Origin of the sequence: Thermophagus xiamenensis (assembly GCF_900112795.1) — a bacterium.
GTDB classification, from domain to species: domain Bacteria; phylum Bacteroidota; class Bacteroidia; order Bacteroidales; family Marinilabiliaceae; genus Thermophagus; species Thermophagus xiamenensis.
In genome coordinates this window covers 1-57,671 of the sequence record NZ_FONA01000004.1, presented here as the reverse complement: position 1 = coordinate 57,671, position 57,671 = coordinate 1, and the positions used below count along the sequence as shown (strand labels likewise).

Genomic DNA, 57,671 nt, shown 5'->3' with positions numbered 1-57,671 from the left:
AGGCATAATAATCTTCCTCAGTTTTTACACTTGAAGGTTTTTTGGTTAACTGTAAGATGTTTAATTCTACCTTATCCAAAGAGGAATGATGAATATATTTAACCAATACATTGTCAAAATCAGGGATTTCGTAACAAGGGGGATTCTCAGTCAGATTCACCTTGCCGAATTTGCCGAACCTGCTTTTTATAAGTTTTTTAGTTACTTTGGGATCTACATCACCTACCACAGCAACAGCCATTACAGAGGGAGAATACCATTTTTCATAATAATCCCGCAATCGCTGATGTGGAAAATTCTTAATGATGGATGTATCACCAATGGTTAACCTTTGTGAATATCTGGAGCCATTGAGAAGTTCGAGTAACAAAGCCTCCCGAGCTTTTCTTTCAGGACCGGTTTGCTGTAACCATTCCGAAACGATTACGCCTCGCTCATTTTCTATTTCAACACTATCCAACAATAACCCACCAGCAATATCTGCAAGCACCATGAGAGTTGAATCAAGCAATTCTTGGGATGAGACAGGCATTTTTAGTTTGTACACAGTTTCATTCAAGGAAGTGTGGGCATTGAAATCCACCCCAAATTTGGCCCCTTTTGATTCCAGAAACTCAATCATTGTTTTCCCCGGAAAATTACGAGTACCATTAAAGGCCATATGTTCAATAAAATGAGCTAATCCCAATTGATCGTCCTCTTCGTAAACAGAACCGGATTTTATAAATAACCGGAATATAGCCTCTCCTTTAGGATAATCATTAGGAAGAATATAATAGGTCAGTCCGTTTTTTAACCGACCTTTCAATAGATCGGAAGATTGCATCAACTCTTGACCAATAGCACATATTTCCAAGAAGAACAAGAAAAAAAGAATTTTATATTTTATCATCGAACTACTATTTAACAACTTTCCGCTTTAATTGGGCAACAACTATTTCCCTCGATGGACAATATAGCTTAATAGGAACTCCGCCCCATCACCATTAAACACTTGATTTCCCATGTTTCCCATATTGATGAGTTATTCTATTTTAGTAATTACCAGTTCAGTTTGATTATGATCCGGTCCAGGCAATCCTATTGTAAATCCAAGATTGTTTCCCGTAATGCGTATTATAAGACTATTGTCCTTAGAAGGGTCCAATGTATTGGGTAGCCATTTGATTCTTACCGGCATTTCATAAATTCCCGGTAAAAAAGTAAGGCTATTTCCCTGTGTAATCATTTCAAAATCTACTCCTTCCTGCAGCCCGTCACCTACCACCACCTCATAATCAACAATCAGGTTCTGTGATAGGGGTTTGGAACTCAGATAAATGTTATACTCCTTTAATACTGTTGCCTTTGAAGAAACCGTTATTGACGATGCTCCTTCATACATTATATGAATAAAAGGATGATCAAAAACCTCTATTTCATTTTTATTGCAACCAGAAAAAAGAATTAACAACAGTATGGGAAATAAACGTTTTGTCTTCATTAGTATATTATTTATTTAACTTATTGGTCTAATGAAAGCTGCATGGCTTATCCTGTTATGGTAAAAGTCGCCATGCTCGTTTCATTCGCATAAATTCATCCTAAATTATTGATTAAATGCAATTTAAATTATAGTAATTAATCGTCCTAGTTTAACACACAAATGGTTATTGACTTTATATTAATCGCTAAAAACTTTTTCTTCCCGTGTACTTCTGCCTCTGTACTTTAGAAACATATTCTTTTGTTGTCTGTCTAATTAAATACTTTATCAACAACGATATGGATTGCATTTGTAAAATTTCACCGATAACTAATCATTTACAGTGGGATTTGGAGTAATATTATTATTAGCATTTAGCTCCTTCTCAGGTATCGGGAGAACAAATAAATCGCTGGGATATGCAATGTATTGAACAGTAGAAGTGGTAGATGCTTCTCGTACCAAATCTTTTTTCCTTCTGGTAATATCAAAAAACCTGATTCCTTCAAAACACAACTCTTTAGCGCGTTCTCGATCAATAATCTTCTCCAGTTCAACGGGGTCATAACTAATCAAAATATCTTCCGGATCTTTACCGGTAGCCCGCGCCTGGATAACTTTAACATCATTTGCTGCTTCCTCATACATTTGTTTATTCAGGTAGGCCTCTGCCCTATTAAGAAAAACCTCTGATAAACGTAAAACAATCGGATCATAATGTTTCTCCTGCTCACTGACCTCTGCAGTAATCCAGAATTTTTTACAAACGGGCTCATTGCTTTCATCAGTTAAGAGCTCAAGCCGAATATCATTGGGATCGTCGAATAATGAAATCAAGGTATCTGCCGGAATGGCTACAGGAGAAATTGGAGAATAAAACGAAGAAAGAGAAGAGCTTTTATACAGCCCATTTAATCTAAAAATCATTTCATCTCCGGCTTCAAGATTATTAAACATATCTGTATAGTCTTCCCGTTTAGTTAATTCCCTTTGCCCTATAAGAATATCAGAATAGGCAATAACATCATCCCAATTCTCCATATACAAAGCAACTCTGGCTTTAAGAGCATAAGCAGCCTCCTGGGAAGCATAGTAAGGAGTTGATGCTACTTTCCCTTCGAACAGCTCGATAGCCAGATCAAGGTCTTTTAGAATTTGGTCATATACTTCGGCAACACTGCTTCGTGGCAAATTATCGTCTGGTCCGGGTGTTTTTAAAACAATCGGAACACCAGGATGAGAAGCATCTTCAGTATAATTGTAGGGTTGTGCATAACAACGACACACATCAAAATGCACCAAAGCCCTAAGGAATAAAGCTTCTGCCAAAATCTCATTCAACTGATCTTCATATTGAGGATATTTTTCGACCAAGCTGGGTTGATACTCTATAATGTTATTAATATTTGCAAGAGCTTCATAAGTATAGCGCCAAATGTGTCCAACAGTACCTGCCGCATCATCCGGGGTGGAAGAAAAATTATATTGTTCCACCATTTCAGCACTCCCGCCAACAACATTTAAAGAGAGCATATCTCCCGCAACATCCGGATATAGATAAAAATTATTATCATAATACTCATATACAGCACTATAAGCACCGGGCAAAGCTGATTGAATGCCATCCATATCTGAAAACAGAACCGGGATAGTGGTTTTTCCTATAGGATCGACCTCCAAAAAATCACAGCCCCAAAATCCTGATATAAAAACCAACAAAAGAGTCATTAATCCTACTTTTAGCACCCTTTGAAAACCATCTTTTATTAATCTTTTTAAAAAAACTATCATAATTAATTTCTGTTTTTAATCAGTATAAAAACTATTTAAATTATTGGTCTAATGTAACTTAAAGTTAGTTTTTAGTGGTTAGTTCATTAGTCATATTAGTGATTAGTTATTTGCCCATAGTCCCTATTTTAACCTAAACTAGTTACTATTGACTAACCACTAGAAACTTCTTTTGCCTAAAAAGATAAATCCAGACTCAAGGTATACAAAGATTCCATGGGATAGCCACTCATCGATTGTTTGTATGAATTTCTGTTACTTTTATCATATGGTGTCCATAAGCCAAGATTATCGGCGATAAAGGAAATACGACACCGATTTAGGTTAATTTTTTCCAAAAAGAATTTGGGTAAATTATAGGACAAGGAAATATTTTGAAGTTTGATGTGTGTTTTCTCATACAGGAAACGCGTTGAATTCATAGTTGAATTAGTGGAAACACCCCAAATTGGCTTTGGGGATAAGGCCAGATCACCTGGTTTTTGCCAGCGATCAAGCTGATTGACTGATTGATTTTCTGACATAATATTTAATCCATCGGAAGAAGTCCCTCGTCCAAAAGAACTAAAACCATAACCGCCTATTACATAACTAAAAATTACCTGAAATTCAAAATTTTTGTATTCAACTGTATTGATAAATGCCCCGTCTAAGTCGGGCGAAGAAGACTTGTATGGGACACGGTAATCATAACTGTATGTTTTGCTGATATTACCTTCAGCATCGTACCACATAGGGCTACCGTCTCTGGGGTCAACTCCTGCCCAACGAACAAGATAGTAGGTATCTAGACCGTATCCTTCGCGCCATATTTTTGTCCCCATAACTTTTTCGATACCATTGTACAACTCCAACAGTTTATTATCATTGTGAGAAAAATTCAAACGTGAAGTCCATCGAAACACTGGTGTAACCACATTATTGGAATACATAGTTATTTCATACCCTCTGTTTCTAATAGAACCCACATTGCGATATATCTTGGTACTTCCAGTGGTCCAGGAAACATCAACATTACTGATTAAGTCAACTGTTTTATTATTGTACCATTCTGCATCAATCTCAAATCTTCTAAAAAATTTAATGCGCAATCCCAGGTTTGTCATATACGTCGTTTCCCAGCTAAGAGAGGGATTGGGGCTCAAAGTCATTGCCACCCCCGAATTATTGTTATAATTATAACTCTCACTATAAGAATACACCCCCTCGGATTGCCTGTTGCCCAGACGGGAATTTCCGTTGGTTCCATAACTTCCCTTAATCTTAAGAATATCAATGTAAGGAACATCAAAAAAATCTTCTTTGTGAATATTCCAGGAACCAGCAAGTGACCAAAAATTGGCCCATCTGACATCTTCACCAAAAAGTGAGTTTCCATCTCGGCGGTAGATTAAGTTGAGATAATATCTCGTATCGTAAGAATACCCTCCTCTAGCAAAAAATGACATTGACCTGTCAAGGTCGGAACTGCTACTCCCATCCTGGTCTTCCGAGTAGGCAATCTCTTTAATGTGGTCGTTAACAAATCCTTCTCCACTAGCACTTACAGAGTTTCTTTTTTGAGATTTCATTTCAAACCCAAACATACCATCCAGATGATGCTTTCCAATGGATTTTTCATAATTTATCCGCTCAATATTTGTCCAGTATAAAAAATTGGAATGTCCACGTGAAGAGTAACCTATTGGCTCACCATCAGTAAGCGACATGCCTGACCAATTGGTTCTGGCGCGATACCTGTCCTCATAGTAGCTCTGATAATCTACTCCAATTTGAGATGTAATGGACAAAGAGCTATTGAAATTATATTGAAGTGAAATATTACTATTTGAAGCAAAAGTTCGTTGTGTATGGTCGTTTTCCTCACGTTCGGCTACACTGTTGTAAAACTTGGAAGTTTTCCAATAAGGATTTCCATTAACATCCATTCCGTCAATATATTTATTATACAACCTAAAAGAACCATCATCGTTGTAAACTGAATATATCGGCAGAAATTCATAATAATCACTTCCCGGATTAAAAATTTCGTTAATGTTATAGGATGCGCTAATTCTAAAACTGGCTGTTAGCTTTTTCCCTAATTCCAAATCATCATTGATGCGAAGTGAAAAACGGTCTTGGCTGTTCCCCAATACTGTTTGTTCCTCCCGGAAATAACCACCGGAAATAAAATAGGTAGAATTATCATTTCCTCCGCTAAGCGTAAGATTACCTTGATAAGTATGGCCTAAACCGTAAAAAACGTCATACCAGTCGGTAGAAGTAGTGCTGTATTGATTCAAATCATTATCCTGAAAAGGGAAATAAGCCAAATCTTTTCCCGCATTAACATAGGCTTCTTTGGCAAGCATCAGATACTCCTCTGCATTTAACACTTTAAACCTTGTCGATTCGTTGACCCTTGCAATCCCATATCTACCGGAAAAATTAATTCGGGTATCTCCTTTTTTGCCTTGACGGGTGGTTATAAGAATTACTCCATTAGCCCCGTTGGCACCATAGATTGAAGTTTCCGAAGCATCCTTCAAAACCGTAATAGATTCAATATCTTCTGGATTGATATAGGATAAAGGACTTACCGATACTTCCATCCCGGTAATCATATTGGTTCTGTCACCGGTAAAAATGGGTGTTCCGTCAACAATCCACAGAGGTTCGTTAGAAGCTGAGAGTGATGCCTCGCCCCTCACTCTCGTATTATAACGTGTTCTGGTACTCGAAGGTGCATCTGTATTGGGGTCAATTCTAACACCGGGAACAATGCCATCCAATAAAAGGTCCACTCTTCCCGATGGTAAGGTCTCTATATCTTTAGCATTTAACTGAAAAGCACTTCCGGTCATATCAATTTGATTTTGTTTTTTCCCGTAAGCACCAACGACCACTACATCATCGATAAAAATCTCATCGGGTTGCATCACCACATTGATTTCATTTTGGTCATTTACAGCCACTTCTTGATCCCTCATCCCAATAAAAGAAAAACGAAGTACTTCCACCATTCCATTACGAACACGTATACTGTAATTCCCTTCTGAATCTGTAACAACACCATAATTGGTGCCTTTTAAAATTATATTTACACCGGGAAGAGGTATATTTTTTTCATCCAATACCTTTCCGGTTATTATTCTTTCCGATTGCGGATTTTTGTTATTCTGTTGATTTTTTTGATCTTGAGCTTTACGAAATATAACTATTTGACGACCGTTTATTTTAAATCCATTTTGTGTATCTTCAAATACCTTTTTAAGGACAGATTCAAGCTCCTCACCAAAAGCAATAACATCTACTTTTCTTTCTAAATCAACATTTTTTTCACTATAAATAAAGATATACTCGGTCATGGATTCTATCTCTTTAATTACATCCGCTACCGAAACATTTTTTAATTCCATGTTTAATTTAGTCCGGTCACCCTTATCATGTGGGTAAGCCATCATGAATCCGGAAATAAAAAAAACAAATGCTAGCATAGCTAACGGCCTTAAAGGTTCTAAAACCCTTTCAATACTTTTTCCTGTTCTTCTTTTTCTCATGAATTCTCGTATCTCTAGTTTATTATCTGTATATTTTAAACATAAAATACCCCTTTGGATTTATAAAATAATCCAAATCAATTGAAAAATTTAAATTAATCTGTAAAAGAAAGTTAGGACAGATATATCTAATTAAACTGCCCCTTTGAGCCGCAATCTTTATTCAGTAGAATTTCTACTGTACACAAAAATACTGTCATTCAACATCTTATATTCAATGCCTGCAACAACAGTCAGATTTGTCAGAACGGAATCAATCGAATTATACATACTTAATTTTCCACTAATTGGAAATGTATGACTAACATCTTCTGCATTATAAATAAATTTAACATTATAAATTCGCTCAAGTTTTGCTAAAACATTAATTATATTTTCATTGGAAAACTGATACCAACCATCCTTCCAGGATATAAATTGTTCTATATTGTCTTCTCTCTTCACTTGCATCTTTTTTCCGGATTTCACATAAATGGCTCTATCCCCCGGCTTAATGGTAACTTCTCGATTAAATATACTTTTCAGGGGAATGACCTTTACACTTCCTTCCAGAAGAGCAGTTTCCACTTTATCGTCAGTTGTATAAGCCGAAATATTGAATTTTGTTCCTAATACCCTAATGATAACCGATTCGGTTTTTACAAAAAATGGTTTATTCTTATTCTTTGCCACTTCAAAATAACCTTCTCCTTCAAGAAAAACGGTTCTATTATTTCTTCTAAATTCCTGAGCAAATGCCAACCTACTACCGGCATTTAACCATACTTTTGACCCGTCCGATAATACCAACTTTGTCTGCCTGCCAAAGGGCACTGTAACTTCATTCATCAATACATATTCACTATTTTCATCCTTTGGCACCACATTTTTCACAATGCTGTCGCCTCCTATCCGTACGGCATTTTCTTTTTCCAATACCTCTATTTCTTTCTTTTCACCATCCAGTTTAATCTTCTCGCCTTTTGACAGAAACAAAACCGGTTCATCGGAATAAATCCATGCTTCACCAGTTGAAAATTGGTATGTCGCTTCTTTATCCTTTAAATGCCAATACCCATATACTCCTATTGAAAGAATCACCAACATCATTGCCGCAACTTTGATATACTGCCTGATACCATATCTGACAGCTCCAAATACCAGTTCTTTTCGACTGTCAGAAACAATTCGGTTCCATAGTTGTCGTTTAATTGAGCTTGGCATCAATGGTACCGATTCTTTCGCACAAAACAGACGTACTAAGTTTCGTGCCTCTTCTAACACAACCTGGTCTTCCTTTGAGCAGTTGGCAACTTCTTTTTCCCATTCAGTGTCATCCAGCTCCGAAATAATAGATAGAAATGAAGAATCCTCAATCAGTTCATCTATCGAAAGCCCCGTAAATTTTGTCAGTTTCATCCTGTTTAAAATTATAAAGGTGGAAAACGATGATTTGTGACAGTTTTTTATATTTTTTTTGCAAAAAAATTCTATTTCCCTCTTATTTAGATTAATACAAATAAAAAATTAAGCTACCCAATAAAAAAGCGACCTAAGAAATGATTGAGCAAATGATTTTTGGATTTTTTCTGTTTTATCCAGTTAACTTTAAAGCTTCTTCCTTAATATTTGTATAGCCCTGGACACCAGTTGACGAGCTGTATCATATGGAACATCCATAATTTCACATATTTCTTCATATTTCAAGCCACAGGTAAATTTATAATACAATATTTCCTGTTGACGAGATTTAAGCGATCGAACAGCCTTGTACAAAGACTCATTTCTGGCCTCAATGGTTTCTCTTTCCAGAATCTCCTCTTCGATGGAAAAAGAAATTTCATCTGAAGAACTATTGGCGGTATCTATTGAAGAATATCTGCCTGCTCCTTTCAGCATTTTCAATATTTGACGGCGAAAAGCTTTAAGAAGATATAACCGAATATTATCCGTATTACCCAAGTTTTCTCTTGATTTAATTAATGTCAGAAATAAATCATGAATCGCATCCAACACAATTGCTTCATCGGATGTAAATTTAAGTCCAAAGTGATACAAAAAATCGGCATGTTGATTATATATGGTCGATAGAGCAGAATTATTCCCCTGCTTAAACTTCATCCATAGTTTCTTATCATCAGCCATACAAATTTTATATTTGCATTCTCATAAAATCCATCTAAGTTATTTACTTAAGAATTCAAGTAAATCTTTAGGCAATAATCAATAGTGTAACCATCACAAAAGATTATTGATTAACCACAAGAAACCTCTTTTGCTTTCGGTCTACGCACTCTTTATACATGTTCTTTTGTGACCTTAAGCTGCAATGCTCATTTCATTCAGGCATTTTATGTATCCTAATCTCAAATGCTGGTTAATATCATAGGATAATCCAAACACTGAAAATGCCTTTACAAAAAAATGCGAAAATAACATATTTCTTTGGCCCAATACCAACTTATTCATTACAAATGGTTACTATAGTGTTTCCCAAATAATAAAAACTAATTTTTTCATATAGCAAGTTAAAAACAATTCAATTGGAAGGAACTTTGAAGTTCCGTTTTTCAAATCAAAACAAATTGGATATTTTTATGTTTCAAATTTGTCTTGTTCGATAAAATATATCTTATTTAAAAATTAAACAGTATGAACCTAAAACAATTTTTTCTATCTCTAACATGGCTTCTTACCCTTCCGGCTGTGCTCTTAGCCGAAGAAGCCCGATTAATGCGATTTCCCGGTGTTAGCAATGACAAAATTGTTTTTACCTATGCCGGCGACCTTTATACTGTCCCAATTGAAGGTGGTGTAGCGCGAAAATTAACATCGCACAAAGGCATGGAAATGTTTGCCCGGTTTTCTCCTGACGGCACACAAATTGCTTTCACAGGCCAATATGATGGTAATACCGAAGTGTATGTAATGCCTGCCGAAGGGGGAATACCTAAAAGGCTTACTTATACTGCTACTCTGGGGCGTGACGATGTGTCGGACCGTATGGGACCCAATAACATTGTTATGACCTGGACGCCCGACGGGAAAAGCATCGTATTCCGCACCCGCAAAAAGTCATTCAACTCTTTTAAAGGGCATTTATATAAAGTGCCGGTGGATGGAGGAATGCCAGAACAATTACCATTCCCCGAGGGCGGCTTTTCCTCTTTCAATTCTGATGGCACCAAACTAGCCTATAACAGAGTTTTTAGAGAATTCCGTACCTGGAAGTATTATCGCGGCGGGATGGCTGATGAAGTTTGGATTCATGACTTTAATACCCATGAGACAAAAGCCATTACCGACAATGATGCCCAGGACATCTTTCCCATGTGGATTGGTGATGAAATCTTTTTCCTTTCGGACCGCGACCGTACTATGAATTTGTTTGTTTACAATATCAAAACCGGAGAGACTGAAAAGGTAACCAACTTTACCGATTACGATATTAAATTTCCTTCCTGCAACGGGAATACCATTGTCTTTGAAAAAGGTGGTTACATCTATACTTTTAATGCCAAAACCAGAGAACTTAAACAGGTTCCCGTAACAATTAATAATGATATGGTTTTGGCCAGAAATGAAATAAAAGATGCTTCCGGTGATATTAATGCCGCAAGCCTGTCACCCAATGGCGAACGGATATTGTTTTCCGCAAGAGGAGAACTCTTCTCAGTACCTGCCGAAGAAGGGCTTACCTATAATCATACTCTTTCACCGGGTGTTCATGACCGCGACGGCGAATATTCCCCCGATGGCAAATGGATGGCATGGCTCTCTGATCAAAGTGGTGAATATGAAATATGGATTAAAGCTGCCAATGGCGAAGGTGAAGCTATTCAGCTAACCTCCGGTGGTGATACCTACAAGTTTAATCTTGGATGGAGTCCTGATAGCCGTTATATTGCATGGAGCGACCAACATTATCGCCTTATGGTTACAGAAGTTCCTTCAGGAAAAACCAGGATGATAGCCAAAAGTAATTTTTCACATTTGGATGATTTTGCCTGGAGTCCCGACAGCCGATGGTTAGCTTTTACCGATGGAATGCCAAATCGGTTGGATGTTATCAAGGTGGCCAACCTCGAAACAGGCGAGGTGAAAATGATTACCGAAAAATGGTATGACTCAGGTTATCCTTCCTTCTCCAACGACGGGAAATATCTCTTCTTCAGTTCGCAACGAGACTTTAGCCCCGTTTACAGTGAAACGGAATGGAACCATGCCTATATCAATTCTTATCGCATCTATTTTGCCATTCTGGATAAAGCCACGCCATCACCCTTCGCACCTGAAAATATCGATGTAAACCCGGTTGAAGAGAAAAACGATAAAACTTCAGACAAAAAAGCCAAAAAAGAAAAAGACAATGGTGATAACAAGGAATCAAAGGTTAACGTCGAAATTGATTTTGATGGCATTGCCCAACGCATTGTGGCATTGCCTATTGAACCGGGACTCTATTATAATATTAGCTGCGTAGACGGAAAAGTTTATTATAACCGACGTTTCCAGGTGCGTAAGGATAATGAGGGATTGTTTGTATTCGACCTTGATAAAGAAAAGGAACAGTCATTAGGCGATTATTTCTATACCCTTTCGCCCGACAATAAAAAAATGCTCGTTGGAAAAAACAAAAGATGGAAAGTTATTGGCCTTCCTTCTTCTTCCATCTCGATCGACGAGCCTGTGGACCTCTCAGGCATGAAAGTGAAAGTAGACTATAGAGCCGAATGGAAACAAATTTTTGATGAAGCGTGGCGGCAAATGCGTGATTTCTTCTATGTAGAAAACATGCATGGTCGTGACTGGAAAGCCATTCATGACAAATATGCTGTTTTGTTACCCTATGTAAACCATCGTAACGACCTCAACTACGTAATCGGTGAAATGATTGGAGAGCTGAACGTAGGGCACGCCTATGTTAATACCGGGGAAAAACCCTCGGCCGAACGGATTAAAACCGGACTATTAGGTGCCACATTCCAACAGCATGAATCCGGATACTTTAAAATTACCGAAATATTAGACGGAGCGCCCTGGAGTGAAAAGATGTATTCACCATTACAAGCCCCGGGTGTAGATGTCAACGTAGGTGATTATATTCTGGCTATTGACCGGCAGTCGGTAAAACAAGCAGATAATATCTATGAATTACTTGTAGGAAAAGCCGGGCAAACTGTTGAGTTGTTGGTTAACAGTAGGCCTGAATCCGACGGTGCCAGACGTGTACTGGTTACTCCCATCGACGATGAAAGTGAACTCTACTATTTCAAATGGGTTAACGATAACATCCGAAAAGTGAATGAGGCCACCAACGGACGTGTTGGTTATATTCACATTCCCGACATGGGCCCCAACGGGTTGAATAAGTTTGTGCGTTTCTTTTATCCCCAGTTGGACAAAGAAGGACTTATCATCGATGACCGTGGTAATGGTGGCGGAAACGTATCTCCAATGATTCTGGAACGTCTGGCCCGTGAAGCCTACCGTGTTAACATGAGAAGAAATTCTCCCGAAGTAACACCCGTACCCAACGAGACCCTTGTAGGACCTAAAGTAGCGCTTATCGATAAATATTCCGCATCAGATGGCGATTTATTTGCCTTTGGATTTAAAGCGCTGGGCATCGGCCAAACCATAGGAACCCGCACATGGGGCGGTATTGTTGGTATCACCGGTTCACTCCCATTCATTGACGGAACTCAGTTACGAATTCCTCAATTTACATCGCTCTCAATGGATGGTAAATGGATTATTGAAGGGAAAGGTGTCCAGCCCGACATCGAAGTGGAAAACGACCCGTGGAAAGAATTTAACGGCGAGGATGAACAGTTGAACAAAGCCATTGAAGTGGTTATGCAACAACTGAAAGACCGCAAACCGCTGCCCACAATTCCTGAAGCACCGGTTAAATGATAACATTGGACTTTTACGCTGAATAAAGCAGAAGCCAAAAATTAAACCCCTGATGGTAAAATTCTTTACTGTCAGGGGTTTTTAGTATCATTTACTTCTCAATAACTTTATATATTCATGAAGTCAATAAATTTCACTTATTTCACTGATATATTGTTTATTAAAAGTAGTCTTCAGTGGTTAGTCTTTAGTCATTAGTTATTTAACACTAACCACTAATGACTGTTGACTATTGACTAATGACTATTGACTTCTTCTGCCTTCTGCCTGTGCACTTCTGCCTTTATTTGTGGCAAAAGTCGCCATGCTCGTTTCATTTTTGACAAAAAGCCTAATCCTCTATTTATGTTACACCTAAAAAAATAAAATTAGCTTACTATTGTATTCTTTTTTAATGTTTCACCCAATTTGGTCAAATTTAGTGTGGGTAAAACCACTGGTTCAAAGCCGGAGAGATTTGTAATTGTAGAAATATAAGCTCTAATATACGGGAATAATAAGGCAGGAGCATTAATATAAAACAATTTATCCAATGTATCTTTTTCTATCTCGTTATCAAAAGAATAGTTTGCAACAGCCTCTATTTCAATATTCAAAACATTATCCTCATCCTTTATTTTTACACCCAAGTGAAGCTGAAAAATTGATTTATCCTTAAAAATGATACCTCGTGGGTTAAAATCTAAAGTCAGTTTTTGGGCAGGTTTTTTATCTTTTCGCTCAATTAATGACCGAACAATACTAAAACCTTTAAATTGAAACTTAGAATTTTCCATAAATATTTTAAGCAGCAATGGCTAAATAATCAACACTGATAGGATCAACTTCTTCTGAAACCCCTAAAAATTCAAACTCTATACATGATGTTTCAGACTCGAAAATAAAATCCGAATAACCAAGTTCAAACTCAGGACTCTTAATTTCTGTAAGAGAATTTTCTGAAATAAAAATAATGTTTTCAGTAGGAAACAATTCCTCGAATTCATCCTCGATTCGGGTTTCTTCCAGCAAATAATCCTCATTATTTTCATAAAGATTAAGAGGAATAATTTCAATGATATGGCTATGCGTATTTTCTCTGTACTCATAACGAATTTTTGCTTCACTAAACTTGGAAGCAAGAAATTGCAATCTCTTCTTTATAAATTCTTTGGGGTTCATAACTTCAAATTGGTTATTAGATAACTTCTAATTTCTTCAGCTTTTTCCAAAGCTTTTTGCCCATTATCATAATTTATTTCAATGTTTTCGTAGTCAGCTTCTATTCTAAAATTTTGTAAATCCTTTATATTGCGCCTAAGATTTTGCACTTCACGACTTTGTTCAATTTTCTTTAATTCTCTGATTATATAATCAATAACATACTTATGTGTAGATTGTTTTGGATTGCCCGCAATACTTGCTGTTTGTTCTTTATAAGTTGTTCCAAAAAAAGATTTAATGGCATACTTCATTAACTGAAAACAACTATAATAAGAGCAATGAACACTTGGTGCATATAACCCTTTTGAAATAAGCACCTTTGCTGCATCTATATTAAAATCAGACTTTTGCCTAAGGTAACTCATATCAAATAAGAAATGCAAAGTTATCTTTTTTCAGAAACTCAAATTTATAAATTTCCTCAAAAATTTAAATGCAAATAGTTTAATTTGTTTCCTAACATAAATATAGATTATCTATATAACAACGGAACATTTTTTGGATTTAGCCCTCTAAGTTGTTGAAATCAATTTATTGTTTCTGAATATCAGAATCGAATAACACTTCTTCATAAGAAAGTCTTAGCTTTCCTTCACCAGACCATGTCGAAATTATAGAATTTGATTCATCGCCTTTACTTAGTTATTGCCTAACACCCGAACGGGTGTCTGATAAGCACCCGAGCGGGTGTCTGGTAAGCACCCGAGCGGGTGTCTGGTAAGCACCCGAGCGGGTGTCTGGTAAGCACCCGAGCGGGTGTCTGGTAAGCACCCGAACGGGTGTCTGATAAGCACCCGAGCGGGTGTCTGGTAAGCACCCGAGTGGGTGTCTGGTAAGCACCCGAGTGGGTGTCTGGTAAGCACCCGAGTGGGTGTCTGGTAAACACCCGGACGGGTGTTAGATAACAACCTATAGGACAGTTAATTGCAAACATCAGAGAGCAACTGATATCGATTAAAGGGAGCAAAATACACTGAACATAAAAAAGTTAGCTTAATCCTGCTTGCAGAAAATGGCATAATCAAAAGCATATGGCAGGTTTAAGCTAACCTTTTTATAAGTATAAACTAATTAAGCACTTATCAATGCTATTATTTCAGCATATTTCCAAGTTTAATTCCGAAATAGAGCGTTCTTGGCAGGGCAGGTCCATAGATATAAGCCGGGTCACGGTCGATACCGGTATCAAAATCATCCTGAAATGAGTTGAATATATTTTTCATACCAGCATAAAATTGTAGTTTAGCTCCATTTATAGGAATGGTATATCGAACTTTCATCCCAAAGTCAAAGAATGGGTCTGATTCACGCAACACACTTTCGTTGTAAGGCACCAGCATTGAACCGGTATAATTTCCTGTGGATGAAACACATAACTTTTTAGTAGGGTCCCAGTCTATGGTAAAATAACCATAATAATCGGGGGTACGGAAAAAGCGGGTCTCATTCAGTTCGTGCACCTCTTCATATTCGCTGCGCTGAATGGTGAAACCGCCTTTAAACTCCCATTTGTCAGATGGCACTAAATTAGCTTCAATGTTGATCCCTTTAACAGTTGCTCCCCCTTCGGCATTAACGCGTGTATAAATTACGACACCATCCTCGTCGGGCTCACCAAACTCATTGGCAAAAGCATCATCCAGTTGGGTATAAAATCCTTCTACCAATACCCCCATATAAGAATTTCCCAATTGCCGATTAAAATCGAGCGAAACCATATAACTGTGACTGGTTTCTTGTTTCAAATCATCGGCATTCTCATGAATTATTTTTTTTGCACCCGATGTTTCGATATGCAAATCTTCATCAAAAATTTGAGGCGCTCTGTACCCTTGCGAATAGCTGACTCTGGCCTGTAACGACTCGACAATATCGTATTTCAGCGTAATTCTTGGACTTAACACATCTCCTGAGGTAGAAGAATTTTCCGCATCATCTTCAATAGAATAATGGTCGAACCGAGCCCCGACCGAAACATTGAGCTTATTAATGTCAAATTCATATTGAGCAAACATACCAAGAGTATTAGTTTCCTGGTCTGCCACAATGCGGTTTTCAATATAAGGACCATCTTCCACGGTAAAATTAGGATCTTCCAGATCAGGATAGCCCAACTTTTTATCTTTCAGCCAGGCACCCACATCTTCAATGCCTAATAAAAGGTCAGAATTCAGAAAGTGCCAATTATACTGGGCCCCGACGGTATATGAGAAATCTTTGGTATTACCATAGTCGGCCAGCGATTGCTCAGCACCATAATAAGAGTCGCGAACCACATGCTGTCCGGAAGCATAAACCGATAGCTTGTCTGCATCACGGAAGAAACGGTCATATGCCAAAGCGCCGGTTGTAATATTATGGTCAACCGATTCGGCAATATCGGCCATGTGTTCAGGCATATCAAATTTATTTCCCCCTCGCCTACTCTCTTTAATATTAAAAAAGTCGGCGGTTAACTTATCCCGTGTACCAAATCGGTGAAAAACTCTTCCTCCGATGGTGGTATTTTTCAATTCGGTAAGTTCGGAAAATGAATCATCGTTAGCATCAAAGGGTTCACGGTCGCGGTAAAAACCATATATCGCCAATCCGGTCTTATTATCATTCGAAACCACTGATGCATTGAAATTGACAGTATAATCTTGCGCCGGGTCGCCGGCACCATCAACACCAATTCCGGATATACTATTTCCTGTTCCAAACTCGTATGAGTTGTTAATTGGGTCTTTAAGAATTAAATTTATGGTACCCGCAATGGCATTGCTGCCGTAGAGGGCCGACCCTCCCCCACGGATAACCTCAATGCGTTCAATCATGTTCGAAGGAATCAGCTCCAAACCATAAACGCCAGCCAAACCGCTAAAAATGGGACGACTGTTAATGAGAATCTGAGAATAGGGCCCTTCCATACCATTCATACGAACCTGTGAAAAGCCACAGTTTTGACAGTTGGTTTCCATGCGCAACCCCGGACAAAAATTGAGCCCCTCACTTAAAGTGCTAACCTGAGCCGTTGCAAAAAGCTTGGGCGTAAGCGTATTTACAATGGTAGATGATTCCCGGCGGTTAGTTTCGTTCCTATCTGCTGTAACAACCACTTCTTCTACGCCTAACACATCTTCCTGCAACTGGAATTTTATCTCTTTAGTTTCATTACCTTTTAATTCAACTTCAACAATTTGTGGCTTATAGCCCAAAAATTGAGCTTTAACCTGGTGGTGTCCAACAGGCAGGTTAATGAGCCGATAATGTCCGGTCTCATCGGTAGCCGTACCAATAGTTGTATTGACGATACTTACATTGGCAAACGGAATATGATTGCCGTCTTGGTCTACCACATGTCCAATGATATTGGCATCTGACCTCCATTTTTGTTGTGCTTGAATAGTTATGGATGCGGTTAATAATGTTAATGACAGGAAAAAATATTTAATCAACTTCATATACAAAAAATTATTAAATGGTTTAATGGATGAATGGGCTATTGTTATGTGCTTTTATATCTTCATTCGTAAAAAAAAATTACTTATTTCATTGAACTATTACTAATTATGATTAATCGTTAGTGGTTAGTCTGTTTGGCACATCATTTTAAACCAAATGATTAGATGATTAGACACAAGATATAAGATGAGGGTTTTGCATCGGATTTATGCCTTTAAACTCATCGCCCAACAGCCTATCGGTCAACAATCTAATTGCCTATTCGCCTAGTGACCTATTCGCCCACCTGCCTGACTACTTTATTGGGTTGGCCATTCTGATTTTTAATGAAAATAAACAATTGATAATTGAACAAGACAATACTTCCCTGTCCCGATCAATAATCAATTTTAATAATCATAATTTTTAAACGATTATCCGACCGGCAATCAAATAAGACAACTTAAATATCAAGCAGATACACTCAGCAAGGACCTTCCGGCAAGGGAAGAACACTAAAAAAGGAGTTAAAATCGATTGAAACGAGCAGGCCACCCCAACCCACAAAAATGGTATGTTTAAATTTGGTTAAGCCATGCGGGTCCCATTCGGCTAATGAGTTAAATTAAATAGAAAGGGAGGCTCTCTACCCTTATGCATTATTAAAAAGGGAGAGAAATTAACCGACAGGTTGGTCAGATAAAAATCTTTCCTTACAAAAGGATTAACCAATGCAATGATAAGAAAGAGAATAGGAAAAAGAAGACTCAAATTATCCAAATAATGGAATTGAGCATTGGAATGATGGTGCGAAGTCGCATCATTTTGCCCGCTTTTTTTAAAAGGATGGGAATGGACAATTACTTCTCCGTTTGCATTGATATGCGTATGAACAAATAAGGCTCTGTTAACAATAAGCAAAACCATTACAACACCTAATATTAGTGCTGTAAATTGGATTAGTTTATTTTGATGGCCTATTTGCATCCGAAAATCAATTGAGTTGAAACATGTTCTGTTTATACTATATTTATATGATTAGGTAGCATGCGGATAATATTCGTACTTATGATGACATGCTTACCTTACGGATGCAAAAGTAATGGTTTTATCGTTTTTCTCTATACCCTATAGATTAGTGATATACAAAATACCAACAAAAGGGGATGTGGAATAAAAAACTGCCAAAATACTCTTTATTCCCCAAAATCAACATTTTATGATGACCTTTCAAGAGTTATTGACAGTCTTTACAAGAAATGACAAAAAGAAAAATAACTACTTTATGTTATATAAATTATTCAACCTCGATATCCATTAGGATATGCTCTTTCATGACCGAAGCACCTACATGGACATTTAGACTTTTAATAATACCGTTTACCGGGCTTTGAATTTCGTTTTGCATTTTCATAGCTTCAAGCACCAGCAAAGCTTCACCTTTTTTTACTTTTTGTCCGGGCGTGGCTAATACTTCAACAATTTTACCGGGCAGCGGGGCCGTTAATTTCAGAGAAGCATTCGCTGCTTTTTCCTTGATTTTTTTTGTACGTCGGTGAGCAGCTTCTGAAGTTATTTCAAAGCTGTAAGTATTTCCATTTACCGAGACGATACATTTGTTTTGTTTAAGTCGAATAATCTCACCTGAATGTTGTTTCCCGTCAATTTCAACAATGTATTCATCGGTATCAACTCTTTTTAAAGCCATTTCGTGCCGAGTATTTCCTATCTTTTGAATGACTCCCCTATTCACCTCCACCGGAATTTTTTTACCCTCGACCAGTACAATATAACGATTGCTTTTTGAACTCATAACTGGTATTTATTAAAAATTTATTCCCAAATAATATATTCATACAAAATTCACTTAACTCACTGCACTAATGATTATTAAAATAAGTCATTAGTGGTTAGTTATTAGTGATTAGTTATTAGTGGTTAGTTAATTGTCTATTTTGTGCATTAATCTTACCAAACTCTTCAAGCCATTCAATCTCATCATCTAACAACAAAATAACCTATTGGCCTATCGGCCTTTTCTGCCTGTGCACTTCTGCCTAAATATTTTTGTACATGTTCTTTAGTGACAATAGTTGCCATGCTCGCTTTATTTAAAAAACCGACTCAATCGCCAGGGACTCACGTTTTTCTCACTGATTTGCTGGTTATCGATACTGTTGATTTCATTCAGATATTTGGTCATACCAAGCAATATGGCCGCTACCAGTTCATTATCTTCCTGATAAAAGTTTTGTTCCAGCTCAGTTTCTATAAACGAAGTTGAATAATTACCTTGCTTAAAGGCCTCATTATTAAGCACCATTTTGAAGAAGGGCAAAGTGGTTTTCACCCCCTTAATTTTGATATTATTAATGGTACTAATAGCCGTTTTTAGTACAGCTTTTCTATCGGCGCCCTTAACAATAAGTTTGGCAATTAGTGAATCGTAACAGGAAGGAATAATATCGCCATCCACATATCCCGAGTCAACTCTAATTTTGCGCTTTCTGGGGAATTTAATTGTTTCAACAATTCCATTGTCGGGGGTAAAATCGGCCTGCACATCTTCGGCGTTAATGCGAAATTCTATGGCGCATCCCTTGCGCGTGATATCCTTTTGTGTAAAAGATAGTTTTTCGCCATTTGCAACCCTGAACTGTTGTTCAATTAAGTCAATACCCGTTATCTCTTCAGTTACGGGATGCTCCACCTGAATACGCGTATTCATTTCCATGAAGAAATGATTAAGATGCTCATCTACGAGAAATTCAACCGTTCCTACGCTATAATAACCTGTTGCTTTGCATAACCTGACAGCATCCTGTCCCATTTTATTTCTGGTCTCTTCGTCGAGTGCCGGCGAAGGTGCCTCTTCCAGCAATTTTTGATGTTTTCGCTGAATAGAGCATTCCCGTTCAAAGAGATGAACAACATTGCCATGTTGGTCGGCTAATACCTGGAACTCAATATGTCTGGGATTTTCTACATATTTTTCAATAAAAACAGCGGCATTACCAAAAACCGACATGGCTTCTCTGGAAGCAGCATTAAACATTCTGGGCAAATCATCCTCCGAGTATGCTACACGCATACCTTTCCCACCACCACCAGCCACAGCTTTAACAATGACAGGATATCCAATAGAAGCAGCTATTTTTTCTGCCTCGGCCAATGAAGTTATTACCCCGGTACTTCCCGGCAAAACAGGCACATTGTTTTTGATAGCGATATCGCGGGCCACCCCTTTGTTGCCCATTTGGTCGATATGTTGATGTGACGGCCCGATGAAAACAATGTTGTTATGCAAACATTCTCTAGCCAATGCCGGATTTTCAGATAAAAAACCATATCCCGGATGAATGGCATCAATATTATATTTCAAGGCCGATTCAATAATCTTATTGACGTTGGTAAATATGTTGTAGAAGGTTTCTTCGGTCACATCAATAATTTCATCAGCCGATTTCAAATAGGTGGCATTGGGTTCTTCATGTGTCATGAACATGAAGGTTTTTATCCCCATTTTTTTTGCTGTACGTGCTATACGTATGGCTATTTCTCCCCTATTGGCAATTAATACCGATTTAATTTTATTTTTCATAGAATATAAAATTAATGTCGAAAGTAACTCCCCTGGCAATAGGTTTGGATGTTTTCACAATTACAGGACCAGCGCTCCCAAAACACGTCAATGCCAAGAGTAAATTATTCCAACAACAGTGTATACTGAGTTAAATAACCTTAAGCCAAATATCTTAAAACAAAAATTCAGTATCAAAGCATTAGTTAAAGAGGGATATTTCCGTGTTTACGCGAAATTTTTTCTTCCACCTTGTTTTCCAATAGCGCAAAGGTATCGATCAGTACCTTTCTGGTATCGGCAGGATCAATAACCTCATCAATAAACCCTTTTTCTTCGGCTATAAAAGGATTGGCAATGTTCTCTTTATAATCTTGTGCCAGCTTTTTTCTCAACGCTTCGGGGTCTTCAGCGTTTGCCAAATCTTTTCGATTAAGAATTTTAACAGCGCCTTCGGGCCCCATAACGGCTACTTCAGCCGTAGGCCAGGCAAAATTAAAATCGCCTCCCATAGCTTTGCTGTTCATTACAATATATGCGCCGCCGTAGGCTTTTCTCAGGATAACGGTAATTTTGGGCACAGAAGCCTCGGCAAAAGCATAAAGAAGTTTTGCACCATGCAAAATAATAGCGTTATGTTCCTGGTTTTGTCCGGGCATGAATCCCGGCACATCTTCCAAAACAAGGATGGGAATGTTAAAAGCATCGCAAAAACGGACAAAACGGGCAGCTTTACGCGAAGCATTAATGTCGAGTGTTCCGGCTAAACACTTAGGTTGATTGGCAATTATACCAATCACCTGGTTGTCTAACCTGGCAAATCCGGTAACAATATTCTGTGCAAAATTTTCTGCTACTTCAAAAAAACTTCCCGTATCCACTATACGGTTGATAATATCAATAATATCGTAGGGTTTACCCGAATCGTCGGGAATAATCAACGAAATATTATCCAACCTGTTGGGTTCAATATCGTCGCGTCGGGCAATCGGCGGATGTTCAACATTATTTGAAGGTAAGTAAGAAAGTAACTTCTTAACTCCTAACAAGCAGTTTTCCTCATCGGAATAGACAAAGTCTGCCACACCTGAAGTGGTAGAATGAATTTCGGCACCACCTAAATCCTCAAAACTAACATCTTCGTTAAGAACTTCCTTTACCACGCCCGGTCCGGTAACAAACATGTGAGAGGTGTTTTTCACCATAAAACGGAAATCGGTTAAAGCAGGCGAATAAACAGCACCGCCGGCGGCAGGTCCTAAAATGACTGAAATTTGAGGAATAACCCCCGACGATTGCACATTGCGCTTAAATATACCAGCATACCCTGCCAAACTGGCCACTCCTTCCTGAATACGGGCGCCACCTGAATCAATGAGACCAATAATGGGATAACCCATTTTTAGTGCTATATCTTGCACTTTTTGAATTTTACGGGCGTGAACAGCCCCTAATGAGCCGCCTAAAAAGTTGAAATCTTGTACGTACAATAGAACCTTACGCCCATTTATAGTCCCATAACCGCAAATAACTCCGTCACCAAAAAAATCATGGTTATTATCCTGCGATTTGACATATGCATCTATTTCATGAAAACTGCCTTCATCCAAAAGCAAATCTATACGTTCTCTGGCTGTTAGCTTTCCTTTTGAATGCTGTTTCTGGTTATAGTCTCCGGAATATTGATTTTCCAGTTTTTCTTTTCTGGCATAAAACTTCCGGTAGGGTAATCTATTGTCCTGCATAATATTTTAACATTAGTGCTTTCAAATTTTTTTCGTACCTGCCTACACTCATCCTGTTCAACCCCTCTATTTGCCCAGGGACATTGAAATCAAAATACTTGCAATTTAAATTTTCATTATCTTCTATTTTATAAAACTGGTATTCAAACAATTATTTCCGCAAAAAAAATAAGATTTTCCGGTATATTTAACCATGCCAATATTGCTTTAACAATAGCATAAACAAAAGTCTTCTAAAAATGTTTTCCCCCAAGGATTCATGTCAGTTGTTATTTTTCACGGGAATAATGATAAAACTTTAGCATTTTATCAGGCTAACAATCTGATTAAATGTTAACTGAATTAAAACCTCAGAATATGAAATGCACTTACAAATTCCTTACATTCGTATTAAAATTTACTTATTTCATTGAACTGTTCTTAAAATTTGTCATTTGGGTTAGTAGTTAGTGGTTGGTCATTAATTTATAGTTATCTGATTTTAGTGCTTTGTGTTACCAACACTAATGACCATGCACTAATGAAATGACTTTAAGCTCCTTCTGCCTGTGCACTTCTGCCTATATATACGCATAATATAAACAGGCAACCAACGGCACGGTTTTTAAATGTGGTCAGTGCTATAATATTCACATTGAGTACAATAATATTAGTTTTAGCTTTTCAGCCTCCGAGGATAATTTTTTGTGGACTATTTCCGAAAAATAAATGAAGATTACCCTACGATAAGAAATCCATCACATAGAGATAGCCAAGACCTGTCAGGGTAGCCAACCCGAAACTCATCAGAGTGCCAACGAGCATATATTCAGTTAATTTTCGATCTCTGGCCTTTGAAATATCACTAAATCTGAAAATGGATTTGGCAGCAATCAGAAATCCAATGGCTTGCCACTGATTGAGGACAATGAAAGTAAAAATGAATAACCGCTCCAACATGCCTATATATTTGCCGGCACCAGGAAGCGACTCTTTAGAACTAATTTCGTTTAATGCCCATCCCGAAATCAGAGTCTTTACTATTACTGATGAAACAGACGTTAATAACAGTAATGCAGCAATGAACACCAACAATTGCACAGAAAACAGCCCTTCTAAATTCAAAGCAAAAGGTTCATTAAAATATGCCAACAAAAAAATTACTATTAAATGAAAGAGCTGGTCCACAAAAAAGAGCCACCTGTGATTAACAACTTTTTCCAGCTTCAGCTTTCCCAAATCAATAAAAAAATGACTACCAACCGAAATTAATACCAAAGGCCAATAATACCACCGAAAACCCAATAAGAGCCAAAGGAAGAACAGATGGACAAATAAATGATAATAAAAATAGCGTGATTTATATTGTTTCACCTTTTTGTCTTCAACCCAACGGTCGGGCTGAAAAACAAAATCACCCAGCATATGGGCAATTAACAGTTTTAGTGTCAGAGAAATCATATATTGGCAATTTTTTCTCTGTAAAACTCATCTAATTGCATCATTTCGTTAAATCCACCTCTTTTTAAAGCCTCACTGGCATTGCTTTGAGAAATATTTAATCGTTGGGCAAGTTCTTTTTGATTACTTCCGGGATGTTCTAAAAACGTTTTTATCACTGTAGCTACTTTAGGCGACCAGTTATTGGCAGTAAGCATCGCCAGTTTAAACATCATATTTAAGGTTTTATCCGTCTCACGATGGCCCGTTTTTATTGCCAGGGTTTGCTTCTTTAAATCATCAAAACACTCGCCCGAATAGATAAAAGCCGGCCCATTGGATTCGGTAATCCTTGCCGACAAATGAGTCACCTCTCCAACTCCTATGGCCATACGAACATCCAACTCGCTAACACATTTCATGGATGCCTTAATATGAAAGGTGGCCATTAATGCATATAAAGGTTCCACCATTAGTTGAAAACTATCTCCGCGAAAAATTTCCCATTCCGAAAACGCTTTGCCATGATGAGCAAGAACTGATTTCAGATTTTTAATCCAATTTTCCGTTTTCTTCTCGCGTGATCTTATTATATCACCCGTTATTACAGCTCGTTTCATTAAATCCAAATTTATTGAATTTTATATCAAAGTCAAAACTCATTTTTCAGAAAGTACTCAGTTACAAATATCGGCTCTGGAACCGATAATTACAAATATCGGCTCTGGAACCGATAATTGCAAATATCGGCTCTGGAACCGATATTTAAAAATATCGGCTATAGAGCCGATAATGCATTAAGGAACAAATTAACTTTAAACTAATTCCTGCATCTTAAACCCGTAAAAATGTTTCTTAAGAAACATTTGAATTTTCCATGAATAAATTTAATATTGTGTTGAAGTATGGGTATTAGACAAGTTTTCAACTTAAGGTAAAATAAAGATATACCCGAAAGAAAATTTGTTTATTGAACTTACAATTATTAATCGACAACAAACAAAAACAGATACACAGTTCTATGTCCGTAAAAATTCTAGCAACGGGAGATCTCCATATTGGCAAAAAATCTTCTGCTCTATCGACTGATGCCAAGGAATTAGCCACCAAACATACATGGGAGCAAATAATAAAAAGAGTTATAAATGACAATTTCGATGTTTTAGTATTGACCGGCGACATAGTAGATCGCGATAATCGATATTTTGAAGCAGTGGGGCCTCTTCAAGCGGGCTTTAACCGTCTACGCGAAGCAGGAATTCAGGTATTCTTGATATCCGGCAATCATGACTACGATGTTTTACGGCAAACGGCTGATCAAACAAAATATAGAAACATTCATATTTTAGGAGCTAACGGAAGATGGGAAACAAAAACAATAACAATTAATGGTCAAGAAATCAGGTTCGTTGGGTGGTCATTCCCCAGCCAACACGTAGCAATTAATCCATTATTAGATTTAAAGATCAACCATCAGGATATACCTACTATCGGACTGCTTCATACTGACCTGGATTCAAAAAAAAGCCACTATGCTCCTGTTAGAATAGAAAACTTTTTTGAACACCCGGTTGATGCATGGGTTCTGGGCCACATTCATAAGCCACAAACCATTCGAGATAACGCCCCCTTAATAAGCTACCCAGGGTCGCCTCATGCCTTAAGTCCTAAAGAACAAGGCATTCATGGACCTTTGCAAATCATGGTAGAATCAAAACATAATATTCGTTTTAATCAAATTCCTCTCTCACCGGTACGCTATGAAACTCTAACAATAAATATAACTAAGACATTAAACGAAGAAAGCCTGAGAAAATTAGTGGTCGATAGTATTCAAGAATTTAAAGAAGAGAACAGAGACAACTTAATAGAAGTTCGTTATCTAATTTTGGATCTGTTATTAACCGGCGAGCATTCCAATGTTCGGAAAATTGAAGAATGGATGTCTACAATACAGGAACATTTTAGCTATGAGGAAGCAATAAATATTTCGGTAAGAAAGATTGATTATGACCTCATGCCTGCCATAGAACGTCTCACCAATCTTGCTCAAGAAGCTTCACCGGCAGGTTTACTGGCTGAAACAATCCTTGCTATTCAAAATGGAAACAACACACCGTTACTCAATAACCTAATAAAAAAATGGAAAGATGAAGCCGAGCGAATCAACAACGCCCCCGTTTTTTATCGATTAAAAACCAACCACAGAACTATTGATCCTAATGATCATACGGCCAAAAGAGAAATATTAACACAATGTCGAAGACTGCTGGCCGAATTATTAATACAAAAGTCTGAAGAATGAATAAGCATGACCAAAGAAAAAATGGCATACCAAAAGTATGGTGCATCATTAAGTGCGCTGGCAGATTGAATGAACCGGCATTTAGTTGCTGGTTTTCGGTGCCAGTTAGATTGTTTGTAAGTGTAAAAAGTTTTTACTAATCAGTTACTATTAATCCCGAGAGTACTACGGTTAGAGCTTTTCAGCGCTCTGGCTTTTCTGCGTTGAATGCAATAACCGTGAGTCAGCAATTGGAATCAGGGAACAATGTACAAAACACAATTATGTCAGCACCACTAAACCAAGGAGTTAAAAAAAATTTTTACTAATGATAAAACAACCATATATCATACAAAAGCTACATATCCAAAAGCTTCCGGGGCTTCCTGATGGTTTACAACCATTTGAATCACTGGCGCCAAACATTAATATAGTTGCAGGCCCCAATGCTTCAGGAAAAAGTTCTACTGCACGCCTCATTCAACAACTAATCTGGCCCCAACGATCCAAGGAAATAAGAGCTAACGCTTTTATTTTAATCAACAATGAGCAACCATGGGAAATAAAAATTGATGCCGACCAGGTGATGCATCTCCATAATGGTAAACCCGATACCATTGCTGGGATACCGGCCAAAGAAGGGAGCCATCGTTATTTGCTGGCTCTGCAGAATATGATTACAGAAGAAGAAAGCGAAGCAGCAGAAACCATAATCCGTGAATCTATTGGAGGTTACGACCTCGATGGAGCCAAAAACAATTTAAAATATTCATCTTCAATTATTTCAAAAAATTCCGGCATTTACAATAAGGTTGAAAAAGCCTTTGATGAGTATCACGAAGCTTTAAGCTTTCAAGAAAAAATAAAAAAAGAAGAAGAGAACCTATCTCAACTGTATAAAGAAAAAGAAGAAGCTGAAAAAGCCAGAAAAAAAAGTGAATACTTTTCATTACTTCATGATTATCTAACCACTCAAAACGCATTAAATGAAGCAGCATCGGTACTGAAAACATTTCATCCCTCGTTAACTAAAATCAAAGGAGATGAAATAAAAATAATAGAAGATTATGAATCAAAAATAAAATCCTCAGAAGAAAGTATTTTAAAAGCTAAAGAGCAACTGGACTTAATTTACCAGGAACTAAATCAATTAAAAATTCCCGGCGACGGTCTACCCTCCGGAACAATTGAAGAGCTGGAAAATCGAACCGAACGTATTTCTGATTTAGACAAAGAGATACTCTCTTTAAAGAAAGAGATTGCCAACCAAGAGATTCAGGTAAAAGAGACATCAAACAGACTTGGAAATGATATTTCCCCTTATCAATGGCATGGGATAAACTTAAAAGACTTGGATGAATTAGAACGGTTTATGCCCAAAGCCATTAATGTTTTAAATCAGCAAACAAAATTAAAAACCGAAATAGAATTTATAAATCAGCAACTATCTCAGTTATTAAATCCCATAAACGATAGCGATAGAATAAGAAATGCCATTAGTGCCCTAAACAATTGGCTTACCGAGGCACCTAAAGAAAAAAACAGGCCGAAATGGTTGCTGCCGCTGCTTGTTATTGATGGAATTATTTCCATTGTTGCAGCTATGGTTTGGGGCTGGCCTGGTCTTATAGGCACCATTCCGCTTATTGGCTTATGGATTTATGCAACCATTGGTTCTTCACCAGAAGATAACCTCAATATACGCAAAGAAGATTATTTAAAAACGGGTTTAGAACCTCCTGTAACCTGGAATAACCAAGCGGTTATCAACAAAATAAACGATCTAGTAAAAGCGCTTTTTGATGCACGGAAATATGAGGAGCTCATCAATAAAAAAAATGAACTGAACACACATTTAAGAGATATAGAGTTTCAAATCGATGAGATTCGAAAGGTCCGGAATAACCTTGTCGGGAAGCTCCTGGTAGTTCCACAAATCGATGAAATTGCTCAAAATAATTTCCAAAGTCTTACATGGCTTTTAGAAAACATAAAAAAATGGCAAGATGCTCACTTAAAACTTACCTCACTCCGTACTGAGTCCGAACAACTGCAATCAGAATTTTTCCATCAAATTGAAGAATGCAACCGAATATTTACCGCAATTGGCATTGAAAAAGCTGCCGACCTGCAACAAATAAGGGCCAGACTTTCAGAGTTGAAAATGCAAGAAAAAAGACACAATCAACTAGCCCAGGAAGCTCAACGACTTGAAACTAACATCAAGTATGAAGAGCAACATTTACAAAGTAAAAGAAATGATTTAAATCAAATCTATTCCGAACTCAATATTGGCCACGAAGATAAACATCAAATCATTGCTTTAATCCATCAATTAAATGATTACAAGCATTGGAAGGAGAAATATGAAAAAAACAAGATTAAACTTGAAGAAAAGGAGATAGCATTAAAAAGACATGCACTGTATCCAATCTTAGGCCAGGAAACTTTGCAACTAACACCTGAAGAAGCAAATTTTAAGGCAAAGGAATTTTCCAGCAAGGCACAAAATTGGGAATCAATTTTCAAGCATATCAATGAAATCGAAAACACTGTTAAACATATCTCTCTCGGACATAAGTTGGAGGATCTATTAGCTCAAAAAGAAAAAGAACTGGATAATCTTCAGGAAGTATACGACAAAAACCTGTCGGAACTAACTGGCAATTTAATTGTAAACGAATTAAAAGAGGAAACACGCGACCAAAACCGGCCTCAGGTATTCAAAGGGGCTAATGAACTTTTTAATAAAATTACAGCCGGGCGATATGAATTACGCCTTACCAATGAAGAAACTATTTCATTCTCGGCATACGACACCTTGCTGAGAAAAGAACAACCTCTTTCCCAATTATCTACCGGCACCAGAATACAACTATTGTTAGCGGTAAAACTGGCTTTTATTGAAAAGCAAGAAACCTCCATTAAATTACCACTGCTGGTGGATGAACTTCTGGCCAATAGCGATGATGAACGCGCCTCGGCAATTATCAATGCTTTAATCGCTATCAGTCGGGAAGGACGACAGATTTTCTATTTCACTGCTCAAGAAGATGAAGTCAGGAAATGGATGGCCTTTTTAAAAGAACAAAATGATGTATCCTACAGTTTTATTACCATAAAAAATGGTACCTCTCCCAACAATAGCCCCTATTGGGAATCTTTGCTACAGGAAAAAAAGCTTTTTCATGCTGTTCCTCCACCTGAAGGGAAAAGTCATGACCAATACAGAAAATATATCAATGTACCTCCCTTCAACCTGTTGCAAAACGATATAACCATGCTGCATTTATGGTATTTAACTGAAGACGAAGACTTAGACTGGTTGTATTACTGTTTGTGCAGAGGCATTCAGCACTGGGGCCCATTACAAAGCTACATTCATAACCATGGTATTATCCCCGATTTAAAAGAAGACAAATGGGAACATATGGTTCAAAAAGCTAATTTATTGATGCATTTCCAGGAACTATTTTCCATTGGAAGGTCCAAACCCATTAATCGGGAAATTCTTCTGGAATCAGGCCAAATTTCAGCTAAATTTATAGATGCCGTAGCCGATAAACTTGCGCAATATAATGGGAATCCGAAATTACTTATCGAAGCTCTTCAAAAAGGCGAGGTTACAGGATTTAGAAAGGCTAAAATACAAGACTTGGAAGATTTCTTGATTCAAAACAATTATATTGATGAGAATTCACCACTCTCTTTCAACGATATTCTAATTAAATTACAGGCATTTATTTCAACTACTCAGATTACACCCATCGAAGCAGAACAATTTCTTAAAAGAGTAATATTCCACACCAAATCTAACCATTAGGCTAACGACAAAGCCCCCTGCAATTTCAGGGACGAGCTATCGTTCCCAAAGGGGGCTTAATTTGTTAGAATTAAAAGAGTGTTATTCCAGAATAATTAATAACAGAATAAGCAATGTCAAAACCTCAACCTTCCATTTTAGCTTTCAGATTATTTGCAAGCATTTCCATAAATGCTTCAGTATTGAGGTAATGCTCTTCTTTCAAGTCTTTACCGTGAATGGTGAGGGCCAAATCTTTAGTCATTTTGCCACTTTCAACAGTTTCGATACATACTTGTTCCAGCGTATGGCAGAAATTGATCAGTTCCTCATTGTTATCTAATTTACCACGGAAAGCTAGTCCACGCGTCCAGGCAAAGATAGAAGCTATGGGATTGGTAGATGTTGGTTTACCTTGTTGGTATTGACGATAATGGCGTGTTACGGTACCGTGGGCCGCTTCTGCTTCCATAGTTTTTCCGTCGGGCGTAACCAGCGTAGAAGTCATTAAACCCAAAGAACCAAAACCTTGTGCCAAGGTATCGGATTGAACATCGCCGTCATAGTTTTTACAAGCCCATACAAAGCCGCCATTCCATTTCAATGCCGCAGCCACCATGTCGTCAATCAAACGATGTTCGTAGGTTATGCCTAACTCTTCAAATTTTTCCTTATAATCACTTTCATATATCTCCTGAAAAATATCTTTAAACCGCCCATCATATTTCTTCAGAATGGTGTTTTTGGTAGACAAATAAAGCGGCCATTTTTTCATGATAGCCTGATTGAAGCAACTGTGAGCAAACCCACGAATACTTTCATCGGTATTGTACATGGCCAGAGCCACTCCATCACCTTCAAAATCGTAGACATGGTATTCCTGGGGTTCTGAACCATCTTCGGGCGTAAAAGTGATGGTCAATTTTCCTTTCCCTTTAGTTACAAAATCTGTAGCCCTATATTGGTCTCCGAAGGCATGACGACCAATACAAATAGGTTTTTCCCAGCCCGGTACCAATCGGGGTACATTTTTTATAATAATGGGTTCCCTAAAAACGGTTCCACCAATTATGTTTCGGATAGTCCCATTGGGGGACTTCCACATTTTTTTCAGGCCGAATTCTTCTACCCGATGTTCATCCGGAGTAATGGTGGCACATTTAATACCCACGTGATATTTTTGGATGGCTTTGGCAGCCTCCACGGTTATCTGGTCGTCAGTTGCATCCCTGCTCTGGATACTCAAATCATAATATTTAATATCCAAATCAAGGTAAGGTAGAATAAGCTGTTCCTTGATCATTTTCCAGATGACTCTTGTCATCTCGTCGCCATCGAGTTCGACAACCGGATTCTGTACTTTAATTTTCGCCATTTTTCAATAATTTGTATTTCTGTTTGGTGAAATAAACACTCAAATATTTACAAAGTTCATTATTAATTAAAAACATTATTCCAGATCGAGGTTAAGGGCATCTCTAAGTTTGTCAAGAACAGGATTTTTTTGTACCAATAATTTATATTTATCGGCCGCAGTAAAAGCTTTTGTGGGTTCACTTTCTTCGCGCACATATTCAACCTCTAGTTGTAACCTGGCATTTTTTAGTTCTTTTCTGAGAAACCTCATCAAAGGACCTTTCTCCCTCACCAGCTCAACTTCCTGCGTTTCATTTTGAAGCGGGAATACTACCGCATGTTTACCTTTAAGACGCGGCGAATGAGCCATTAACATACTAAATAACCTGGGATTTTTCGATTCAATGGTCTGGGCATAATTGGCCCAGGCTTTTTGCAACATTTCGGGTGTGACATCATTATCCCACGAAGGGTCAATTTCTGAATCAATTCCACTATGCGGCTGGTTCCCCTGTATATTGGAAGATTGTTCCGAGGTCTGTTGAAGGCTACTCAGTTTTTTTATTGAAAAACTTTTTAGTTTTTTGCCTGAATGTTTTGAGGAAATTTGATTGCCAGCAAAAGACGAGGGAGAACTTTTGGAAGCATTTATATTAGGTTTGGTTGTTTGGGTTGAAGTAGAGGTAGAATTTTCTGCATTAGTTTCTACTTTTTTTTTTCGGTAATAATGCGCGAAAGATTTATAAGCGCAAATTCGGTATGTAATCTTTTGTTTCGTGCCGAACGAAATTGCAAATCGCACTGTGTAGCTATATCCAAAGCTTTAACCAAAAAATCAACCGAACAACTCCTGGCCTGTTGCAGATATTTATCACGAATTGAGGCGCCCACTTCCAACAAAGGCAAAGTGGCTTCATCTTTGCACATCATAAGGTCACGAAGATGACTACACAGGCCTTCCACAAAGTGTCCTTCATCAAATCCATGCTCCAAAATCTCGTCCAAAATCAGTAATGCATTGGTAGTATCCTCTTTCAGGAAAGCATCAACCAACTTAAAATAATAATCATAATCTAAAACATTTAAGTTTTCGATAACTTGCTGATAGGAAATCCGCTTACCCGAAAAGGCAACAATTTGATCGAAAATAGACAAGGCATCCCGCATGGCACCGTCAGCTTTACGGGCAATGACATTGAGTCCTTCTTCCTCTGCTTCCACTCCTTCATTTTTGGCCACCAACTTAAGATGTTCAACAGCATCTTCTACACTGATGCGATTGAAGTCAAAGGTTTGACATCGAGATAATATGGTAGGTAAAATCTTATGTTTCTCAGTAGTAGCCAAAATAAAGATGGCATGCCTCGGCGGTTCTTCGAGCGTCTTAAGAAATGCATTGAATGCCTGCTGTGAAAGCATATGCACCTCATCGATAATATAGACGCTGTACTTCCCCATTTGGGGTGGGACCCGAACTTTATCAATAAGTGTACGGATATCATCTACCGAATTATTACTTGCAGCATCTAATTCATGAATGTTATAGGATCGGTTTTCGTTAAAAGCCTTACAGGAATCACATTCGTTACATGCTTCAAAATTAGCAGTAACATTTTCACAATTAATGGTTTTAGCAAAAATCCGCGCACAAGTAGTTTTCCCGACCCCTCTGGGACCGCAAAACAGATAGGCATGAGCCAATTGCTGATTTTTGATGGCATTTTGCAAAGTAGTAGTAATGCTGCTTTGTCCTACTACCGAAGCAAAAGTATTAGGTCTGTATTTTCGCGCAGAAACAATGTATTCCATAATAAATAACTATGAGAGCAACAAATATAAACAAAACCTCTGGTGCATACAACAACCCTTTTACTTCCGATTTCGAAGCATCTCATATATTAAAATGCCGGCAGCTACCGATACATTCAACGAGCCTATACTTCCTCGAACAGGAATGGAAATTTGTGCATCAGCAATCTTGAGCAACTGGGAAGAAACACCTTTATCTTCGGAACCCATAATAAGAGCTACCGATTCAGGATAATCAACTTCTCGATAATCCGTTTCAGCTTTTTCGGAAGCCGCAGCTATAAAAAATCCACGATTTTTTAGATGACGAAGCACAAAGTACAACTTTTTTTCACGGCATACAGGGATTCTAAAAAGAGCACCTGCCGACGTTTTTATGGCATCGGGGGTTACTGAAACGCTTCTTTTTTCGGGAATAACAATGGCGTCGACCCCTGCACATTCGGCAGTACGTGCAATGGCACCAAAATTCCTAACATCGGTTATTCCGTCCAAAATAAGAATAAATGGTGCTTTAGGTCTGGACAATAATTTGTCCAAAACCTCCTCAAATTTTTGATATTCTATTGGTGAGAAAAAGGCTACTACCCCTTGGTGATTCTTCTTAGTAATCCAATCTAACCGTTCAGGAACAACTCTGTCACACCGAATACCTTTGCTCTTTATCAAATCCTGTAATTCATAAACCAATGAACCTTTCAAAGTTTGGCTGATCAATATTTTATCAATGCTTTTCCCGGCATTTATGGCTTCCATAACAGGCCTTATACCAAATACAATATCTTTTTTCATCAGTATAAAATTTATCTAATTCATTGGTCTGATGGAACTCGCATGACTTAAAGTTTATACATGTTCTTATAGTGACAAATCTTTTTAGTCATGCTCGTTTCAACCGTATAAAATTTACTTACTTCAATGATATATTAATTCTTAAAAGTAGTCATTAGTGGTTAGTTCGTTAGTCACTAGTTATTTAACACTAACCACTTGTTGACTAATGACTAATCACTTCTTCTGCCTTCTGCCTGTGCACTTCTGCCTTGGGCTTTTTATACATGTTCTTTTGTGGCGAAAACCGCCATGCTCGTTTCATCCGTGTAAAGTTTACTTTACTCATTGGTTAAATGGAACCCGCATGGCTTAGGTTTATAATTAACCCTACAAAAACAAATACAATAATAGCACTGTCACTTCAGGTTGAAATTAAAACCAATAAGGATTTATGCATCCATTTGAATTCTCACATTTTTTAATTCTTCCAGTAGAGAATGCGCCTTTTCCCATTCAACCATCTTGCCTTCCATCTCTTTTTGTAATGTTTGATATTCTTCAAATAAGTTGTTATCCGTAGCATTGTCAGGATTTTCCAGTTGTCTGGATATTTCCTCCAATTTTTGTTCTATCTGGGCAATAGTATTTTCGGCAGAAACCACTTCTTTCTCAGCCTTTTTTATTTTTTTATTAAGTTCTTTCCTTTCTACAAAGGCAAACTTTCCATTATTCGGGCTATCGGTTTTAGATGATGATGCTGAATTAATGGAATCAGGACTTTTCGACACTTCCAACTCTCTAAAGTTTTCCATTCGTTTTTTCGCCAGAAAGTCGTATATACCTCCAATATGTTCTTTAATCTTTTTATTGGTAAACTCATAAACTTTTGAAACCAGACCATCCAAAAATTCACGATCATGCGACACCAGCAAAACAGTGCCATCAAAATCTTTTAAAGCAGTCTTTAAAATTTCTTTAGAACGCATATCAAGATGATTGGTCGGCTCATCCAAAACCAAAAAATTAGCAGGTTCAAGCAGTAAACGTACCATTGCCAGTCGGGTCCGTTCACCCCCCGATAACACCGCAACTTTTTTATCTACATCGTCACCCCGAAACATAAAAGCTCCCAAAAGGTCTCTAATTTTTGTTCTAATATCACCTACAGCAACCTTGTCAATTGTTTCCAGAATAGTTAAGTTTTCATCCAGTAATTCAGCCTGGTTTTGCGCAAAATAACCAATCTTGACCTGGTGTCCAAGTTTTATGTTTCCCTGATGGTCTAATTCCTGTAGGATGATTCGCGTCAAAGTAGTTTTTCCTTCGCCGTTTTTACCGACAAAGGCTACTTTCTCACCGCGTTCAATGGTAAAATCTATATCGTCTAACACTAAATGGTTACCATAAGATTTACGAATATGTCTTCCTTCAACAACAATTTTTCCTGAATGCGGTGCCGGCGGAAACTTTATATTTAATTTAGTATCATCAAATTCATCTACTTCAATTCTTTCCAGTTTTTCAAGATACTTGATTCTCGACTGAACCTGCACCGCCTTTGTGGCTTTATATCTAAATCGTTCAATAAATTGCTCGGTAGCTTCAATCTTTTTTTGCTGATTACGGAAAGCAGCTAATTGTTGCTCTCGTCGCTCTTTCCTTAACTCAATAAAACGAGAATACGGCACTTTATAATCATATACTTTTCCGAGTGATATCTCTAACGTTCGGGTGGTAACATTATCGAGAAAAGCTTTATCATGGGAAATGACGACCATAGCTCCATTGTAGGTTTTTAAAAACTCTTCGAGCCAGGTGATTGACTCAATATCCAGGTGATTGGTAGGTTCATCGAGCAAAAATAAGTTAGGCTTCTTCAATAAAATTTTTGCCAGTTCAATTCGCATTCTCCAGCCACCACTAAACTCAGAAGTAGAACGATTAAAATCAGAGGAATGAAAACCCAGTCCTTTTAACGTTTGTTCTATCCGGGATTTATAATCTTGCCCACCCAATATATTTAACCTGTCAGTGGCTTCCGTCAATTTGTTTATTAAGGCAAGATATTCGTCAGAATGATAGTCGTCTCGCTCACAAATAACTTTATTTAAACGATTTATCTCTTTTTCTAGCGATTTTATATCTGAGAAGGCTTGTTCAACTTCTTCAAAAACTGTAAAACGATTATCATGCTTCATCACCTGTGGCAGATAGCCAATGGTAAAATCCCGAGGCATGGTTACCTCACCGGATGTTGGCTTCTGCAAACCACTTAGCACTTTTAATAGAGTAGATTTGCCTGCGCCGTTTTTCCCAACCAACCCTATGCGGTCGTGCGGATTTATTAGAAAGGAAATATCCTCAAACAGGACAAAAGTACCAAAGTCAAGAGTCAACTGATTAACAGATACCATAAAACTGATTATTATTAATTTCGTTATTGTGCTACTCACATTCCCACGCCAGAGAATTAACCCTAAAACAAATCGAAGCTGTAACGGTCAAAATATCCGGGTAGCACTATATAATTGCTTCTAATACGAAGGTGATGAATCCATTTCGATGCGTTGCAATGCCGATGGAATGGATAATAATGGCACCCTTTTTACCTTATAATTGGGCAAAAATTTTAATAAAAAGAGGCCATCATTATAAAAACCACCCCAATTAGAAACTCTTTTAAACGAGAAATTAAATTGAACCAAATCAACATCAACCGGTTCGGGGCAATATTCGAAATGTGGCCCTTTTTGAGCCAATGACGAAACAAAAAAGTATGTTACATCAAATCCCCAGGCGCCGTAACGGGAATACCCGGAAGATGAAGTGGGACTTTGAAAATAGGAAGAGACGGCTTGTGGTTCAGTATGAAACCATTCATGGTATTTTTCAATAAACTGGCGGGTAACGGTCCGATCGTAATCAAAAGCAAAAAAAGTAAAAATCTGAGCATTCAATTGGAACATATCTTCCGAATTGATTGATTGAGCCCTTAACCATTCAGTCATTCCAATCAAATGAATGGGTATTTTATTTTTTTCGGAAAGACCTGCCAAAGTAGGCACAATTTTAGAAATGGTTGCCTCATTATTGGTTGGTACTACCACATAATTTTTCTTCGAGGGGTCGAGTAATGCTTCCAGGTTGGTTTGATCCGATTTTCCGGACATTTTATACTCGACATAGTTAATTTTTTTATTAAGAGCAAACTCGTTATAAAAGACTTTTTGCCTTAAAGATTTCATTAAACGGGAAGCATAAGGGTCATCAGCTTCGGGAAGAACAGCCAAAAGATTATAGCTTTCTGCTTGTCTGACTATTTCTGTGGCCATTTTGTCAAAAACAAGGGTGTCAGGTGTATTTACCTGGAACAGGTAAGGATTCCTGCTTAATTCAGGATTTACATTTGATAACGGATAGACTAATTTTATTTGGTGCTTTAAGGCAAAGTCGGAAATTGGTTTCAATTTTTCGGAAAGAGCCGGTCCGATAATTAAATCTACGTCACTCAGAACTTTTTCATGGACACGCAAAAAAGATTCCACGGACGTACTACCGGATGCAATATCATACACTTTTAACTCAACATTAACACCATCTTCTTTCAATCTATCGAGAGCTATTAGCACACCTTCATAAAACTCTTCAAAAACCATGGAACGACGAGCAATAACACGATTTTGCCGTTCCGTTTTTATTGTATCACCATTTTGAATTTTTTCAATAATATTAGCTTGTTGGGTAGCCCTCAAATTAAAAGGAAGCAGTAAAGCAATTTTTACGGGACGTATAACGCTGCCTATCTGCTCAGCATTAACACATAGGCTGTCATGCGCAACCAGTACCATTTTTCTTATAGAATCTTCGGGTAAGGTAGCAAAACCGGCCTCACCTCCATCCCTGCCGGGATGATGCATAATAAACCACCTGTCAGTAGGAATTTTTAAAACAACACCTTTTTTAAGGTTAGAAAAATCGACCTGTGGATTAACTTTTTGTATGATATCCATATCCACATCGTAACGTCTGGAAATGGAAAAAAGCGTTTCTTTTCGTCTTACCTTATGGAAATCAAACAAGTCTTCGTCTTCAGGTTGCTGAAAATCAGAGAAAATATCCTTTTTGGGGCGAGGGATACGAAGTATATAACCCGGTTTTAATTCATCCGGATTAATATCGGGATTAGCCTCTTTAATATCGTGCACATCTGTCTGATAGCGGCGACTAATAGAATAAAGCGTTTGCCCAGGTTGAATTTCGTGATAAATAAAATCGCCTTCTTTAATAGATATTTGGCTGGGTTCTAAAGGTTGCACAATAGCCAATTCATCACTTCCTTCCTTTTCTTTACGAGGAATTCGGAGATAAGTACCTGTTACCAAAATACCGTTTCGTACACCGGGATTATATTCTAATAATTCATTGATAGGAATTCTAAATTTTAAAGAAAGAGAATACAACGTATCTCCCGGCTTAATCTCATAAATAATAAAATCACTCTCGGTATCGGAAAGCAGCTCCTCCTGCCTGGTTACATTAACGGGCACTTTGATAATACTACCAACAATAAGAGCCTGTCTCGCTCCCGGATTGTATTTATAAATATCCTCTACATCTACTCCATATTTTTGTGAAATAAACCAAACCGTTTGTCCCTTTTCAACGGTATGTAAAATAAACCTATCAGAACTTTTCAGATCTTCCACACTGGAGTTTCGCCCTTTAATTATCGGAATATGTAAAATTTGTCCTTTTTGTAATACACCATCCAGTTGAGGGTTGGCATCCAGAATCTCCTGCTGCGTAACATTATACTGACGAGCAATAGAAAATAGACCTTCACCGGGTTGGATAACATGAAGATAGTATTCCTTTCCATCAATAATAATCCGTCTTCTGGTCAACTCACTATCCTGAGCTTGAAGAGAAAATATTGAGAACATCAAATGTCCGGCAAACAACAATAAGATAACTCTATTTGAAAAGTTCTTCATCATGATAAAAATCAAAAATTTGAAAACAATAAATCTACCGCATCATCAATTCCCGACAGATTGTTTTGCTGAAGATAATTAAATCAGGCAAGGCAAATAATTAAACTGAAATAAAAAACATATAAAAATTTTTTGCCATCCTGATACTTCCAGCAACCCAATAATTTACACAATTTTAAAAATGAATAAATTATCAAAGAAAGTACCAAAGATATGGTTTTTAGAAAAAATATCCTCACCTATAAAAAAACTAAAATCCCTAATAAAGAAAAATTATTAGGGATTTAACAAGTATTACAAACTGAAATAAAACCATACCAAGAGCAACAATACAGGTCTCAATAAACCAAAACCATTAAGGTTTAAATTCATTTTCGGATAAGATTTTCGATTTCTTTTAGCTGGTGTTTAAATTCAGTATTGGTTTCTTTAAGATTTTTCACAGCCTTACAGGCATGTAACACGGTAGCATGATCTCTTCCGCCAATGAGGGCACCAATTGACGACAGTGATGAATTGGTAAAATTTTTAGAAAAATACATAGCAACCTGACGTGCCTGGACAATTTCTCGTTTTCGACTTCGCGATTGCAAAAGCTCAGGTTTTATACCATAATAATCACAAACTTTATCCAATATTTGCTCTACAGTAATATCTTTTTGAGGTTTACTAACCAACCGGTCTACCACGCTTTTGGCAACATCAAAGGTAATTTCCGTTTTATTAAGAGTTGACATGGCCAATAATGATATCAATGCCCCTTCCAATTCCCGAACATTATCAGTTATGTGCGAGGCAATATAATGAACAATATCTTCAGAAATTTGAATGCCATCTTTTCTAATCTTATTCCACAATATTTCCAACCGGGTATCAAAATCGGGCGCCTGCAAATCAGCAGGCAATCCCCATTTAAATCGGGATAGCAAACGCTCTTTCATCCCTTTTAGGGCAACCGGTGGTTTATCAGAAGTCAACACCAATTGTTTTCCCGACTGGTGAAGATGATTAAAGATATGAAAAAAGGTGTTCTGAGTACCTTCTTTCCCGGCCAACTCTTGTATATCATCGATAATTAACACATCTATCATTTGATAAAAATGCATAAAATCGTTGGCTGAGTTATGAGCTACCGAATCAGTATACTGGGTGGTAAATTTGTTGGCGCTCACATATAGGACTGTTTTCTCGGGATATCGTTTTTTTACCTCAATACCTATCGCTTGCCCAAGGTGTGTTTTGCCCAGACCGCTATTCCCGTAAAGAAATAAAGGATTAAAGGCTGTTTTACCGGGATTTTTGGCCACTGCTTCACTGGCCGAGCGTGCAAGCCGATTACAATCACCTTCCACAAAATTTTCAAAGGTATATTCACTATTAAGCTGTGGATCGATATCAAGTTTTTTTACACCCGGTATTACAAAAGGATTCCGGATTTTTGGCTGCTCCTCGCGACTATATTTTTTATCAACGACACGGTTGCGAAGATCAGGATGACTCGGGGCCGGACCATAATTTATTCTTGGTACAGCAGCAGGCGAGGGCGACGTTGGCTGATCCATTACCACACTATATTCCAACTTAGCTCCGGCACCTATCACCTCTCTAAGCGCTCTACTAACAAGTTTTATATATTGTTCTTCAATAAATTCATAGAAATAGTAGGTCGGCACCTGAATAGTAAGCACTTTATTCTCCAGTTTCAAAGGAACGATGGGTTCGAACCAGGTACGGAAATCATTCTTAGGTATGGCTGCCTGTATGTAATTGAGACACTCAGACCAAACTTGCTTATGATCCAGTTTTGTTTCTATGCCTTCCATTTCATGCAATATGTTAATTAATCAAACTTCATTTACCACAAAATTTGCTAAAAAAAACTGGAAAAAAAAATGCCTTCAGGGTTGAATTTTTGAAAAATGTCTTATACGGTTAATATTCAAACTATTGAAATTAACCTTATATAAACAACTAACAATCAGCAAGTAAAACAAAAAAATTAACTTTCAGTTAACACTCTCAAAACATTGAAGGAAAGGCCTTTGATAACAAAACGAAAAAATATTCATTCATTCATTAAATATTTTTTTCACCTCAAAAAACAGGCTCTTTTATTTAACAAAATATTTAATTTTTTCTTTCGGATAGTTTAAGGGCTTTATTGACTTTAACGGGTTTGCCTTTTCTGAAGGCTACAATTTGAGCATTAGGATATTGATGAGCGATTTCATCTCTGATACTTATTATTTCCCGGTAAGAATGAGATTCGCCAACGGTGTAAGTGTACCTTTTCCCATCTGATTCTTCAATGATGCGGAATTTATTTCTGATAAGTTTGTTTTTTATATCGAGGGGAACATCAGATTGAGCTACTTTAACTTTATATGTTATTTCTTTGTTTTTTGCCTCTTCGTCATCCACCATTATATTAACGTTTTTGCCAAAATCAAAGGCTGAAATATTAATGTATCGGCCGGGATTGTGCCGGACATCGGCCAATAGTTTATTGAGATTTGCTGATGCATCCAGAAGATTATAATATAAATCTTCGTCGGAAAGTAATAATCCTAAACTTCCCTCTCCATTCTGAACCTGTTGTAACATTACATTCAAAACCCGCAATGTAGAATCAATTTTAAATGCCATAGCATTCAAATTAAGACGGGCTAACTCATCACTAAATCGGGACATATTATTCAATGTAGAAACAATAGCATCTCTGTTTTGATTGACCGTTCCGGTAATGGTATCAATGCTTGCCAAAGTATTGTGAATTGAACCTCCTTTAGCCATCTCCCGGTTTAGTTGTGCAGTGGCATTTTCCAGATTCTTCAAGATATAGGAAAGGCTTTTCATCCCTTCCGATAAGTTTTGGGTATTGGCATCTGAAAAGATTGTTGACAATCCGGAAATGGCAGAATCAATTTTTACAACCAACGATTCCACTTTATCCTTTAACGGCATAACCGTAGTACTCATCTGGTCTAAAAGTCCTTCTTTAATGCTCGTTTTCAGGGTGTCGCCGGGTTCCAGAAGCACATCCGGGGTGCCGTCCAGCAATTGAATGGCCATGGTACCCATTAAATCAGAACTATATATCTGGGCAACCGTACTTTTATAAAGTGGTAATTCTTTTTCCAGCGACAAGGTAACTATAAATTTCTTATCACGCTCGGGATGAAATTCTATATTCCTTACCGACCCAACTTTATATCCGTGAAAAAATACAGGACTGGCCTCGGTTAAACCCTCTAAGTCAGAATAGACGGCATGAAAGGTTAAGCCGCTACTAAAAATATTTTTTCCCTTTAAAAAATTTACACCCCAAATCAAAACACCTAGAGCAATAACAACTGTAATGGCAATTTTATACTCTTTCTTCAGATTTAGCATATTTAATAAAATTTGATGATCAGGGATTGTAGTATACTAAAAAATCCCCTTATTTTTAATCAATTAATATTTAAAGGTAAACAAATTCAAATTAAGGAATAACTCTTTCTCCATTCCGAAACCCTACAATAAAGCAGTCGGGAACAACAGCTTTTACCTGTGGGAGTAATTTTTCAATTTCTTCATAAGAATAGGCCAAACCGGTTGTATACTTATAATAATTACCTTCTTGATACTCCCACACATCATCAAAATGTTTATACGGTCCCTCGTTTTTAGGGATCGGTTTCATTGATGTGGCTATTTGTATTCGATACTGAATTTCATTATTTTGAATGGCTTCATTATTATTTTGGACAAGCAAATTGGAATTTCTCGCATCAAAACTTTCTTTATAATCCCGAATAGCTCTAAAAATGGCTGAAGCTAAATAAACTTTCCCACTCTCCGAGGCCATAAACCGCTCTTCGTTCCTGTTACTAATAAATCCAACTTCAATAAGCACACCTGGCATTGAGGTCTCTCTGAGCACCAAAAATCCGGCTTGTTTCACACCTCGGTCATACCTTCCCACCCTATTTTTAAACTGGTTTTGTACAGCCGAGGCAAAACTAATACTCTCGTCCAGATAAACATTTTGCATCAATTCAAAGATAATATAGGATTCGGTCAAATCAGGGTCAAAACCCTCATACTTAGCCTTATAGTCATCTTCCAACACAATTACCGAGTTTTCCTTTTTCGCAACTTCCAGGTTTTCTTCTGAACGGTGAAGACCTAAAACAAAGGTTTCGGCACCATAAATGCGCGGATTACGTATCGAATTTGCATGTATCGACACAAAAAGATCAGCATCATTTTCATTGGCTATTCGTGCACGCTCGTCCAACGGTACAAATACATCTTCTTCCCGCGTCATGATAACATTCAATTCGGGCAAATATTTTCTTAAATAATCACGTACCTTCAAAGCAATATCCAACACAATATCTTTCTCTTTATGGTGTCTGCCAATGGCGCCGGTATCCTTTCCTCCATGACCGGGATCTATAACCACGGTTTTTAACCGAAAACGCTCAGCTTCAGATGCCTGACCATAAACTTTTACAGCTATAAATAAAAATAAAAAACTCAGCAGCACTACTCTACTCATTAGCACTAATATTTATCTAACTCATTGTTTAATTTAACTCACTAACATCATTTAATCTCTCACTTTGCCAGTCTTTAGCCAACCGTATATTTACCAGTGGTTTTTAATTATTAAAAAATCGGTTTAAAAAATTACTGAGCTCTAAAAATCAAATAACCGAATTATCTTGCAAAGTTGAGAGTTTTCGCAACAAAATTCATCCCAAAAATAAAAAAACTTATCACCCCAATGATAAATTGGTCTCAATTTTGCGAAGGTTTTGCACCATTAAGACCTTTTTTTAGCTTATTTTTGTGCAGTTTTGGAAAATAAAAACAGAAGCTATTTAGTCTTGGCAACAATAAATCAATCATATAGATCGACATTTTTAAAGTTAGGCTTTCTACTGGCCTTTACTTTATTGAATCATCCTGTTATTTTAGCTACTATTCCGAGTGTATTTTATCAAACCGATTCATTAACATCTGTTGGTAGAAGAGATACCCTTATTTCCCAGCCTGACACGGTTTCCACCACAGGAAGAAAACCATTTATCGAGTCTGAAGTTAAATATTCTGCTTCCGATTCAATAACCTTTTTGGGTAGAAAAGTATTCTTATTCGGAGATGCCCAGGTAAGCTACCAGGATGTACTTCTTACGGCCTACAAAATTGAACTTGATCTTGACAGTAGTTTAGCATATGCTACCGGACGAATTGATTCAACAGGTAATGAAGTAGGATTACCGGTTTTTAAAGATCCCAGTGGGGAATATACTATGCGATCCATACGTTACAACTTTGAAACGGAAAAAGCCATTATTGAACATGTTGTAACCGAACAAGGTGAAGGGTATGTTGTGAGTCAAAAAGCCAAAAAAACCGAAGAAAATGTTTATTGTCTTAGAAATGGCAAATATACTACCTGCAACAATCATGATCACCCACACTTTTATCTAAACCTTACAAAGGCGAAGGTTATTCCCGGGAAAAAAATCATTACCGGTCCCGCCTATCTGGTTGTTGAAGATGTTATAATGCCTATCGCTATTCCTTTTGGCTTTGTACCCAGTACCTCTACCTACAGCTCTGGCTTTATCTTACCTTCGTATGGAGAAGAAAGCTCGCGTGGTTTTTTCCTCAGAGATGGTGGATACTATTGGGCTGCAAATGACTATTTTGATCTTTCGCTTACCGGTGATATTTACTCTAACCTTTCATGGGGGGCACGGGTAGCTTCCCGATACAAAGTAAGATATAAATTTTCAGGTAGCTTTAATTTTCAATATATTACCAATATTACCAGCGAAAAAGATTTACCTGATTATAGTAAATCCAAAGACATGTCCATTAGCTGGTCACACTCTCAGGATTCCAAAGCCAATCCTTACAGTCGTTTTTCTGCCAGCGTTAACTTTTCTACAAGTTCTTTCGACCGAAACAACGTGGGTAGCATTATTGACCCAGTTCAACTTGCCACAAATACCAAGCGGTCGAGCATCTCCTACTCCCGCCAGTGGCCCGATAGCCCCTTCAATCTATCAGTTAACCTTCAACATTCACAAAACAGCAGAGATACGACAATCGATTTAACCATGCCCAACCTTACTTTAACCATGAACCGCATTTATCCCTTCAAACGAAAAAATAAGGTGGGTTCGGATGAACGGTGGTATGAAAAAGTAAGTCTGAGTTATACCGGAAATGCTAGTAATACTATTTCTACCCATGAGAGTGAGTTGTTTGAATCCAGTTTGGCCCAAGACTGGAAGAACGGAATTCAACATAGTATTCCCGTAAGTATGAATTTCAAACTTTTTCGGTATTTTACCCTATCCCCCAGCTTTAGCTACAAAGAACGATGGTATTTTAAATCTATTAGAAAATCGTACGACGAGGAATCTCAGTCAATCGTTAACACTGATACCATTGAAGGTTTTAACCGCGTTTACGACTATAGTTTTTCAATAGGAACCCAAACCAAAATTTATACTTTTTACAGGCCTTCCAGAAAGCTTTTTGGAGATGCTATACAAGCTATCAGACATATGATGACACCCTCTGTCAGCATGTCTTATCGTCCGGATTTCAGTGATCCTAAATATGGATATTACGAATGGTTTGAATATTATGATGCAATTAATGATACCATAAAAAATTACGAATATTCAATTTACGAAGGGGCATTATACGGCTCGCCGGGAAAAGGAGAATCTGCTTCCATGTCTTTAGGCCTAAACAACAACCTTGAAATGAAGGTGAAAAGCAAAAAAGATTCAACCGGTTACAAGAAAATTTCCATATTGGAATCACTTAACTTTAGTACTTCTTATAATTTCCTGGCCGATTCGATGAACCTGCAAAAAATATCTATGAGTGGTCGCACCAAAATTTTTGGAACCTCTGTTAATTTCAATGCCATCTTTGACCCATATAGCATACAATTGAACCAAAATGGCTCGCCTACACGGGTGGACCGATACATATGGAAAGATAAGAAAAAAATAGCCAGGCTCGAGAGTGCCAGCCTTAGCTTCGGTTTAAACTTTGGATCCAAAACCTTTCAAAAAAAGGATAAAAGTCAATCCGATCCTGACCAAAACAATCAATTTCCCAATGACGGGCCTCCGCCAGGTAATGATAATATCAATCAACCGCCGCCAGTCGATGCCGAAACCATAAAACGAGAATATGCTCAATTTTCTATGCCTTGGAATATCTCATTAAATTACAATATGCGCGTCACTCAGGACGGTTTTAATGAGGAAAAAATGGATTATGACAAAAAAATTACGGCTGATGTTAGCATAAGCGGCAATATTGAACTTACGAAAAAATGGGGCATTAATTTTTCAACCGGTTATAGCTTCGATGACAAGGAACTATCGCATACCAACATCCGAATTTCCAGAGATTTACATTGCTGGAATATGAGCTTTAATTTGGTACCCATAGGAACCTATAAATCTTACTTCTTTTCTATAGCCGTCAACAGTAGTATGCTGCGTGACCTTAAGTATGAAAAACGGAGCCATGCCAGAGATAATGCCAGCTTTAGTAGTTTTTGATCTGCTTTAAAGGTGTGGCGATTCCTTAAAGAAATAAGAAACGTATTTTGAGAATGGAAAGCCACAATATAACTAAATTTCTAATATAATCTACTCAATGCAATTTTACCATACTTGTTCAAATTTTCTGCTATACTCAAGGGGAGTAATCCCTACATTTTTTTTAAAGACCTCTCGAAACGATTTGGGGTCGTTATAGCCACAATCGTACATCACTTCAGTAACTGATTTTCTTCCCTTCTCTAACTGTCTTTTAGCTTTTTCAACCCTTACTTTTTGAGTGTATTTCACGATAGAAAATCCCGTAGCCGATTTAAACCTTCGTTCCAACGTACGCCTTACCAAATGGAACTTTTCTGCCAGTTGGGCAATGGTGAATTTTTCGGCAAAGTGATTTTCAATAAAATCCTGCACCTGCAAGACCACCTCATCCGCATGTTGTTTTGCACCAATGAATTGACTGTACACCGATTGTCTGGTACGATCAATATCAATCATAAAGGTTTTGGCAAGAAAAAGCGCCAATTCCCGTCCACCAAATTTTTCTACCACATACAAGATCAGATTGGTAAAGGCGTAGGCCCCACCGCTGGTAATAAGTCGTTGCTCATCGGTGATGATGCGTTCTTCTTTCACTCTAACCTCTGGAAATAAGGCTTTAAGCTCTGCGGCATGCTGCCAGTGGGTGGAGCAGCTTTTTCCATTCATTAAGCCCGTGGCAGCCAACAGATAAGCACCAATGCAAAGGGAGGCCACCGTTGCACCTTTTTGGTACTGTTCCGATACAAAGGCAATCAACGAAGTATTGTTTTGTATAACCACATTTGGTGCCTGGTGAACGGCAGGAATCAAAATCAAATCGGTGCGCGCGATGTCCTGCCATTGTTTGGTAGGTGCCACCTCTGCCCTACCAGGCTTCGGACGGTCTGCTTCTTCAAATCCAACCAAATCAATGCAAAATAAATCCTTGCCGCTTTGCATTTTGTGCCTGTGGCTGGCTGCAGCCAACATTTGTCTACACCCCATAATGTTAACCACACTGTAATCGCCCCGGGGAATTAAAATAGATATATGCTTCATAAGTGATTGGTTTTTAACAAAATTAACGAAACCATATGTCGCAATCTACCCGTTCAATTGTCGGATTTTCACTTTATGAAAAAGATTCATGAACCATACTTTTAAATCAGCATAATGGATATGCAAATGAGCAAAACTTTTTTGTGGCTATCCATCCCACATCCACGCTCGATGACGTGTTCGAATTCTATTTTGTTATTTTTTTCCATGGTGTTTATACCTTTTCAAAGGTACTACGTTCGCACACCATTATAATCATCCTCCTGTCTGTCAAAATGCTTTGTTATGGATGTTTCATCTCATTAAAATTATTTGTGTCATTTGCATTCGATGTAATTCTCGATGAATTTTAATTCTTTTTGTTTTTGAATTTGAAGAATTAAAATTCATGTTCGTTTCATAATGCTTTTTTCGCGATGAATCTTTATCGTTTTTACTTATATGCTAAAATAACAAATCTATTTACATGTACTTTAGATTTGTCATTACTTTTTTTAGTTAATGATAGCTTACACCGAACTTTTTCTTGAAAATACCTATAAAAAATAGACAACAGAGATTAACTTCATCACCGTACAAAAATTGAATTTACACACACTTGCATACAAACAAAATTTATATATATTTGTATATATAAAAATATGATTTGATGCCTGTAAAGCCTAAAATAATCCTCTCTTTAGCCCAACACCGGAAGATGGATGTTGTAAAAATAGCGTTTACAGATTACGATGTTTTTAGATCACCATTCAATAAAACAGTGTTTAATAAAGTTTTCGCCCCTGTTGCGACCATAGTTCGTATGGCCCCCCAAATCTCAACACACCAAAGGTCTTAGCAGAAAAAAAAAGAAGAGATTAACAACTACATATTAACACTCATGTGCCACTCATTTGCAACTCATTTATTAGAACATGGTGTCGACCTTAGATACATTCAAACGTTTTTAGGTCATAAATCGAGTACCACAACCGAAATTTATACCCACGTGGCAACTAATTCTTTTATTAATATAAAAAACTTGTTAGATTGAACAGAAACATAAGGCGGATAAAAGACATATGTCGTTTATCCCACCGTTAGCGGTCAGGCAAAAAAACGCCCCGAGAAACTAATCGGGTTATTTTTAAAATATTGTATTTTAGCATTTGCTTAAATAAACAAGTTGACTATCTTTGTGCTTATGGAAAATAATTCTTGCATAAGACAACAAGCGGACATTAAACAAATCAACCGTTGTAAAGACCGAGTTGCAGAACTCAACGGCTCGTTTGACTACTTATCGAACGGACTTGAATTGGCGGGTAACAACGTCAGACTGAAAATCCTATTCCTACTTTACGAAGAGAAACAACTTTGCGTTTGCGACCTGAGTGACATTCTTGGAATGACCATTTCGGCAGTTTCTCAACACCTGCGAAAACTCAAAGACCGAAAACTCATTGAAACAGAAAGGCAAGCACAGACCATTTTCTATTCGCTGACAAACGAATACAAAAACTTGCTTGAACCGTTTTTCATAATACTTGACGAAAACAAAATTTTGGAGACAATATGAAAAAGGACAATAAACTAATCGGAGCAGGAATTTTAACGGCATTCGCTGCTTCTCTATGCTGTATTACACCAGTTTTGGCACTAATTGCAGGAACAAGCGGACTTGCTGCCTCTTTTTCGTGGCTTGAACCTTTCCGACCGTATTTAATTGGTTTGACAATTTTGGTTCTTGGTTTTGCTTGGTATCAAAAACTAAAACCGAAAAAGGAAATAGACTGTGATTGTGAAACTGATGAAAAGCCAAAATTCATTCAGAGTAAAAAGTTTTTAGGAATTGTTACAGCATTCGCAATTGTAATGCTTGCCTTTCCTTACTATGCACTTATTTTCTACCCTAAGACAGAAAAACAAGTAATAGTAGTTGACAAATCAAATTTACAGACCGTTGAGTTTACTATCAGCGGAATGACTTGTGCAGGATGCGAAGAACACGTAAACCACGAAGTGAACAAACTTTCAGGAATAATCAAATCAACTGCTTCATACGAGAATGGAAACGCAATCGTTGAATTTGACAACTCAAAAACTAACATAGCCGAAATCGAAACAGCAATTAACGGAACAGGATATTCAGTAAGAGACAAAAAGGAAAAATAAAATGGAAATAAAATTGCAATCAACAATCACTTGCCCCAACTGCGGACACAAAAAAGAAGAAACAATGCCGACAGATGCTTGCCAATACTTTTACGAGTGCGAAAACTGCAAAACTGTATTGAAACCACAACAAGGAGACTGCTGTGTTTATTGCAGTTATGGGAGCGAGAAATGTCCACCAATTCAACAAGACGAGAAATGTTGCTGACCGAAGAAAAAAAGCCCGAACCGCTAACAATGTATATACAAAATAGGCGAAATAGCAGTAAATTCAACGGTTGTAGCTCGCTTCAACTTCATCTCGGTTTGATAAGTTTGAAGCCCGCAATCGCCTACTTTGCATATACTAAACGTTGGGGCACATGCAAAAAAGACAACGGACACATTGACAATGACGAGTAACAAAAAACATATCATTTTACAAACCGACTGTACGACCGGACTAACTCGATTTGACCAACCTTGTAACCGGACAAGGACAATGATGACTAACAAGAAAGAAAAAAGAAAAAGCCCCCGCTTCACATTTTTGAAAATTCAAGATCTTTCTTTATTTTCGCAAACTATGAAATGGCTATGCTACATATTGGCAGTTTATTTTCTGGGTCTTTCGTTCATAACCTGCGCGGGTGATCTTAGCAATTATTCCTCTACTGAAAATCAGCAGGTTGTAATGAGCAGTGATTCCCATTCCGGGCACGATAACGGGTCATCTTCCAATGACTTATGTAATCCAATATGCTCCTGCCATTGTTGCCATATCCATGTTATCTTCCCCAATGCAATGAGCGAAGCCAATCCACTTGGCAATCCATCGCATTACCCTTTTTATCATCAAAATTTCAAAAGCCTCGACCTCTTCGAGCTTTTTATTCCTCCAATGGCCTAAACCCGGGCAATTTCAGGATAGTTATGCCTTTTCATCTCCTCAGAGGAGCTGATAGAGCAGCTATTTTAATAATCCTGATTTCATAAGCCTTTTTTGTATCAGGCCGGAAAACGGCATTATCTGTAGCAAGAATTTTTAATTCAAGAAAAGGGCAGTTGAGTAAAAAGAAAAAAGGCAGCGAGAAAGTTACCTGGCAAAAAGTGCTAAAGTGGTTCTTTATTGCCATTGCTTGTATAATCCTGCTCTTAGCCACTATCGAACGGATACATCATTACTTCACTGTCCATTTAAAATAACATCAAAGCATTATGATAGACAAAATCATTTCCTTTTCCATAAGGAATAAATTTATTGTGGGCCTGCTCACGCTGGCCCTCATAGGAGTAGGCATCTACTCCATGTCCACGGTTAACCTCGGTTCGGTGCCGGATATCACCAACAACCAAGTACAGGTAATAACCGTATCAGAAAACCTGGCTGCCGAAGATATCGAGCAGTTTGTCACTTATCCTGTGGAGTTGGCCATGGGAAATCTTCCCGGAGTGGAAGAAATCCGTTCCGTTTCAAGGTTTGGCCTGTCGGTCGTCACCATCGTTTTTGAAGACGATATGGGTACTTATCTGCCCCGCCAACTGGTACAGGAAAAACTGAATGAATTACAGGAGACCATCCCTGAAAAGTTTGGCGACCCAACTATGGGCCCTATTTCTACAGGCTTGGGCCAGATCTATGAATATACCATCCAACCGAAACCGGGTTATGACACAGTCTACAGCCCGATGGAACTGCGAACCATTCAGGATTGGATCGTAAAAAGACAACTCACCTTGCTTGATGGTGTGGTGGAGGTCAACTCATTTGGTGGTTACATCAAACAATACGAAGTGGCTATTAATCCTGAAAAGCTCAACGCTATGGATGTGAGCATTTCAGAGGTTTACCGTGCCCTTGCCCGAAATAACGTAAATACTGGCGGTGCTTACATCGAAAAAAACCGGATGTCCAATTTCATTCGCGGGGAAGGACTGGTGCGCTCTCTGGACGACATACGGAGTATTGTAATCCGAAACGAAAATGGTATTCCCATCACCATTGATGACGTTGCCGAGAAAGTACATTTTGGTCACCAGGTGCGCTACGGGGCTTTTACCCGTGATGGTAAAGAAGCCGTAGGTGGCATAATAATGATGCTGAAGGGATCCAACCCTAATGCCGTTATCCAAAACGTGAAAGAGCGCATGGAGGAAGTAGAAAAATCGCTTCCCGAAGGGCTCACGATTGAGCCAATCATAGATCGAAGCGAACTTATAGGAAGGACAACTAGTACGGTAAAGACAAACCTGATTGAAGGCGCACTGATCGTAATATTTGCACTGGTAATCATCCTGGGGAGTTTGCGCGGGGGCCTGATTACGGCCACTACCATACCCTTGTCCCTGCTCTTCGCTTTCATTTTGATGAAGCAGTTCAATGTGTGGGCTAATTTAATGAGCCTAGGCGCTATTGACTTCGGGATCATCATTGACGGGGCGGTCATCATCATTGAAGGAACGGTTTACGAAATCCAGAAACGCATCCGCTCAGGAAAGATTAAATTCAACCAGGACGTGATGGATGAGGTGGCTTACGATGCCGGCAGTACGATGATGAGTTCGGCATTTTTCGGACAGATTATCATCCTGATCGTATTCGCCCCTATTCTTTTCCTCACGGGTGTGGAGGGTAAAATGTTCCAGCCGATGGCCTACACCTTCGGGTTTGCTATGATAGGCGCCATTATCCTGTGTCTGACCTATGTGCCAATGATGTCGGCCTTGTTTATGAAACCCATCCAAAACAAAAAGAACTGGTTTGGAAAGTTTGAACGCTGGCTGGAAAAAATCAGTGATAAAGTCATTGGTGGCATTCATTGGGCCTATCTGCCCTTACTCAAAAGTGCACTCCGGTTTAAAACAATGGTAATTATCGTTGCTGTTGTTCTGCTCGGCATAGCGGGCTATACCTTTTCCCGAATGGGAGGAGAATTTGTACCCCAACTGGATGAAGGTGATATCGCCATGCAGGCATTGATAAGGCCGGGAAGTTCGCTGAGTGAGGCAATAGATGTTTCCTATAAAATTGAGAACCTGTTACTGGAGAATTTCCCTGAAATCAAAACCGTAACAGCTCGCATAGGTGTGGCCGACATTCCTACCGACCCTATGCCAATGGATATTGCCGATATGTACCTCATTCTGGAAAAAGACCGGGATAAGTGGACTACGGCAGAAACGAAGGAAGGGCTTATTGACGAAATCAAGGAACTGCTTGAAGAGCGGTTGACTGGTGTCAACCTTGTGTTCACACAACCTGTGGAACTTCGATTCAATGAACTTTTGGAGGGAGTGCGCGAAGACATTGCTGTCAAGCTCTATGGTGAAGACCTGGATGTATTGGCTACCAAAGTTCAGGAAATGGCCGATATTATTGAGACCGTGCCGGGTGCAGGTGATGTTAATCCCGAACGGACTTCGGGTTTGCCTCAAATGACCGTGCGCTATAACCGCAAGAAAATGGCGCAATACGGCTTGGACATTGAAAAGGTGAACGCCTACATCAGTTCTGCTTTTGCAGGTGGAAAGGCAGGGGTGATTTTTGAAGGCGAAAAACGCTTTGATCTGGTCATCCGTTTTGATGAGGCCCACCGCCAGGGCATTGACGACTTACGGACACTGTACATTGATCTTGAGGACGGAACACAAATCCCTATTAAGGAGGTAGCCGACATTAGCTACCAACCAGGTCCGATGCAGATTAGCCGCGACAATACCTACCGTAGGACTTACGTAGGTGTAAACGTGCGAGGCAGGGATGTGGAGTCGGTAGTAAATGACATACAGGCTAAATTGGATGATCAATTGGATTTACCATCTGGCTATTATATTACGTATGGTGGCGAATTTGAGAATTTACAGAGTGCCAAAAAACGGCTCACTATTGTAGTGCCCATTGCACTCTTTTTGATTTTCGTGCTGCTCTATTTTGCCCTTAAGTCATTTTCGCAATCCATTATGATCTACATGGCCATTCCCCTGGCAGCTATTGGGGGCGTTTTTGCCTTGTGGATGAGAGATATGCCATTTAGTATTTCAGCCGGTGTTGGATTTATTGTGCTTTTCGGGGTAGCAGTGCTAAATGGTTTGGTTCTGATCAACCGCTTCAATTCCCTCAAAGAAGAAGGGGTGACCAGCTTAAAGGATCGAATTTTGACCGGTACCAAAGAAAGGATTCGCCCCATCATGCTTACGGCAACCACGGATATATTCGGTTTCCTGCCTATGGCTTTCTCGGCATCTGCCGGAGCGGAAGTGCAACGGCCTTTGGCCACCGTAGTAATTGGCGGAATGCTGTCGGCTACACTTCTTACGCTGGTTGTACTGCCTGTACTCTATACCTTCGTTGAGAAACGCAGGGAAAAGAAAATCGGAAACCAGGGGCATAAAACAGCGCTGAACACCATCGTTCTACTCATTGGTTTAGGTAGTTTTCTTGGCTTTTCCCAATCTGCAAAGGCGCAAGGAATAAACCCGGATACCTTGCAAAGCATTTCACTTGAAGATGCCCTAAATCGGGCTGTTGAGTATTTCCCTCAGATCAAGGCCAAAAGGCTTCAAATAGAAAGCGAAGCAGCGCTGAAGAAAACAGCCTGGGACTTTGGGAACACCCAAATTTTCACGGGAGCGGAAGAAGCAAGCAGCAATACTGATGGAGTTTATACGCGGATAGGGGTTCAACAACAAAATATTGATGTTTTTGGAATTGCTCCACGACTGCGCTTGCAAAAGGAACGGGTAGCCCTTGCCGAAAGCGCTCTCGATCTGTCATTAACAGAGCTTAAACGAGAAGTGAAGTTGGCCTGGGGCCAGGTTTACACCGCTAAAAACATCTACCAGGTGTACAACCGTTTGGATTCGCTCTTTACCGATATAGAACGAGCGGCAGATGTGAGATTGGAAGTAGAAGAAACTTCTAAACTGGCCTATTTGGCCACTAAAAACCAGGCCAATGAAGTGCGCATCCAAAAGGAACAGGCCTATCGCGATTACCTGGGCGCTTTGCAGCGGCTCAACTTATGGCTGGTCAGCGATACCCTTTATACAGTACCGGATGTGCCCAGTGAGCAATTGACCGGAATCCTTAATTATGACTTGGATTCCCTAAGTACTCACCCTTTGCTTAACGTGTATCAACAGCAAATAAAAGTGGCAGATGCGCGGTTAAAGGAAAGAAGATCGGAGTTTTTACCAAAACTACAAGTTCAGTATAGCTGGCAAGAAGTTGGGGGGAAAACCGGGTTTTACACCTACCAAATAGGCATACAGATCCCCTTGTTTTTTGGTCCTGAGCTGGGCCGTACTCAAGAGGCTAAAATCCAGCGCGAAATTGCCACGGAAAATCTCAGGCAAAATCAGCTACAACTCAATGCCGAATACCAATCCATGCTGGAAGAATACCTGAAATGGCGTAACTCATGGATTTACTATCGTGACCAGGCATTGCCGCTGGCCCGCGAGCAAAGAAAAGGTTCGATAACGGCTTACCGTGAAGGCGCAATAGACTATGTAAGTTTTTTGCAAAACATAAGGGATGCAATCCGCATAGAAGTGGATTCATGGAATGCTTTGGGCAATTACCTGGACAGCCGCTATGAACTTGAATACTATTTACAAACAACAAACTAAAACCGGTAACGGATAAAAATAAACGACATGAAAAATCAGATCATAAAATTATTTGCACTGCTATTTATAGCAGGTTTTGTTTCGGCCTGTGGCAACGAAACCGATGGCGATGGGCATAATCACGAGGAAGGTGAGCAGCACGAATCGCACGAAGGCCACGGTGAAGAAGGTATGGGCGAAGTTCATTTGTCCAACTTAAAATTTAAGAGCCTGGGGATGAAAGTGGACACTATGCCCACTCGCCCCATATCGGGCGTGGTAGAAGCCAATGGCCAGTTGGAAGTGCCACCACAACACGAGGCCACCGTTACAGCGATAGTTGGAGGCAATATCACTTCCATCAAAGTGATAGAAGGGGATAAGGTCAGTAAAGGCCAGGTGCTGGCCTACCTGTCTCACCCTGATCTAACCGAGATTCAAACCAAGTACATCACGGCCTACAACCGCAGTGAATACCTTAAGCAGGAATACAACCGGCAAAAGAAGCTGTACGAAGAAGAAGTAGGTTCCGGCAAAACCTTTCAGGAGACCAAGTCTGACTATCAATCCATGAAAGGAGAAGTAAAGGGCTACGAAGCCCAACTGCGCCAGTTGAACCTGAATGTAGAGAAAATCAGGAATGGCGATGTGTATGAGCAGGTACCGGTGGTAAGCCCCATAGATGGCTACATTGAAAAAGTGTTGATCCAGTTAGGTCAGTACATTCAGCCGCAAACGGGAATGTTCAAAATTGTCAATACCAAACATATTCATGCTGACCTGATGGTATTCGAAAAAGATGTGTACAAAGTGAAAGAAGGGCAGAAAGTTTCTTTTACTGTGGAGTCCGTGCCCGGCACACGGCTAACTGCAAAAATCTTTGCAGTAGGGAAACAGTTCGAACAAAACCCCAAAGCGGTTCACGTCCACGCAGAAATTGAGCAAAAGAAGGAATTCCTGATACCAGGGATGTACATCAACGGAAATATCTACACGGAAAATAAGGCTGTAAAAGCCCTGCCGGAAGGAGCTATTATCGAGGAAGAAGGCAAACCCTATATCTTCATTGCCGAACAGCACAATGAAGACGGTGAGACGGAATGGGCCTTCAAACCGGTGGAAATACGTACCGGTATTGCCGATGAGGGTTGGGTGGAAATAAACTTGTTGGAACCACTACCTGCGGGAACAAAAGTCGCCTGGAACAATGCCTATTACCTGATCTCAGAGATGAAGAAAAGCCAGACATCGCATAGTCATTAATTATCTTAAAATTAAATACATACCATTATGAAGACGAGTTTTTTAAAACTGTGGATTGCTTCTTTCATAATAGCCGGAGGCTTTATGGCTACCGGCTGTAACTCGAAGCAACAGGAAGGCACACACCAGCACGAAAATAGCGAGGAGCATGGGGAGTCAGAAGAAAACCATGAAGGCCACGACCATTGAGAAAGCCTCTTGAAATGAATTTAGCAGCGCATTGGCAGCAGGCCAATACCGGTTTTTTGCCAATGCGCTACAATCAATAAAAATAAAGGAATTATGAAAGAAATAAAAGCATTTATCAAGCCCAAGCGGGCACAGGTAGTCATTGAAGCCTTGAGCGAGGCTGGTTTTCAAAGCATGACTATCTCACAGGCAGAGGGTACAGGAGCCCACAAAGCAAAGGGCGCCTCACCCTCTCTTGATTTTCATGTTACCGATAGCCCGGTGGTAAAGCTGGAGCTGGTCTGCCAGAATGAAGAAATGGATAAAGCGGTACAGTTGATAATTGGCAAGGCCAAAACACCTGAGCCGGGAGATGGGATTATATACGTTTCGGAAATTGAGGATGCGTTTCGGATAAAAACGGGTGAGTCGATCCGAAAACAGGTCTAAAGCGATTTTAAGATGTTAATGCGTCCAGTTGAAATGAAACACCGGTATGTGGAGGAGGGACATGCTGCAAACAACAATGATTTGAACATAAACAGACTTAGAAACCCATGAACAATTAGTAAGATGATGCAGATAATGGAAACAAAAGAGGAAAACTTGATTGCCGCTAAAATCAGCGGTAAAATCTCCAAAAAATGTTAAAATAAGGAAGAAGTATACCAGGAATGTTCACGAAAAGTATACCACTAAAATAGGGGAAAATTAATCAATTTTCGCATAATCTTTAATTC

At 38.5% G+C, this 57,671-nt stretch carries 39 protein-coding genes and 1 pseudogene (1 of these 40 running past the window's edge); 14 read left to right on the top strand and 26 right to left on the bottom strand.

Annotated features, from left to right (window positions below; translation table 11 throughout):
* The 6 genes from BM130_RS03175 to BM130_RS03150 form a co-directional block, all read right to left on the bottom strand.
* Positions 1–892, bottom strand: the 5' portion of a protein-coding gene (locus tag BM130_RS03175; RefSeq protein ID WP_010528169.1) for a M16 family metallopeptidase. 1,973 nt of this gene lie to the left of the window's left edge; the window shows 892 of its 2,865 coding nt (coding positions 1–892); its start codon is at positions 890–892; the stop codon falls past the left edge of the window.
* 132 nt (positions 893–1,024) lie between these two features.
* Positions 1,025–1,483: a hypothetical protein gene (locus BM130_RS03170; RefSeq protein WP_010528168.1), complete on the bottom strand. Its 459-nt coding sequence runs from the start codon at positions 1,481–1,483 to the stop codon at positions 1,025–1,027.
* Between the two features lie 312 nt (positions 1,484–1,795).
* A complete protein-coding gene (locus BM130_RS03165; protein ID WP_010528167.1) occupies positions 1,796–3,256 on the bottom strand; it encodes a RagB/SusD family nutrient uptake outer membrane protein in 1,461 nt (486 codons plus the stop codon).
* Between the two features lie 176 nt (positions 3,257–3,432).
* The gene (locus BM130_RS03160) at positions 3,433–6,798 is read right to left on the bottom strand and encodes a SusC/RagA family TonB-linked outer membrane protein (protein WP_010528166.1); all 3,366 of its coding nucleotides are present in this window, start codon (positions 6,796–6,798) and stop codon (positions 3,433–3,435) included.
* 159 nt (positions 6,799–6,957) lie between these two features.
* Positions 6,958–8,196 (bottom strand): FecR family protein, encoded by a 1,239-nt coding sequence (locus BM130_RS03155; protein WP_010528165.1) that lies wholly within the window; start codon positions 8,194–8,196, stop codon positions 6,958–6,960.
* Positions 8,197–8,385: 189 nt separating this feature from the next.
* Positions 8,386–8,922, bottom strand: coding sequence for an RNA polymerase sigma factor (locus BM130_RS03150; protein ID WP_010528164.1), 537 nt, complete (start codon positions 8,920–8,922; stop codon positions 8,386–8,388).
* A 507-nt stretch (positions 8,923–9,429) separates the two neighbouring features.
* On the opposite strand from BM130_RS03150, the gene BM130_RS03145 reads away from it, so the two are divergent.
* Positions 9,430–12,696 carry a S41 family peptidase gene (locus tag BM130_RS03145; RefSeq protein ID WP_010528163.1) on the top strand — a complete coding sequence of 1,089 codons (3,267 nt, stop codon included), beginning with the start codon at positions 9,430–9,432 and terminating at the stop codon, positions 12,694–12,696.
* A 368-nt stretch (positions 12,697–13,064) separates the two neighbouring features.
* On the opposite strand, the gene BM130_RS03140 is transcribed toward BM130_RS03145, so the two are convergent.
* The 8 genes from BM130_RS03140 to BM130_RS03105 all read right to left on the bottom strand — a co-directional run bounded on the left by BM130_RS03140 (position 13,065) and on the right by BM130_RS03105 (position 22,647).
* Complete coding sequence (locus tag BM130_RS03140; RefSeq protein WP_010528162.1) at positions 13,065–13,472, bottom strand: protein-export chaperone SecB; 408 nt, start codon at positions 13,470–13,472, stop codon at positions 13,065–13,067.
* A 7-nt stretch (positions 13,473–13,479) separates the two neighbouring features.
* On the bottom strand, positions 13,480–13,857 hold the full coding sequence (locus BM130_RS03135; RefSeq protein ID WP_010528161.1) for a hypothetical protein: 378 nt from the start codon (positions 13,855–13,857) through the stop codon (positions 13,480–13,482).
* A complete protein-coding gene (locus tag BM130_RS03130; RefSeq protein WP_010528160.1) occupies positions 13,854–14,282 on the bottom strand; it encodes a HEPN domain-containing protein in 429 nt (142 codons plus the stop codon). Before BM130_RS03130 ends, BM130_RS03135 begins: the two co-directional genes overlap by 4 nt.
* Before the next feature lie 708 nt (positions 14,283–14,990).
* Positions 14,991–17,342: a TonB-dependent receptor gene (locus BM130_RS03125; RefSeq protein ID WP_010528159.1), complete on the bottom strand. Its 2,352-nt coding sequence runs from the start codon at positions 17,340–17,342 to the stop codon at positions 14,991–14,993.
* A 592-nt stretch (positions 17,343–17,934) separates the two neighbouring features.
* Positions 17,935–18,309: a DUF8478 family putative metalloprotein gene (locus BM130_RS03120; RefSeq protein ID WP_010528158.1), complete on the bottom strand. Its 375-nt coding sequence runs from the start codon at positions 18,307–18,309 to the stop codon at positions 17,935–17,937.
* A 310-nt stretch (positions 18,310–18,619) separates the two neighbouring features.
* The gene (locus BM130_RS03115; protein WP_010528157.1) at positions 18,620–19,135 is read right to left on the bottom strand and encodes an acyl-CoA carboxylase biotin carboxyl carrier protein subunit; all 516 of its coding nucleotides are present in this window, start codon (positions 19,133–19,135) and stop codon (positions 18,620–18,622) included.
* 294 nt (positions 19,136–19,429) lie between these two features.
* The gene (locus tag BM130_RS03110) at positions 19,430–20,923 is read right to left on the bottom strand and encodes an acetyl-CoA carboxylase biotin carboxylase subunit (RefSeq protein ID WP_010528156.1); all 1,494 of its coding nucleotides are present in this window, start codon (positions 20,921–20,923) and stop codon (positions 19,430–19,432) included.
* Between the two features lie 185 nt (positions 20,924–21,108).
* Positions 21,109–22,647, bottom strand: a complete 1,539-nt coding sequence (locus BM130_RS03105; protein WP_010528155.1) for an acyl-CoA carboxylase subunit beta — start codon at positions 22,645–22,647, stop codon at positions 21,109–21,111.
* A 591-nt stretch (positions 22,648–23,238) separates the two neighbouring features.
* Between BM130_RS03105 and BM130_RS15800 the strand changes: the two are divergent.
* Positions 23,239–23,355, top strand: a pseudogene (locus BM130_RS15800) (DUF6686 family protein); the annotation flags it as partial.
* 12 nt (positions 23,356–23,367) lie between these two features.
* Here the strand turns inward: BM130_RS15800 and BM130_RS03100 are convergent.
* Both BM130_RS03100 and BM130_RS03095 read right to left on the bottom strand, forming a co-directional pair.
* A complete protein-coding gene (locus BM130_RS03100) occupies positions 23,368–24,087 on the bottom strand; it encodes a DUF3307 domain-containing protein (RefSeq protein WP_010528154.1) in 720 nt (239 codons plus the stop codon).
* The gene (locus tag BM130_RS03095; protein WP_010528153.1) at positions 24,084–24,686 is read right to left on the bottom strand and encodes a SatD family protein; all 603 of its coding nucleotides are present in this window, start codon (positions 24,684–24,686) and stop codon (positions 24,084–24,086) included. Before BM130_RS03095 ends, BM130_RS03100 begins: the two co-directional genes overlap by 4 nt.
* Before the next feature lie 401 nt (positions 24,687–25,087).
* Here BM130_RS03095 and BM130_RS03090 point away from each other — a divergent pair, with 401 nt between their 5' ends.
* Positions 25,088–26,371: a metallophosphoesterase family protein gene (locus BM130_RS03090; RefSeq protein ID WP_010528152.1), complete on the top strand. Its 1,284-nt coding sequence runs from the start codon at positions 25,088–25,090 to the stop codon at positions 26,369–26,371.
* Between the two features lie 307 nt (positions 26,372–26,678).
* Entirely contained in the window at positions 26,679–30,173 is a 3,495-nt protein-coding gene (locus BM130_RS03085; protein WP_010528151.1) for an ATP-binding protein, read from the top strand.
* Between the two features lie 124 nt (positions 30,174–30,297).
* Here BM130_RS03085 and BM130_RS03080 read toward each other — a convergent pair whose 3' ends face one another.
* The 9 genes from BM130_RS03080 to BM130_RS03040 all read right to left on the bottom strand — a co-directional run bounded on the left by BM130_RS03080 (position 30,298) and on the right by BM130_RS03040 (position 43,631).
* The gene (locus BM130_RS03080; RefSeq protein WP_010528150.1) at positions 30,298–31,527 is read right to left on the bottom strand and encodes an isocitrate dehydrogenase (NADP(+)); all 1,230 of its coding nucleotides are present in this window, start codon (positions 31,525–31,527) and stop codon (positions 30,298–30,300) included.
* Between the two features lie 75 nt (positions 31,528–31,602).
* Entirely contained in the window at positions 31,603–31,950 is a 348-nt protein-coding gene (locus BM130_RS03075; RefSeq protein WP_237706152.1) for a DUF8439 domain-containing protein, read from the bottom strand.
* A gap of 263 nt (positions 31,951–32,213) precedes the next feature.
* Complete coding sequence (locus BM130_RS03070; RefSeq protein WP_010528148.1) at positions 32,214–33,317, bottom strand: DNA polymerase III subunit gamma/tau; 1,104 nt, start codon at positions 33,315–33,317, stop codon at positions 32,214–32,216.
* Positions 33,318–33,377: 60 nt separating this feature from the next.
* Positions 33,378–34,109 (bottom strand): 23S rRNA (guanosine(2251)-2'-O)-methyltransferase RlmB, encoded by a 732-nt coding sequence (gene rlmB, locus BM130_RS03065; protein ID WP_010528147.1) that lies wholly within the window; start codon positions 34,107–34,109, stop codon positions 33,378–33,380.
* Between the two features lie 431 nt (positions 34,110–34,540).
* Entirely contained in the window at positions 34,541–36,505 is a 1,965-nt protein-coding gene (gene abc-f / locus BM130_RS03060; RefSeq protein ID WP_010528146.1) for a ribosomal protection-like ABC-F family protein, read from the bottom strand.
* 120 nt (positions 36,506–36,625) lie between these two features.
* A complete protein-coding gene (locus tag BM130_RS03055) occupies positions 36,626–39,088 on the bottom strand; it encodes a LysM peptidoglycan-binding domain-containing protein (RefSeq protein ID WP_010528145.1) in 2,463 nt (820 codons plus the stop codon).
* A gap of 365 nt (positions 39,089–39,453) precedes the next feature.
* A complete protein-coding gene (gene dnaA / locus BM130_RS03050) occupies positions 39,454–40,908 on the bottom strand; it encodes a chromosomal replication initiator protein DnaA (protein ID WP_010528144.1) in 1,455 nt (484 codons plus the stop codon).
* A gap of 304 nt (positions 40,909–41,212) precedes the next feature.
* A complete protein-coding gene (locus BM130_RS03045) occupies positions 41,213–42,478 on the bottom strand; it encodes an MlaD family protein (protein WP_010528143.1) in 1,266 nt (421 codons plus the stop codon).
* A 91-nt stretch (positions 42,479–42,569) separates the two neighbouring features.
* A complete protein-coding gene (locus tag BM130_RS03040; RefSeq protein ID WP_010528142.1) occupies positions 42,570–43,631 on the bottom strand; it encodes an N-acetylmuramoyl-L-alanine amidase family protein in 1,062 nt (353 codons plus the stop codon).
* A gap of 331 nt (positions 43,632–43,962) precedes the next feature.
* Here BM130_RS03040 and BM130_RS03035 point away from each other — a divergent pair, with 331 nt between their 5' ends.
* A complete protein-coding gene (locus tag BM130_RS03035) occupies positions 43,963–46,677 on the top strand; it encodes a putative LPS assembly protein LptD (protein ID WP_010528141.1) in 2,715 nt (904 codons plus the stop codon).
* 105 nt (positions 46,678–46,782) lie between these two features.
* Here BM130_RS03035 and BM130_RS03030 read toward each other — a convergent pair whose 3' ends face one another.
* Positions 46,783–47,757 carry a GlxA family transcriptional regulator gene (locus BM130_RS03030; protein ID WP_010528140.1) on the bottom strand — a complete coding sequence of 325 codons (975 nt, stop codon included), beginning with the start codon at positions 47,755–47,757 and terminating at the stop codon, positions 46,783–46,785.
* An 880-nt stretch (positions 47,758–48,637) separates the two neighbouring features.
* On the opposite strand from BM130_RS03030, the gene BM130_RS03020 reads away from it, so the two are divergent.
* The 9 genes from BM130_RS03020 (at position 48,638) to BM130_RS02980 (ending at position 57,381) form a co-directional block, all read left to right on the top strand.
* Entirely contained in the window at positions 48,638–48,790 is a 153-nt protein-coding gene (locus BM130_RS03020; protein ID WP_074964256.1) for a tyrosine-type recombinase/integrase, read from the top strand.
* Positions 48,791–48,940: 150 nt separating this feature from the next.
* Complete coding sequence (locus tag BM130_RS03015; protein ID WP_010528138.1) at positions 48,941–49,315, top strand: ArsR/SmtB family transcription factor; 375 nt, start codon at positions 48,941–48,943, stop codon at positions 49,313–49,315.
* Positions 49,312–49,911, top strand: coding sequence for a mercuric transport protein MerTP (gene merTP / locus BM130_RS03010; RefSeq protein ID WP_010528137.1), 600 nt, complete (start codon positions 49,312–49,314; stop codon positions 49,909–49,911). Before BM130_RS03015 ends, merTP begins: the two co-directional genes overlap by 4 nt.
* A 1-nt stretch (position 49,912) precedes the next feature.
* Complete coding sequence (locus BM130_RS15750) at positions 49,913–50,119, top strand: GDCCVxC domain-containing (seleno)protein (RefSeq protein ID WP_008992943.1); 207 nt, start codon at positions 49,913–49,915, stop codon at positions 50,117–50,119.
* A 357-nt stretch (positions 50,120–50,476) separates the two neighbouring features.
* Positions 50,477–50,800 carry a DUF6660 family protein gene (locus BM130_RS15255; RefSeq protein WP_138956918.1) on the top strand — a complete coding sequence of 108 codons (324 nt, stop codon included), beginning with the start codon at positions 50,477–50,479 and terminating at the stop codon, positions 50,798–50,800.
* 308 nt (positions 50,801–51,108) lie between these two features.
* Positions 51,109–55,521: a CusA/CzcA family heavy metal efflux RND transporter gene (locus tag BM130_RS02990; protein ID WP_010528135.1), complete on the top strand. Its 4,413-nt coding sequence runs from the start codon at positions 51,109–51,111 to the stop codon at positions 55,519–55,521.
* Positions 55,522–55,548: 27 nt separating this feature from the next.
* The gene (locus BM130_RS02985; RefSeq protein ID WP_010528134.1) at positions 55,549–56,763 is read left to right on the top strand and encodes an efflux RND transporter periplasmic adaptor subunit; all 1,215 of its coding nucleotides are present in this window, start codon (positions 55,549–55,551) and stop codon (positions 56,761–56,763) included.
* A gap of 27 nt (positions 56,764–56,790) precedes the next feature.
* Positions 56,791–56,952: a hypothetical protein gene (locus BM130_RS15375; protein ID WP_157998111.1), complete on the top strand. Its 162-nt coding sequence runs from the start codon at positions 56,791–56,793 to the stop codon at positions 56,950–56,952.
* Between the two features lie 93 nt (positions 56,953–57,045).
* Positions 57,046–57,381, top strand: a complete 336-nt coding sequence (locus BM130_RS02980; RefSeq protein WP_010528133.1) for a P-II family nitrogen regulator — start codon at positions 57,046–57,048, stop codon at positions 57,379–57,381.
* Positions 57,382–57,671: the final 290 nt, after the last annotated feature.

What these genes read in the sequence shown, in the direction of transcription:
- BM130_RS02980 (WP_010528133.1), top strand. Translation starts at nt 57,046, where the DNA reads ATGAAAGAAATAAAAGCATTTATCAAGCCCAAGCGGGCACAGGTAGTC.
- BM130_RS03085 (WP_010528151.1), top strand. Translation starts at nt 26,679, where the DNA reads ATGATAAAACAACCATATATCATACAAAAGCTACATATCCAAAAGCTT.
- BM130_RS03075 (WP_237706152.1), bottom strand. Translation starts at nt 31,950, where the DNA reads ATGTTGCAAAAAGCCTGGGCCAATTATGCCCAGACCATTGAATCGAAA.
- BM130_RS03070 (WP_010528148.1), bottom strand. Translation starts at nt 33,317, where the DNA reads ATGGAATACATTGTTTCTGCGCGAAAATACAGACCTAATACTTTTGCT.
- BM130_RS03090 (WP_010528152.1), top strand. Translation starts at nt 25,088, where the DNA reads ATGTCCGTAAAAATTCTAGCAACGGGAGATCTCCATATTGGCAAAAAA.
- BM130_RS03020 (WP_074964256.1), top strand. Translation starts at nt 48,638, where the DNA reads ATGTGCCACTCATTTGCAACTCATTTATTAGAACATGGTGTCGACCTT.
- BM130_RS03120 (WP_010528158.1), bottom strand. Translation starts at nt 18,309, where the DNA reads ATGCAAATAGGCCATCAAAATAAACTAATCCAATTTACAGCACTAATA.
- dnaA (WP_010528144.1), bottom strand. Translation starts at nt 40,908, where the DNA reads ATGGAAGGCATAGAAACAAAACTGGATCATAAGCAAGTTTGGTCTGAG.
- BM130_RS03110 (WP_010528156.1), bottom strand. Translation starts at nt 20,923, where the DNA reads ATGAAAAATAAAATTAAATCGGTATTAATTGCCAATAGGGGAGAAATA.
- BM130_RS03150 (WP_010528164.1), bottom strand. Translation starts at nt 8,922, where the DNA reads ATGGCTGATGATAAGAAACTATGGATGAAGTTTAAGCAGGGGAATAAT.
- BM130_RS03040 (WP_010528142.1), bottom strand. Translation starts at nt 43,631, where the DNA reads ATGAGTAGAGTAGTGCTGCTGAGTTTTTTATTTTTATTTATAGCTGTA.
- abc-f (WP_010528146.1), bottom strand. Translation starts at nt 36,505, where the DNA reads ATGGTATCTGTTAATCAGTTGACTCTTGACTTTGGTACTTTTGTCCTG.
- BM130_RS03155 (WP_010528165.1), bottom strand. Translation starts at nt 8,196, where the DNA reads ATGAAACTGACAAAATTTACGGGGCTTTCGATAGATGAACTGATTGAG.
- BM130_RS03170 (WP_010528168.1), bottom strand. Translation starts at nt 1,483, where the DNA reads ATGAAGACAAAACGTTTATTTCCCATACTGTTGTTAATTCTTTTTTCT.
- BM130_RS15750 (WP_008992943.1), top strand. Translation starts at nt 49,913, where the DNA reads ATGGAAATAAAATTGCAATCAACAATCACTTGCCCCAACTGCGGACAC.
- BM130_RS03125 (WP_010528159.1), bottom strand. Translation starts at nt 17,342, where the DNA reads ATGAAGTTGATTAAATATTTTTTCCTGTCATTAACATTATTAACCGCA.
- BM130_RS03095 (WP_010528153.1), bottom strand. Translation starts at nt 24,686, where the DNA reads ATGAAACGAGCTGTAATAACGGGTGATATAATAAGATCACGCGAGAAG.
- BM130_RS03015 (WP_010528138.1), top strand. Translation starts at nt 48,941, where the DNA reads ATGGAAAATAATTCTTGCATAAGACAACAAGCGGACATTAAACAAATC.
- BM130_RS03045 (WP_010528143.1), bottom strand. Translation starts at nt 42,478, where the DNA reads ATGCTAAATCTGAAGAAAGAGTATAAAATTGCCATTACAGTTGTTATT.
- BM130_RS03105 (WP_010528155.1), bottom strand. Translation starts at nt 22,647, where the DNA reads ATGCAGGACAATAGATTACCCTACCGGAAGTTTTATGCCAGAAAAGAA.
- BM130_RS03160 (WP_010528166.1), bottom strand. Translation starts at nt 6,798, where the DNA reads ATGAGAAAAAGAAGAACAGGAAAAAGTATTGAAAGGGTTTTAGAACCT.
- BM130_RS15255 (WP_138956918.1), top strand. Translation starts at nt 50,477, where the DNA reads ATGAAATGGCTATGCTACATATTGGCAGTTTATTTTCTGGGTCTTTCG.
- BM130_RS02990 (WP_010528135.1), top strand. Translation starts at nt 51,109, where the DNA reads ATGATAGACAAAATCATTTCCTTTTCCATAAGGAATAAATTTATTGTG.
- BM130_RS03135 (WP_010528161.1), bottom strand. Translation starts at nt 13,857, where the DNA reads ATGAACCCCAAAGAATTTATAAAGAAGAGATTGCAATTTCTTGCTTCC.
- BM130_RS03145 (WP_010528163.1), top strand. Translation starts at nt 9,430, where the DNA reads ATGAACCTAAAACAATTTTTTCTATCTCTAACATGGCTTCTTACCCTT.
- BM130_RS03100 (WP_010528154.1), bottom strand. Translation starts at nt 24,087, where the DNA reads ATGATTTCTCTGACACTAAAACTGTTAATTGCCCATATGCTGGGTGAT.
- BM130_RS03165 (WP_010528167.1), bottom strand. Translation starts at nt 3,256, where the DNA reads ATGATAGTTTTTTTAAAAAGATTAATAAAAGATGGTTTTCAAAGGGTG.
- BM130_RS02985 (WP_010528134.1), top strand. Translation starts at nt 55,549, where the DNA reads ATGAAAAATCAGATCATAAAATTATTTGCACTGCTATTTATAGCAGGT.
- BM130_RS03140 (WP_010528162.1), bottom strand. Translation starts at nt 13,472, where the DNA reads ATGGAAAATTCTAAGTTTCAATTTAAAGGTTTTAGTATTGTTCGGTCA.
- BM130_RS03030 (WP_010528140.1), bottom strand. Translation starts at nt 47,757, where the DNA reads ATGAAGCATATATCTATTTTAATTCCCCGGGGCGATTACAGTGTGGTT.
- BM130_RS03055 (WP_010528145.1), bottom strand. Translation starts at nt 39,088, where the DNA reads ATGATGAAGAACTTTTCAAATAGAGTTATCTTATTGTTGTTTGCCGGA.
- merTP (WP_010528137.1), top strand. Translation starts at nt 49,312, where the DNA reads ATGAAAAAGGACAATAAACTAATCGGAGCAGGAATTTTAACGGCATTC.
- BM130_RS15375 (WP_157998111.1), top strand. Translation starts at nt 56,791, where the DNA reads ATGAAGACGAGTTTTTTAAAACTGTGGATTGCTTCTTTCATAATAGCC.
- BM130_RS03080 (WP_010528150.1), bottom strand. Translation starts at nt 31,527, where the DNA reads ATGGCGAAAATTAAAGTACAGAATCCGGTTGTCGAACTCGATGGCGAC.
- BM130_RS03115 (WP_010528157.1), bottom strand. Translation starts at nt 19,135, where the DNA reads ATGAGTTCAAAAAGCAATCGTTATATTGTACTGGTCGAGGGTAAAAAA.
- rlmB (WP_010528147.1), bottom strand. Translation starts at nt 34,109, where the DNA reads ATGAAAAAAGATATTGTATTTGGTATAAGGCCTGTTATGGAAGCCATA.